Source organism: Paenibacillus sp. LT-B23, assembly GCF_059417685.1.
Window position 1 is genome coordinate 57,672 of the sequence record NZ_JBSQBM010000019.1, and the last position, 57,671, is coordinate 115,342.

The 57,671-nt window shown below is 43.8% G+C and carries 56 protein-coding genes and 6 pseudogenes (2 of these 62 cut by a window edge); 18 read left to right on the plus strand and 44 right to left on the minus strand.

The window, feature by feature from the left end; translation table 11 throughout:
• A pseudogene (locus ACWXW9_RS21360) lies at positions 1-52 on the minus strand (AIM24 family protein); its annotated part reaches 440 nt to the left of the window's first position; the annotation flags it as partial.
• Between ACWXW9_RS21360 and ACWXW9_RS21365 the strand changes: the two are divergent.
• Entirely contained in the window at positions 11-376 is a 366-nt protein-coding gene (locus tag ACWXW9_RS21365; protein WP_494931057.1) for an ABC transporter substrate-binding protein, read from the plus strand. The pseudogene ACWXW9_RS21360 and the gene ACWXW9_RS21365 overlap by 42 nt on opposite strands.
• Here ACWXW9_RS21365 and ACWXW9_RS21370 read toward each other — a convergent pair.
• The 8 genes from ACWXW9_RS21370 to ACWXW9_RS21405 form a co-directional block, all read right to left on the minus strand.
• Positions 292-1,455, minus strand: coding sequence for an MFS transporter (locus ACWXW9_RS21370; RefSeq protein WP_494931058.1), 1,164 nt, complete (start codon positions 1,453-1,455; stop codon positions 292-294). The two genes, ACWXW9_RS21365 and ACWXW9_RS21370, sit on opposite strands and share 85 nt — an antisense overlap.
• A 139-nt stretch (positions 1,456-1,594) precedes the next feature.
• Positions 1,595-2,476, minus strand: coding sequence for a PHP domain-containing protein (locus ACWXW9_RS21375; RefSeq protein WP_494931059.1), 882 nt, complete (start codon positions 2,474-2,476; stop codon positions 1,595-1,597).
• Positions 2,477-2,519: 43 nt separating this feature from the next.
• Positions 2,520-3,359: a MurR/RpiR family transcriptional regulator gene (locus ACWXW9_RS21380; protein WP_494931060.1), complete on the minus strand. Its 840-nt coding sequence runs from the start codon at positions 3,357-3,359 to the stop codon at positions 2,520-2,522.
• A 19-nt stretch (positions 3,360-3,378) separates the two neighbouring features.
• Complete coding sequence (locus ACWXW9_RS21385; protein WP_494931061.1) at positions 3,379-4,404, minus strand: ABC transporter ATP-binding protein; 1,026 nt, start codon at positions 4,402-4,404, stop codon at positions 3,379-3,381.
• Positions 4,401-5,201, minus strand: a complete 801-nt coding sequence (locus ACWXW9_RS21390) for an ABC transporter permease (protein WP_494931062.1) — start codon at positions 5,199-5,201, stop codon at positions 4,401-4,403. Before ACWXW9_RS21390 ends, ACWXW9_RS21385 begins: the two co-directional genes overlap by 4 nt.
• Positions 5,198-6,031, minus strand: coding sequence for an ABC transporter permease (locus tag ACWXW9_RS21395; protein ID WP_494931063.1), 834 nt, complete (start codon positions 6,029-6,031; stop codon positions 5,198-5,200). The genes ACWXW9_RS21390 and ACWXW9_RS21395 overlap by 4 nt, the downstream gene beginning before the upstream one ends.
• 136 nt (positions 6,032-6,167) lie before the next feature.
• Positions 6,168-7,295 carry an ABC transporter substrate-binding protein gene (locus ACWXW9_RS21400; protein WP_494931064.1) on the minus strand — a complete coding sequence of 376 codons (1,128 nt, stop codon included), beginning with the start codon at positions 7,293-7,295 and terminating at the stop codon, positions 6,168-6,170.
• Positions 7,296-7,351: 56 nt separating this feature from the next.
• On the minus strand, positions 7,352-8,008 hold the full coding sequence (locus tag ACWXW9_RS21405) for an HAD family hydrolase (protein ID WP_494931065.1): 657 nt from the start codon (positions 8,006-8,008) through the stop codon (positions 7,352-7,354).
• Positions 8,009-8,591: 583 nt separating this feature from the next.
• Here ACWXW9_RS21405 and ACWXW9_RS21410 point away from each other — a divergent pair.
• The gene (locus ACWXW9_RS21410) at positions 8,592-8,759 is read left to right on the plus strand and encodes a hypothetical protein (RefSeq protein ID WP_494931066.1); all 168 of its coding nucleotides are present in this window, start codon (positions 8,592-8,594) and stop codon (positions 8,757-8,759) included.
• Here ACWXW9_RS21410 and ACWXW9_RS21415 read toward each other — a convergent pair.
• Together ACWXW9_RS21415 and ACWXW9_RS21420 are read right to left on the minus strand one after the other, a co-directional pair.
• A complete protein-coding gene (locus ACWXW9_RS21415; protein ID WP_494931124.1) occupies positions 8,756-9,067 on the minus strand; it encodes a hypothetical protein in 312 nt (103 codons plus the stop codon). The genes ACWXW9_RS21410 and ACWXW9_RS21415 overlap by 4 nt on opposite strands.
• 295 nt (positions 9,068-9,362) lie before the next feature.
• Positions 9,363-10,547 (minus strand): MFS transporter, encoded by a 1,185-nt coding sequence (locus tag ACWXW9_RS21420; protein WP_494931067.1) that lies wholly within the window; start codon positions 10,545-10,547, stop codon positions 9,363-9,365.
• A 154-nt stretch (positions 10,548-10,701) separates the two neighbouring features.
• On the opposite strand from ACWXW9_RS21420, the gene ACWXW9_RS21425 reads away from it, so the two are divergent.
• The 4 genes and pseudogenes from ACWXW9_RS21425 (at position 10,702) to ACWXW9_RS21440 (ending at position 12,824) form a co-directional block, all read left to right on the plus strand.
• Complete coding sequence (locus ACWXW9_RS21425; RefSeq protein ID WP_494931068.1) at positions 10,702-11,460, plus strand: TrmB family transcriptional regulator; 759 nt, start codon at positions 10,702-10,704, stop codon at positions 11,458-11,460.
• 240 nt (positions 11,461-11,700) lie between these two features.
• A pseudogene (locus ACWXW9_RS21430) lies at positions 11,701-12,101 on the plus strand (IS110 family transposase); the annotation flags it as partial.
• 94 nt (positions 12,102-12,195) lie between these two features.
• The gene (locus tag ACWXW9_RS21435) at positions 12,196-12,438 is read left to right on the plus strand and encodes an SDR family oxidoreductase (protein ID WP_494931118.1); all 243 of its coding nucleotides are present in this window, start codon (positions 12,196-12,198) and stop codon (positions 12,436-12,438) included.
• 32 nt (positions 12,439-12,470) lie between these two features.
• The gene (locus ACWXW9_RS21440) at positions 12,471-12,824 is read left to right on the plus strand and encodes a DoxX family protein (RefSeq protein WP_494931119.1); all 354 of its coding nucleotides are present in this window, start codon (positions 12,471-12,473) and stop codon (positions 12,822-12,824) included.
• A 57-nt stretch (positions 12,825-12,881) separates the two neighbouring features.
• On the opposite strand, the gene ACWXW9_RS21445 is transcribed toward ACWXW9_RS21440, so the two are convergent.
• Positions 12,882-13,211, minus strand: coding sequence for a winged helix-turn-helix transcriptional regulator (locus ACWXW9_RS21445; protein ID WP_494931069.1), 330 nt, complete (start codon positions 13,209-13,211; stop codon positions 12,882-12,884).
• Positions 13,212-13,346: 135 nt separating this feature from the next.
• Here ACWXW9_RS21445 and ACWXW9_RS21450 point away from each other — a divergent pair.
• The 4 genes and pseudogenes from ACWXW9_RS21450 to ACWXW9_RS21465 all read left to right on the plus strand — a co-directional run bounded on the left by ACWXW9_RS21450 (position 13,347) and on the right by ACWXW9_RS21465 (position 15,146).
• A pseudogene (locus tag ACWXW9_RS21450) lies at positions 13,347-13,904 on the plus strand (NADPH-dependent FMN reductase).
• 89 nt (positions 13,905-13,993) lie between these two features.
• The gene (locus ACWXW9_RS21455; protein ID WP_494931070.1) at positions 13,994-14,221 is read left to right on the plus strand and encodes a DsbA family protein; all 228 of its coding nucleotides are present in this window, start codon (positions 13,994-13,996) and stop codon (positions 14,219-14,221) included.
• Between the two features lie 14 nt (positions 14,222-14,235).
• Positions 14,236-14,820, plus strand: a complete 585-nt coding sequence (locus ACWXW9_RS21460; protein WP_494931071.1) for a DsbA family protein — start codon at positions 14,236-14,238, stop codon at positions 14,818-14,820.
• A gap of 23 nt (positions 14,821-14,843) precedes the next feature.
• Positions 14,844-15,146, plus strand: a complete 303-nt coding sequence (locus ACWXW9_RS21465) for a monooxygenase (RefSeq protein WP_494931072.1) — start codon at positions 14,844-14,846, stop codon at positions 15,144-15,146.
• 213 nt (positions 15,147-15,359) lie between these two features.
• Here ACWXW9_RS21465 and ACWXW9_RS21470 read toward each other — a convergent pair whose 3' ends face one another.
• The 6 genes from ACWXW9_RS21470 to ACWXW9_RS21495 all read right to left on the minus strand — a co-directional run bounded on the left by ACWXW9_RS21470 (position 15,360) and on the right by ACWXW9_RS21495 (position 20,224).
• Positions 15,360-15,704, minus strand: coding sequence for a hypothetical protein (locus ACWXW9_RS21470; protein ID WP_494931073.1), 345 nt, complete (start codon positions 15,702-15,704; stop codon positions 15,360-15,362).
• Positions 15,705-15,813: 109 nt separating this feature from the next.
• A complete protein-coding gene (locus ACWXW9_RS21475; RefSeq protein WP_494931074.1) occupies positions 15,814-15,990 on the minus strand; it encodes a hypothetical protein in 177 nt (58 codons plus the stop codon).
• A gap of 310 nt (positions 15,991-16,300) precedes the next feature.
• Positions 16,301-16,978, minus strand: a complete 678-nt coding sequence (locus ACWXW9_RS21480) for an ABC transporter ATP-binding protein (RefSeq protein WP_494931075.1) — start codon at positions 16,976-16,978, stop codon at positions 16,301-16,303.
• Positions 16,975-18,099 (minus strand): ABC transporter permease, encoded by a 1,125-nt coding sequence (locus ACWXW9_RS21485; protein ID WP_494931076.1) that lies wholly within the window; start codon positions 18,097-18,099, stop codon positions 16,975-16,977. The genes ACWXW9_RS21480 and ACWXW9_RS21485 overlap by 4 nt, the downstream gene beginning before the upstream one ends.
• A gap of 68 nt (positions 18,100-18,167) precedes the next feature.
• Positions 18,168-19,544 carry a sensor histidine kinase gene (locus ACWXW9_RS21490; protein WP_494931077.1) on the minus strand — a complete coding sequence of 459 codons (1,377 nt, stop codon included), beginning with the start codon at positions 19,542-19,544 and terminating at the stop codon, positions 18,168-18,170.
• Positions 19,541-20,224, minus strand: a complete 684-nt coding sequence (locus tag ACWXW9_RS21495) for a response regulator transcription factor (RefSeq protein WP_494931120.1) — start codon at positions 20,222-20,224, stop codon at positions 19,541-19,543. Before ACWXW9_RS21495 ends, ACWXW9_RS21490 begins: the two co-directional genes overlap by 4 nt.
• A gap of 130 nt (positions 20,225-20,354) precedes the next feature.
• On the opposite strand from ACWXW9_RS21495, the gene ACWXW9_RS21500 reads away from it, so the two are divergent.
• Complete coding sequence (locus ACWXW9_RS21500; RefSeq protein WP_494931078.1) at positions 20,355-20,969, plus strand: GrpB family protein; 615 nt, start codon at positions 20,355-20,357, stop codon at positions 20,967-20,969.
• 109 nt (positions 20,970-21,078) lie between these two features.
• On the opposite strand, the gene ACWXW9_RS21505 is transcribed toward ACWXW9_RS21500, so the two are convergent.
• From ACWXW9_RS21505 to ACWXW9_RS21525, 5 genes and pseudogenes are all read right to left on the minus strand, one after another.
• Positions 21,079-21,927: an SPOR domain-containing protein gene (locus ACWXW9_RS21505; protein WP_494931079.1), complete on the minus strand. Its 849-nt coding sequence runs from the start codon at positions 21,925-21,927 to the stop codon at positions 21,079-21,081.
• Between the two features lie 6 nt (positions 21,928-21,933).
• Positions 21,934-22,431, minus strand: a complete 498-nt coding sequence (locus tag ACWXW9_RS21510) for a sigma-70 family RNA polymerase sigma factor (RefSeq protein WP_494931080.1) — start codon at positions 22,429-22,431, stop codon at positions 21,934-21,936.
• A gap of 854 nt (positions 22,432-23,285) precedes the next feature.
• A pseudogene (locus ACWXW9_RS21515) lies at positions 23,286-23,803 on the minus strand (3-hydroxybutyrate dehydrogenase); the annotation flags it as partial.
• A gap of 90 nt (positions 23,804-23,893) precedes the next feature.
• The gene (locus ACWXW9_RS21520; protein WP_494931081.1) at positions 23,894-24,076 is read right to left on the minus strand and encodes a hypothetical protein; all 183 of its coding nucleotides are present in this window, start codon (positions 24,074-24,076) and stop codon (positions 23,894-23,896) included.
• 20 nt (positions 24,077-24,096) lie between these two features.
• Positions 24,097-24,267 carry a hypothetical protein gene (locus ACWXW9_RS21525; RefSeq protein ID WP_494931082.1) on the minus strand — a complete coding sequence of 57 codons (171 nt, stop codon included), beginning with the start codon at positions 24,265-24,267 and terminating at the stop codon, positions 24,097-24,099.
• Between the two features lie 321 nt (positions 24,268-24,588).
• Between ACWXW9_RS21525 and ACWXW9_RS21530 the strand changes: the two genes are divergently transcribed.
• Positions 24,589-26,469, plus strand: a complete 1,881-nt coding sequence (locus tag ACWXW9_RS21530; RefSeq protein WP_494931083.1) for a terpene cyclase/mutase family protein — start codon at positions 24,589-24,591, stop codon at positions 26,467-26,469.
• A gap of 292 nt (positions 26,470-26,761) precedes the next feature.
• Positions 26,762-26,908: a hypothetical protein gene (locus tag ACWXW9_RS21535; RefSeq protein ID WP_494931084.1), complete on the plus strand. Its 147-nt coding sequence runs from the start codon at positions 26,762-26,764 to the stop codon at positions 26,906-26,908.
• Between the two features lie 724 nt (positions 26,909-27,632).
• Here ACWXW9_RS21535 and ACWXW9_RS21540 read toward each other — a convergent pair.
• From ACWXW9_RS21540 to ACWXW9_RS21570, 7 genes are all read right to left on the minus strand, one after another.
• On the minus strand, positions 27,633-28,469 hold the full coding sequence (locus ACWXW9_RS21540) for a carbohydrate ABC transporter permease (protein ID WP_494931085.1): 837 nt from the start codon (positions 28,467-28,469) through the stop codon (positions 27,633-27,635).
• Positions 28,470-28,493: 24 nt separating this feature from the next.
• Positions 28,494-29,369, minus strand: a complete 876-nt coding sequence (locus ACWXW9_RS21545) for a carbohydrate ABC transporter permease (RefSeq protein ID WP_494931086.1) — start codon at positions 29,367-29,369, stop codon at positions 28,494-28,496.
• 90 nt (positions 29,370-29,459) lie between these two features.
• Positions 29,460-30,740: an ABC transporter substrate-binding protein gene (locus ACWXW9_RS21550; protein WP_494931121.1), complete on the minus strand. Its 1,281-nt coding sequence runs from the start codon at positions 30,738-30,740 to the stop codon at positions 29,460-29,462.
• Between the two features lie 19 nt (positions 30,741-30,759).
• On the minus strand, positions 30,760-32,244 hold the full coding sequence (locus ACWXW9_RS21555) for a DUF5605 domain-containing protein (protein WP_494931122.1): 1,485 nt from the start codon (positions 32,242-32,244) through the stop codon (positions 30,760-30,762).
• Between the two features lie 216 nt (positions 32,245-32,460).
• Positions 32,461-33,639: a response regulator transcription factor gene (locus ACWXW9_RS21560; protein ID WP_494931087.1), complete on the minus strand. Its 1,179-nt coding sequence runs from the start codon at positions 33,637-33,639 to the stop codon at positions 32,461-32,463.
• Positions 33,617-35,449: a cache domain-containing sensor histidine kinase gene (locus ACWXW9_RS21565; RefSeq protein ID WP_494931088.1), complete on the minus strand. Its 1,833-nt coding sequence runs from the start codon at positions 35,447-35,449 to the stop codon at positions 33,617-33,619. The genes ACWXW9_RS21560 and ACWXW9_RS21565 overlap by 23 nt, the downstream gene beginning before the upstream one ends.
• A 142-nt stretch (positions 35,450-35,591) precedes the next feature.
• On the minus strand, positions 35,592-35,975 hold the full coding sequence (locus tag ACWXW9_RS21570) for a hypothetical protein (RefSeq protein WP_494931089.1): 384 nt from the start codon (positions 35,973-35,975) through the stop codon (positions 35,592-35,594).
• Between the two features lie 866 nt (positions 35,976-36,841).
• On the opposite strand from ACWXW9_RS21570, the pseudogene ACWXW9_RS21575 reads away from it, so the two are divergent.
• From ACWXW9_RS21575 to rbsB, 3 genes and pseudogenes are all read left to right on the plus strand, one after another.
• Positions 36,842-37,540, plus strand: a pseudogene (locus ACWXW9_RS21575) (L-fucose/L-arabinose isomerase family protein); the annotation flags it as partial.
• 193 nt (positions 37,541-37,733) lie between these two features.
• Positions 37,734-38,978 (plus strand): sugar ABC transporter ATP-binding protein, encoded by a 1,245-nt coding sequence (locus ACWXW9_RS21580; RefSeq protein ID WP_494931090.1) that lies wholly within the window; start codon positions 37,734-37,736, stop codon positions 38,976-38,978.
• A gap of 12 nt (positions 38,979-38,990) precedes the next feature.
• Positions 38,991-39,920: a ribose ABC transporter substrate-binding protein RbsB gene (gene rbsB / locus ACWXW9_RS21585; RefSeq protein ID WP_494931091.1), complete on the plus strand. Its 930-nt coding sequence runs from the start codon at positions 38,991-38,993 to the stop codon at positions 39,918-39,920.
• Between the two features lie 320 nt (positions 39,921-40,240).
• On the opposite strand, the gene ACWXW9_RS21590 is transcribed toward rbsB, so the two are convergent.
• From ACWXW9_RS21590 to ACWXW9_RS21620, 7 genes and pseudogenes are all read right to left on the minus strand, one after another.
• Entirely contained in the window at positions 40,241-40,345 is a 105-nt protein-coding gene (locus ACWXW9_RS21590) for a DUF6254 family protein (protein ID WP_007432370.1), read from the minus strand.
• 408 nt (positions 40,346-40,753) lie between these two features.
• Positions 40,754-41,002 carry a hypothetical protein gene (locus ACWXW9_RS21595; RefSeq protein WP_494931092.1) on the minus strand — a complete coding sequence of 83 codons (249 nt, stop codon included), beginning with the start codon at positions 41,000-41,002 and terminating at the stop codon, positions 40,754-40,756.
• Between the two features lie 452 nt (positions 41,003-41,454).
• Positions 41,455-44,067, minus strand: coding sequence for a phosphoenolpyruvate synthase (gene ppsA, locus ACWXW9_RS21600; RefSeq protein ID WP_494931093.1), 2,613 nt, complete (start codon positions 44,065-44,067; stop codon positions 41,455-41,457).
• Between the two features lie 748 nt (positions 44,068-44,815).
• Positions 44,816-45,154, minus strand: a pseudogene (gene trxA / locus ACWXW9_RS21605) (thioredoxin).
• Positions 45,155-45,281: 127 nt separating this feature from the next.
• Positions 45,282-46,223, minus strand: coding sequence for an NAD(P)/FAD-dependent oxidoreductase (locus ACWXW9_RS21610; protein WP_494931094.1), 942 nt, complete (start codon positions 46,221-46,223; stop codon positions 45,282-45,284).
• Between the two features lie 41 nt (positions 46,224-46,264).
• Positions 46,265-47,158 (minus strand): class I SAM-dependent methyltransferase, encoded by an 894-nt coding sequence (locus ACWXW9_RS21615; RefSeq protein WP_494931095.1) that lies wholly within the window; start codon positions 47,156-47,158, stop codon positions 46,265-46,267.
• 50 nt (positions 47,159-47,208) lie between these two features.
• On the minus strand, positions 47,209-47,628 hold the full coding sequence (locus tag ACWXW9_RS21620; protein WP_494931096.1) for an RrF2 family transcriptional regulator: 420 nt from the start codon (positions 47,626-47,628) through the stop codon (positions 47,209-47,211).
• Between the two features lie 458 nt (positions 47,629-48,086).
• Here ACWXW9_RS21620 and ACWXW9_RS21625 point away from each other — a divergent pair, with 458 nt between their 5' ends.
• Positions 48,087-49,430 carry an MATE family efflux transporter gene (locus ACWXW9_RS21625; protein WP_494931097.1) on the plus strand — a complete coding sequence of 448 codons (1,344 nt, stop codon included), beginning with the start codon at positions 48,087-48,089 and terminating at the stop codon, positions 49,428-49,430.
• Positions 49,431-49,796: 366 nt separating this feature from the next.
• On the opposite strand, the gene ACWXW9_RS21630 is transcribed toward ACWXW9_RS21625, so the two are convergent.
• From ACWXW9_RS21630 to ACWXW9_RS21660, 7 genes are all read right to left on the minus strand, one after another.
• A complete protein-coding gene (locus tag ACWXW9_RS21630; RefSeq protein ID WP_494931098.1) occupies positions 49,797-50,918 on the minus strand; it encodes an acyltransferase family protein in 1,122 nt (373 codons plus the stop codon).
• Between the two features lie 79 nt (positions 50,919-50,997).
• Complete coding sequence (locus tag ACWXW9_RS21635; protein ID WP_494931099.1) at positions 50,998-51,618, minus strand: malonate decarboxylase holo-ACP synthase; 621 nt, start codon at positions 51,616-51,618, stop codon at positions 50,998-51,000.
• Entirely contained in the window at positions 51,612-53,285 is a 1,674-nt protein-coding gene (mdcD, locus tag ACWXW9_RS21640) for a biotin-independent malonate decarboxylase subunit beta (protein ID WP_494931100.1), read from the minus strand. Before mdcD ends, ACWXW9_RS21635 begins: the two co-directional genes overlap by 7 nt.
• Positions 53,275-53,574 carry a malonate decarboxylase subunit delta gene (locus tag ACWXW9_RS21645; protein ID WP_494931101.1) on the minus strand — a complete coding sequence of 100 codons (300 nt, stop codon included), beginning with the start codon at positions 53,572-53,574 and terminating at the stop codon, positions 53,275-53,277. The genes mdcD and ACWXW9_RS21645 overlap by 11 nt, the downstream gene beginning before the upstream one ends.
• A gap of 28 nt (positions 53,575-53,602) precedes the next feature.
• A complete protein-coding gene (locus ACWXW9_RS21650; RefSeq protein WP_494931123.1) occupies positions 53,603-54,427 on the minus strand; it encodes a triphosphoribosyl-dephospho-CoA synthase in 825 nt (274 codons plus the stop codon).
• A gap of 4 nt (positions 54,428-54,431) precedes the next feature.
• Positions 54,432-56,078, minus strand: coding sequence for a malonate decarboxylase subunit alpha (gene mdcA, locus ACWXW9_RS21655; protein WP_494931102.1), 1,647 nt, complete (start codon positions 56,076-56,078; stop codon positions 54,432-54,434).
• Positions 56,075-56,938, minus strand: coding sequence for an ACP S-malonyltransferase (locus tag ACWXW9_RS21660; protein ID WP_494931103.1), 864 nt, complete (start codon positions 56,936-56,938; stop codon positions 56,075-56,077). The genes mdcA and ACWXW9_RS21660 overlap by 4 nt, the downstream gene beginning before the upstream one ends.
• Positions 56,939-57,114: 176 nt before the next feature.
• Between ACWXW9_RS21660 and ACWXW9_RS21665 the strand changes: the two genes are divergently transcribed.
• Positions 57,115-57,671 carry the 5' portion of a LysR family transcriptional regulator gene (locus tag ACWXW9_RS21665; protein WP_494931104.1) on the plus strand. Its footprint extends 316 nt past the window's final position, so 557 of the gene's 873 nt are visible here — the first part of the coding sequence; the start codon lies at positions 57,115-57,117; its stop codon lies off the right edge, out of view.

Here is a 57,671-nt window from a genome sequence, read left to right on the forward strand (position 1 = left end):
AGGCTCCGCTGTGCGTGAAGATTGTATTGGAGAGGAAAAACAGGCTGCCGCCATCGTATCCGAGATGAAAGACCGACAGGACAAAGTCGTATCCGCCATTGCCAACAAAGAGAAACCCTCCGTGCTGGTTGTCTCGCCGCTTGGACCAAGCACCTGCCCTTATTTGCTCGGCTCCTCCAATATGTCATATGACCAGGTGCGTCATACCGGAGCCGAACACGCCGCAGACGGCCTTGGATTAACTCGTACGACCAAAGCGACCATTGAACAAGTGATCAAGGCCGATCCCGATTATATTCTGCTTGTCGTAGATGTTTTTCTTTCAAAACCAACATACGCAAATAGGATGCCCAGTGCAATTACTGACGCAAAATAATAAGCAAAACTGTAGTCAGTTATATTTACGAGAAGGCCGGAAAGAAAAGGCATCAAACCGCCCCCAAGACAACCCATGGCCATTATGATTGTCATTACTGTCTCTTTCGAATCTGAATATTTCTTTGCTGCTGAATCAATAATCATAGGCCAGATTGGTCCGGATGCGAATCCGGCTAAAGCAAAAAGCGTAATTTTCCAAAAAGGACTCGTTATAACCATCGCACCGGCAAGAGATAATCCCAAAAGAATCGAACTTGACGTAAGGATCGTTTTGGTGTTCAGTTTTATAATGCCGCTAAGGAAACGTGATGGTACCATTGCTCCCCAGTAAAGCGACAGCGCGAGAGCACTGCTATTTGAAGCATGTGCTACAAGTTTGAAATAACTATCGGCATAGAATCCCGCGATCCCTTCAATTCCTCCATATAGGAACAACGAAAGCCCCAAAAGAATGATAGGAAGCGTTTTAAAATAGTGAAAAGAAGTATGATGCGGTTGGTTATGCAAACCTTCCTTCCAGGTTTTAACATGCTCAGTGAAAATTCCGACGATTCCTCCCATCCCAAAAAGCATGCTTACTAATAGGAATAGAGCCGTATATGTAAATCCGGTTTTAAACATTGCTTCCGATAGAAAAGGCCCAATTAATGCGCCAATACCCGCGATTGCCTGTGACATACATATATGATATCTCGAATTTAAAGGGAATTCATCTGATAGAATAGCCGAGGTAGTGGTCTCCAGCATGGTAAACCCCATGCCTGTGATTATTAAAGCAATACTAAACAAGATGAAACTGGAGGTTGAAGACATCAAAATAGTTCCACAAGTAAGAAAAGCATATGCCATATAAAGTAGTTTCTTTTTCCCCATTCTTCCGGATAATGTCCCAATAAAAAGAGAGGGGATACACATTCCAAGATATTGTATGGCCACAATCAAACCGGCAATAACGATACTGAGAGAAAAGTACTCCTTTATCTGCAGAAGAGAAATCTGAATTGTCGAAAGATAGATGCCTAACGTAAAGGTATTATAGTAGCATAAAAAAATCAAAAGCCGCTTAGAATGTTTCATTTAGGGTCTCCTTTTACATCTTCTGTGACTATTAACCAGAATTCAGTTTTGAATATTCGATAAAAATAATAAACGGCACCCGTATAAACGGATGCCGCTTATCGTATTCATGAAAGGGAATAGAAAATCTGGTTATTATTTACGCATAATCATTAAGACGTATTATTTGGCTCCAACACTTCTTGCCATTCTCATCAATACCTTCTATACGTACATAGAGATCTGTCGGCTTTATAACATACTCACAGCAAGTTATAGCCTCAAGGTTTGCCTTTTGCACTCTATCTTCGCTAAACAGGGTATTACTCATAAATGAAACCTGTTTTACTGGAGAAGTTTCCACAATAATTCTTCCATTATTTATTGTAATTTGTTTTATTTGAGGCCCCTGTGAACAATAAAAGTTCCCACTTCTAATGTTTTTTAATATTTGCTCTTTATTCAGGCATTCAGAATTCACCATAATGTAACCGCAGGATACTTCATCATCATAATAATGAGTATCATCAACGGCAAAAATCATGGGAGTCAATCCACTAATCGCAACCATATCTATATAATAATCTGCAACGCCTCTTGCATTTCTTATTTCACACTCTGAATTCCAAATTTCTATACCTGTATAACCTTCTAATTCAACAGAATCCTGGTATTGCATTAATGACGTAACGGGATGCGCAATTATAGCAAGACCCTGTTGATTGATAATTTGATTTATGGCATTTTGTGGAGTGTCGCAATCTTTTAAGTCGATATTATTGTCCATGCCTACGCCAAGTATATGATATGTTTTATTGGGATACTTCTCATCAAAATCAATTTCGATACCGCTCAGTATCAGAAAATCTTTTTCATCATGGTCAGGATTATAAATATTGTGATCTGTTACTGAAATGAAATCATAACCTAATTCTTTATAGACATGAATACTTTCGTCGTAGCCCAATAACCCATCGGAAATGGTGGTATGCATATGAATGTTGCCTTTATACCATTGATTGCTTTCGTTAAATAATTTCATAAATTTCACCTCATTAGTTTTTTACTAGACTTTATTGCTCAACTCAATAGAACATTTTAACGTAATGTTTGACGGTATCTTCCAAAGACTTACCCTCTCTTTTTGCAATTTTGGCTATTACAACCGAGCATAATAAGTCCAACACATGTGCTTGTGCAATTTTTGTAATAAAAGTTCCGCCTATCATGGGTGTCTCTCTTATTCCCGTACATAAAACCATATCGCAGTACTCAGCCATTGGTGAATTCTTTCTACCAATTAAACCAATTGTTGTGGCCCCTTGCTCTTTAGCAATTTTAATAGCATCAATAGACATTTTTTTACTTCCAGAGTAAGAGACTCCAATTGCAACATCATTGGGATCTAGATGCTTGGCATCTAACATTTGAAAAAAAGGATCGCTTTGACTATAGCAAGTTAATCCCATCATACTGAAACGTTCATAGGCATCCATTGCAGATAATCCAGATCCTCCAATGCCAAAAAAAGCTATTTTTTTGGCATTTATAATGCTTTCTGCCGCATGATCAATTTGATCTATATCTATGGCTGCTGTTGCATCTTCAATACCTCTTTTATTTATAGTCATCACTGAATGCATTATTTCTTCTATTTCTCCCTGTTTTTTATCAACTTGATTATTATCAACATTTGGTAGATTCTGTGCTATTGAAAGTTTTAAATCTTGATACCCTTTTGTCTTTAGCTTTCGGCAAAATCGAATGATCGTTGCATCTCCAACGTTTGCTTTCTTGCCTAATTCAGTTAATGACAAGTGTAGTATATTAGCAGGCTCATCAAGAATAACTTTCGCAATCCGTTTTTCAGCATGCGTTAAATCTGGAATCAATTTTTGAATATTAGTAAATATTTCACCTGACAATTAAATCCCTCCATAAAGCTTAATTAAGAAAACAAATACTATTTTTTGGAATAAACATTTTTACTTCTTCTGCCTCATTGTATTGAGAGAAAAATGGTGCATTAATTGTGTCAACATACAACATATACCTATCTGTGCTTACCTTATAACGCAAAACATTTCCAAGTAATGTTTTATCCGAAATGCTGCCTTCTAACCATATACCTTCCTCTTCTGAATGACTCGTTGTAGAAGCTTTTGGGTATAAGCATATTGCTTCTGGTCTGATCGCTATTTTTTTATATTTGTTAACATTTAGACCCAAGTTTTTTACTTTTTCAGTAGGCAAAATATTAAAATTACCAATAAAGCCAGCAACAAATTCCGTTTTCGGTCGTTCATATATTTCTTGCGGTGTTCCAATTTGTACGATTTCTCCTTCTTGCATAACAAATACTCTATCAGATATTGTTAATGCTTCTTCTTGATCGTGTGTCACAAAAATAGTAGTCATTCCCACATCTTTTTGTATTTTACGTAATTCAGATCTTAGATTTTTTCGAATTTTTGCGTCTAGTGCGCTGAACGGTTCATCCATTAACATTAGCTTAGGTTGTATAACAAGAGACCTTGCCAACGCCACTCTTTGCTGTTGCCCGCCTGAAAGTTCATTTGGATAAGCTTCACTTCGATCTTTTAACTCAACGAGTTCCAGAACTTCATTCACCTTTGTATTAATCGTCTTTTTGTCCAATTTTCTCATTATCAGGCCAAAAGCAATATTATTGAATACATTCATATTGGGAAAAAGGGCATATGATTGAAACATAAAGCCTACTTCTCGATTTTTGGGTATTACGTTTGTAATCTCCTTTTTGTCCAATACAATTTTTCCTTCTTGATGATCAGTTAGTCCGGCAATACATTGCAGCAGTGTACTTTTTCCGCAACCACTGGGTCCAAGCAGGGTAACTAATTCTCCTTTATTAATCGATAATGATAGATTTTTTAAAACCTCAGCTTGGTTATATTTTTTTGTTAAATTATCAACAACTACATAGCTCATATTTTTTTTCTCCCGTATAAATGATTACTAATAAATAGTATCAATCCTAGCAATATCATCTCCGCAAAAAAATACGTAATGGTTACAGCACTGGCAATATGTCCGCTTTCTTTTAATCGGTTATATAGATATACTTGAATTGTTTCAAATTGAGTTCCAAGTGAAAAATTCACTATAACAAATTCCCCTAATAATACTGAAAGAGACAGCAATATTGATGAAACAACACCGGGTAATATATTGGGAAATACGACCTTCAAAAACGCTCTTATTTTTGATGCTCCAAGCATTTCAGCTGCGGATGTCAATTGCTTTACATTTAGAATTTGCATACTATTATCAATGCTTTGATACATAAATGGTAATATAAGGATACAATAAGCGCCGATTAATATCCCTATCTTTCCAGTAACGGACGGAGCTATGCTCGCATAAGCACGTATTAATCCTGCTACAAGAATTACACCCGGAACAGCAAAGGGAATGATGGATATAAATCGCATAATTTTTCTAGCATTAGGGAAATAATACAATATTGTGAAAATAGTTGTTAATACAACAATCAAGCTCATTAAAACACTTACTGTACAAACAAATGCAGACCTTCCAAGTGCAGCTGAAAAACGAGGGTCCTGAAACAACTCACTAAACCAGTTAAATGTTAGATTTTGCGGCAGTATTGAACTTTCCCATTTTGTTGCAAATGAATAAATAAATGTAACTAGTAAAGGAGCTAGAAGATATATCATCGTTATGATTATGATTAGTTTAGGTAGTTTTAAACTTTTGTTCATCATATATCCCTCCTAACTCTTTTCAGTAAAAGCTGGTTAAGCCATACTGTAATAATCATTAACAATGATAAAACAATAGACAAAGTGCTTCCCATTTCGGGTTGTAGTGTAATATCTCCAGATATTAAGGAAGAAATCCTGATAGTCAAAAGATTGTAATTGCCGCCAACAAGAGCATAAGCAGTCGCCTGCGACCCCATTGCATTCGCAAAAAGAATACTAAAGGTTCCAATTATACCCGGAAGAATTACCGGTAAACCAATATATCTCCAGAAAGAAAAGCTACTTGCTCCTAAAATAGATGATGCCTTAACCCAATCTTCTCTAATTCCATTAAATAGTGGAAATAGAAATAACACACCTATTGGTATTTGGAAAAATACATAAAGCAAAACTATACCTGACCATGAATACAAATCAAAATTATTAAAACCTACTTGGTTAAGCATTGTAGTTATGACACCACTATATCCAAACATAACAATATATGAGAAGGCCAATGGAACACCGGAAAAATTTGCTGTCATATTGGTTATAATTATTAATACATTCCTAGTTTTATCAGCAAACCGTGTGATCCCATATGATATAAACAAAGCGGCAATGATTCCTATAACACTTGAAAGTAATGAAATTAATAAGCTGTTTTTCATTGCTACCAAATAAAATGAATTTGTAAAAACATAGTTCTCAAAAGTTAACCTTCCAGTACCTCCAGCATGAAAGCTATCAATAAACATATAGCTAAAAGGTATTAAAAGAAAACCTATGATTATAAACATTATTGGCACTAATCCTATTATCGTATATAACAAATGAAGATTTCTTTTCATTCTTTATCCTCCATTTGAGCTTGGCTTGTGCATTCACACGCGCCGCAGGAATTGCTCAAGTCCAATTCGTCTTCATTGCTGGATAATCATCCAAACAATTGATTATCCAGCGTCTAATACTATTCCAATTAATCTGTTAATTTAAATGTAAAAGTACTCTTTCTTGCCAAACTAAAGGTAGCGTTCCTGCTATTTTTTGCAATATATCAGGGTCTTTAACCTGCAATAACTTTTGATCAGCATCTACCTGGAGCATTTTATTTGATATATTTTTAGGCATTTCAACTGACCTGATTGGTCTGACATAACCATTTGCGAATGCAGTTTGTCCTTCATCACTTAAAATATATTCTACTGCCAGTTTAGCGGCGTAAGGATGTTTTGCGTATTTGTTAATTGTCAGAAGATCGCCAGAAATAACACTGCCATCACTTGGTATGCTAACATCAAATTGATCATGGTTTATTTTTTCACGATAGGACATCGAATTATAATCCCATAATAAAGCAACTTCTGTTTCCCCTTTTTCTATATTCTGATAGTTTAAATCTACTTTAGATAACCTTCCTTGTTTGGCTAATGTTTCAAAAAACTTAATTCCTGGTTCCAAATTATTTTCATCTCCTCCAAATGCATACGCAGCAGCCAAAACTGCCATCTGTGCCTGAGCACCTTTTGTAACATCGCCTATGGATACTTTATAATCTCCATTCAATAATTCTGCCCAACTCTTTGGAGGATTTTTAACTTTATTTTTATTAGTCAAAAATGACATTACTCCTGAGTTAAAAACTATCCTATAACCATCATCATCTTTGGCCCAATCAGGAATCTCATTCCAATAGCTTGATTTATACGGCTGCATAATACCTTTTTCATGGGCAATTGAACCAAATCCAAATCCAATTGCACCCATATCAGCAGATGCATTTTCACCTTCAGCTGCCATTTTCCCTACTGTTGATGCACTATCCATGTCTGTATCATACTGTTTGATGCCATATTTCGCTTCAAATCCGGCCCAAACCTCTCCCCAATTTGCATAATTATCAGGCATTCCTAATGTTACTAATGTTCCTTCCGCTTTTGCTTTTGAAATAAGCTCATCCATTGTAAGCGTCTCTGTAGTTGATGTACCAGGCGAGTTTCCAGGACTTTCCGTCGTTGAAGATGTATCACTTGTTTTTGTCTGGCTCACATTACAGCCGGTTAATGAAGCAATTATCATACATAATGTAAGCACTAATACAAATTTGTTTCGCACAAGTTAAACCTCCCATTTTTTTATTCTCTTCAGGCATTACTGTTGTCCAATAAAACCTAGATTAGACTGTTTAATAATTTGTAATTTATAGAAGTGATACTTTCTACTATGACACTGGTGTTACTTAAATCCTGCTTATAAGATGATGTAATGTTATTGAAGCCGATGCATTTCATTCCTGCAGCCCCTGCCGCATTTGCACCGTGTGTAGAATCTTCTATAACTACACAATTTTTAACATTAACATTTAATATGTCTGCTGTTTTAATAAAGATATCTGGTTCTGGCTTTCCTTTAGTAACATCTTCGCCGCTAACATAAACATCAAAATAATTGTCCAATTCTAAACGATGAACTATATAATTTATAAAACTGCGCGGAGATGACGATGCAATAGCTGCTTTAATATTATTGTTTTTTATTTCCATTAATAAATCTAAAATCCCAGGAATAGCTTGCAAATTGCTGTTACAAAAAATCTCATTTCTAATTTCACCATGAATTTCTACTATTTTTTTTAATTCATCTTTGATATTAAAATCCTTAACAATACTCTTAAAAAAATCAGAACTTTTCACACCGATAAATCCAAGTAAAAATTCATCTGAAACATTTATTTCATAATGATTTAATAGTAATTTATCTGCTTTCATGTGTATTGGTTCACTATCTACGATTACTCCATCCATATCAAAAATTACAGCTTCTAACAAAATTTTTCCTCCTAATCAAAATTACATAATATGAAACATTACAAAAGGTTAATAGGTATGAACAATTTTAAAACCCTTAAAAGAATTTTTTGTCCCCCCCCACACAATAAATTTTGGAGTTAATCTCCATTTTTTTTTTATTACGAAGTATTTATCCAAATCTTCAGTTCGTATTGTAACTTAATAAGTTGCTGATTGTTGTCAAGTCTTTGTAAAAGTTATGTTAAATTTATTATTAAACAGATGCTTATTTTATAGCTGCAATTAGATTATTCTATCAGCGGCCTGATAGTTCAGCAAAAGTCAAAGTTATATCCATTTTTATTAATTTTAGGTAGATATTATTTATATCTTCGGTTATGATATTTCTTGTTAATCACCAGTCTCAAAATACAATAATTTTCGTTTGCAATTGAAGGTAGATCGTAGCCCCTCTAAAGTTCAGAAGATCAAAAACACACCTTTGGCTCAGAAACCTTGGGATGGGTTTTTACTTTCTCTTGTAGTTATTCCCGATGTCTCGCAAGCTTGAAAACCAACAAACTAAAATTTGAACAAATGTTATTTAAGTATGTGGAACATAATGTTAACATTGGAGAGTATAATCAAATCTTGGGTGGGCAAGGTATCCCTTCGAGACGGTTTGGATTTGAGATTGAAGCGCTTCATACCTGTTGAGCAATCGTCCGATGAGCCGTTTGATTTCCGGGCCGATGTCCGTCAGACCTACGGAACGATCAGCGGTGGCTAAGAGCAGCGCCGCTCGCTCACAGCTTGGGATCCACCGACGTGCTTCATGCCCGCTTTTCGCCAGCCGTCCATGAGCTCGATGGTCAAGCCTTTCAAGTCCTCAGGCAGCGGGAATTGCTTTAACGTCGCCAGAGCTCGCGTGCCGTTCCACCCCTTAAATACGACCCTGGTTGAAACATAAAATGATCTATTGAGCAAAAAAGCTTTCCATAGCCGCCCGTTGGGGTGATTATAGAAAGCTTTTTTTGCTTTGCAGTGTTTAAAGCGCTCGCTTAAAATTATCCAGGAAACTGTGTTTGATAATGCCATCTGTCAGGATTGTGTTCAAATTATCCATGATGAGTCGAATGCGCCTCGCCTTTGGGTAAAGCACCTCAAGAAGCTCACGAGCTTGCCCAGCCCAATCGGATTTGGTCCGTCTCCAAGCCTGCAACTCTCCCCCTCCAGCCGAACTCAAACAAACCGGAAGCTAATTTAGGTTACTCTGCTCGGAGCAGCTAAATCATTGTTGGCCCGGTACAGTCCGGCTTGATCACTTGATGCTGGGATGACGAACAGGAGCTTCAATAGCATGTTTTATCTGCTGCCATTTGTCTTAATATCATCAGATACTAGCACTTCCATCATTTTTTTGAGATTCCTTGCTTTTAATCATGGATAAAGACACAACAAAAAGGGAAAATAATGCTAATACTCCACCAACTATCGGATTCATCTCGATACTAGCACGCTCGATAACAGCTCCGCCAATCATAGAACCCAATGCAATTCCAAAATGCGCGGCTGAGTTATTTATGCTCTGTTGAATATCAGAAGCCTCTGGTGCAGAGACGATTAGGTAGCTTTGTATAGCTGGTGAGATTGCCCAACTTAGCATACTCCACAGCATCATAACGATGATAAATACAGGGAAAAACGTTGTCGAAAATGGAATAGAAAAAATCGATATTGCAAAAACAATGATTACGCCGATTATTGTTTTTGGCGGGCCGAAGCGATCTGATAAGATTCCTCCAATGCCACCGCCGATAATGGCTGCTACTCCAAAAATCAATAAAATGATGCTAATCCAGTTTCCTTCTAATCCCAAAGTCGTTTCTAAGTACGGTGTGAGATAAGCATATAGCGTTAAATGTCCCGATAAGAATAAAAGGGATGTTAACTGTATCAATATAATTTTTCTGCTTTTCAAGGACCGTAACTGTTTTTTTAGTTGTTCTTTTAATGGAATACCTGCTTTAGGCTCAACTTTTCCCATGAAGAAATACATGCAAAATAAGGATATAGCTGTAAGGATTACTATCAGTAAGAATGGGGCACGCCAACCAAAGGCATTACCAAGCACTAATCCTAATGGAACACCAAGAACTAATGAGGCGGTTGTACCCATATAAACGACTGCTATTGCCCTAGCACGATATGCTTCCGATGTGATATTTGATGCAATGGTGACGCATAATGAAATGAGTAAAGATGCGCTCATCCCCGAAAACACTCGGGCAAGCATAAGCATCGTATAGCCTGTACTTAACGTAGCTAAAACATTCGCAAGAAGGAATACAATCAAAGTTATCAGTATGAGCTTTTTTCTTTCCATTTTAGCAGTTATTGATAAAAAAATAGGTCCAGAAACGGCATACACAAAGGAAAAAACTGAAATTAACAAGCCGACTTGTCCAAGTGAGACATTGAGATCATGGGCGACTAAGTGAAGAATGCCCCCTAAAATTAGTTCTACTAAACCAACGACAAAAGAAACGATCGTAAGTAAGTACACTTTCCTATTCATAAAGCACCTCGTTTTTTATAATATAGTTACCACTACAGTAGTAACTTTTTTATAAGGCTACCATTAAAAGTTTAGTAAAACAAGTGGAAATCACCCTATAGATTGGTTTAAGCTAGTTGAAGGAACTAAAACTATCTACAAAAGAGGAGATTCAATGCTTCAACAATTTGGTTTTACACAGTATGAAAGTCAAGTGTATACATCGCTTATTACCATTAACCAAGCTCTTGATGCAACAGCCATTGTAAAACGGTCTAACGTGCCGCGTTCAAAAGTCTATGAGGTTTTAAATAAGCTTGTAAAAAAAGGGATTGTGTTAGAGGCGACTGTTGAGAAGAAACGCCAGTACACTGCATTGCCAATGAAGGTGTTGATTGAGCAATTAAAAAAAGACTTTGAGTCAAATATAGAAGAACTAAAAAAAATAGAAGTAATGAAAATAGAAGTGGATGATCGAGTTTGGACATTAAAAGAGAATCAATCCATCATCTCTGTAATAAAGGAATTGTCAAAGGAAGCGAAAAAATCAATCTTCATTTCCGCATGGGCAGATGATTTACAAGATTATTTGCCTTTGCTTGAAAAAAAGTATCAGGCTGGTTTGGAAGTGGTTATTCACGTAATTGGAGAAATCAAGACTATTATTCCAATGGTTTATACAATGATGCCTAATCAAAACCACAATATGTTGGAACGAAGCAGAATATTCATCGTTGATGAGCGTGAACTGTTGTTTGCGGGAATGGAAGAAGGAAGCTGGCAAGCCATTCGGACACAATCGCCGCCACTTGTAAAGTTTTTTACGGATTTTTTCTATCATGATGTCGCTCTAACTAAAATCACGCAGCGCTATCATAACATTGTGATGGAAGATGAAGATATAAAAAACATGCTTCTGAAACTTCGTTATTAAACGTTTATCGGCGTTATTGTGATATTGAAGATTTTTTGAAGGCGGGTGCAATAGTCCCGCCACCACCGCCTCTAGCTACAAGGACTCTGTGAATGTTTCTGGTTTGTACTTCTGCTATTAGATCTGGCAATTGAATCTATCTTGCCCGTTAGAATTCCTGTAAAACGAATAATTTGCTCTTTGCATAAAAACGAGCGCGCCATGACCTCGTGCGCAAACCCCATCGTACGAGTTAAGTTGTACAAGCTGAACAAAATCATCGTCGGTATGGAACCAACCGGACTACTGGCTAAGCCTAGCTCGTTGGCTTTCAGCCAAAGGAATTGAGGCTGTTCTCGTAAATCCTCATCTTGTCAAAAAGAACAAGGAAAACCGAGATAATACCCCATCCAACTGCACTTGTCATCGCGGATATGGTCAAAAACGGATACTATTCCCCTGAACGCTTTATTGCGGAAGTCTACGAGGAACTTCGGATTCTCATGGCTAATCGCGACACGGTGGCCAAACGGCTTAACAGCGCCGTTAATCAAATTCACCGCTGGGAAGATATTGTGTTTCCAGAACTTCGTCATGTCTTTAAAATCCTTACCTGCACCAGTGCCATTGCCACGTTAAGTCTATTTTCTCTCCCGGAGGAAACGCCAGCAAACTGATCTATATTTCCAGTAGTCTCGGCAACGATTTGTTGCACATGGCACGGCCAAAGGCGCAATCAATTCGCTGGTACGTTATATCGCACAGGAAATTGGTCCTTATCGTATTATGGCAAACGTGCTGTCTCCAGGTATGGTTGCCACTGATGCTACCCTATATACACCAGCTTCGGAAAAAGAAAAATCAGCTCTGTCTACACCGCTTGGTCGTATTGCCGAACCTGAAGATATAGCTAAAGCAGTACTGCTGTATGCCAGTGAAGGCAGCGATTTTATTACAGGCGCATACGTGCCTGTATCCGGTGGTATGGAGATGAATTAATAACTGTCCTTTATTTTAGATGAGAGAAGTGAATACCTATTTTTATAGCAGTCGTTATTATTCAAGTCATGCTGGGTGCGTTTTTTTTGATGACTGGTTCCAAAATCATTACCGGTAAAATGGCTGCTGAATTTCAGCGGTTTGGATTCCCTGCTTTTTTCAATGTTCTTACAGGGGCGTTTGAAATCATAGGTGCACTTGGAATGCTGATCGGCATCTGGTTACCTCTTGTTGCCCTGTTGGCCGGTCTGCTACTTGGCGTAACGATGCTGGTTGCGGCGCTTACGCTGATTGCCATTGCCAAAGATCCGTTTGTAAAAGCCATTCCATCCCTCGTACTATTCGTACTCAGTATTGTTGTTTATTATCATTTCATATCTATGTAATTCGCTATGAGAAAATATAAAGCGGCGGGAAATCAATATGTCCCGGCGCTTTGGCTTTTAGACTTTCATCATAGCATTAATGTTTTTAGCACCCCAGGCCACGATGGACTCAATCAAGGGCACCAGTTCTTTTCCTGCATCAGTAAGCGAATATTCGACGCGTGGTGGTATTTCCATATATTGCTTGCGGTGAATAATACCATATTCTACAAGTTCTTTCAAACAATTCGTCAATGTTGCGGCTGTAATCCCTTTTAACAGGCGTTTCAGCTCATTATAGCGGATACACTCATGCTCTGCCAGAATAGGCAGATTCCATTTGCCACTAATCACATTAAAGGCGAATGTAGCGGGGCACATTTTTTTCATTTCCAACGAATAACTCATTTATATCCCTCCATTACTATCTTTTTTAATACTTAGTAAAAAAAATAATCGTACTTGTTATAAATAGTATACGTATTAAAATCATACTATAAGCAAATAAGTAATTCACTATATAAAAGAAAGAGTTTGGTTGACATGGTGAAAATCGGTATCATAACAGGTAGTACTCGTCCAGGCAGAGTCAGTTTGCAAGTTGCACAATGGATAGCATCTATTGCCCAGCAAAGAACAGATGCATCTTTTGAAGTTGTAGATATTTTGGATTATAACTTGCCGCTGTATAACGAGCCTGTACCTGCTGCTTTTTCTAATCAATATCAAACCCCAGAAGCGATTGCATAGTCAGAGAAAATCAACGAATTGGATGGATTTGTGTTCATTACTCCTGAATATAACTGCGGTGCTACTTCCGCTCAAAAAAATGCCATCGATTATCTGTACCAGGAATGGGTTAACAAAGCTGCAGGTATCGTTAGCTATGGTTCAACTTGCGGTACCGTGGCAGCTCAGCAGTTGCGGCTGATCCTCTCCGTACCGCAAGTTGCCGTTGTTAGTACACAGCCGACTTTCAACCTGTTTACTGACTTCCAGGAAATGAGTACATTCACACCGGAAGATCATCATGAAGCAACCATTCAAAATCTGCTGGATCAAGTGATTTCTTGGTCTACAGCTTTAAAACAACTTCGTTAATTCAAATATATTAATGGCATGCAAGTGAAACAGACTGCATAACAGATCATTCCGTTGATGCAGCCTGTACAACCATAGGAGCTGAAATCATGAGTGACAAAAATATGATGTGCGATCTGCAAACCGGTATCTGCGGCGAAGTGGAAGAAGATGATGTGCAACTGGTAGATTTTAATACACCAGCAAAAAAAATCACGTTGTATTACGCAACTGATCCGATCTGTTCCCACTGCTGGGCACTGGAGCCGATCCTGAATCGCTTTGTTCAGCAATACGGTCAGTATTTCAATATTCAGACGATTATGGGCGGGAAGTAGGCGAACATTCGAGGATGCCTATTGATGGATCAGTATGGACAACTAACCCGATTCAGTCCTCGTATCCCCCGTCCCGTGTATTCAAAGTCGTGCAGCGCAAACATCCGGACCATGCGGAACTGCTGCTTCGAAAATTGCGTGAAGCTGTGTTTGTGTTTAATCACAATATTGCGGAAGATCAGGTATTGAAGGATATTGTGAACCAGATCGGTTTGGATGGTGCCATCCTTGTGACTGAAGCAGGTGAAGACGCAGCACAGGGCTGGCTGGAAGAAGATTTTGCTCTTGCTGCCAGTTTGGGTGTACGCGGCTTCCCTACCATCATTATGGTCAATGAAGAAAAACAAGGCGTCAAAATCGTCGGAGCACGCTCATTGCAAACGTATATGGAAGCATTACAGAAAATTGTCGGTGAGCCACTGACAGCGGCGGAATTACCGGAATTGACCGAGCTTCATAACGGGAAGCAGCATCTGTTTGCCAGAGAAATTGAGGTGATGTACGATTTGGTCCCGCAGGACGTAGAAACATTTCTAGCGAATAACTTGCTCCAAGATACCTATGAAGTTAAACGCATTTTTAACGAATTGTATATTTAATCTTATCCAGGAAGGTGAACGTTATGAGTATTATTCTGCAGGTCGATTTTAAATTTGAAGGACCGTTCGGAAGTGCAATGGCTTCCAATTTTCAGGAACTGGCTGCAGGTATTAATCAGGAAGAAGGCCTAAAAATGAAAGTCTGGACCGAAAATGAGGCGAATGGTGAAGCCGGAGGCATTTATTTTTTTGAAGATGAACGCACTGCCCAGCAATACTGGGATATGCATTCCAAACGGCTGGCGAGCTTTGGCATACACCATGCGAATGCTAAAATATTTCATATAAATAAACAACTTTCCGAATTGAATCATTTTCCGGTCTAATGTTGTTTGTTTATGACCTGGGTAAGATCACAGATAATTATTTTAAAAAAACGTCTGGGATAGAAATAAAGTGTAATAAACTGAAAAAATGGATCTCGTGAATCCTACATCGACCTGGGAAGCATAGATCTATCAATCGTCGTCTTCTCTATACATAACACAATAAATAATGCGAAAAAATTACAATTTAAAACCGTTCCTAAAAGCATGCTTTTAGGAACGCCACATTTTATCAATAATTGAAACAAATTCAATCGGATAGGAGGCACTAGTGGATAGCCGACCTTCCACACCACCGTACATACCGTTCGGTATACGGCGGTTCAACCGTTTGAGCAATTGGCGAAGACGCTCGTACTGAGCAGGGTCATAATATCCTGCCTGTGCGAGCTTTTCGTTTGTAACAGAGCGTTGTAATACCGCGCTTCCGGCAATGCGCCAGTAACCCAGCCGGGTGTTTCCCCATGGATAGGCCTGCCATTCCGGCACGCCCAGCTTCCGCAGGTTCTGAACCTTTGTTCTCGGCCTCTTCCATTGCTTCCAGATGTACATGCGCACCCGTCTTCGCAGCCATTCATTTTCTCAAAGGGGATTTTGCCATCCATTCATTAAGCCAATAAGTAAACGGGCCAAGTATAAAGTTGTAGGGAGAATCCGAAATAGCTCCTTAGCGAAGTTCCATACCCCACGTCATATCGTTTTTCATCGACAGATTTGTAGGACGCAGATCCTTTGTAGGGAGTTCTGTTTTCAATAAACTCCCTCTTGTGTCATCGATATCAGCTATGACCACCGTGGCCTCGGCTTTAGTAAATTTGCGTACTGTCGCACCGCCAATGCCCATCGAGCCACCATTATGTGATCCGATCCTGTAATTTCACATTGTAATGGCGACTTTCGTTTCCGTCGATATTCATTTCGTTCCTTTTTGCAGACACGACCCACGAAGAACCGGGTTATAGGTGCGCTCATAATCCTTTTCTGCCACGCGCTAATCATCTTCTTACGTCACTCCGAACGAACTTGGTTTCCAGTTCGCCTATGCGAATCAACTAAAAAAACAGGTCAACTATGGTTGTAGCAGACCATAAGTTGACCTGTTTGAGGAGTACTGAACCAACTATCTTGATATTATCAAATAAGCTGAGGCTTTTTTACTTTTGGACCAACTTTCCCCCTTCAAGGAAAAGCACGCGATCGCAAAGCGGCAGCACTCGGTCATCATGTGTAACAATAACCGCGCTCTTTTGTTGAAGTTTTACTTGCTTTGCGATCATACTTACTATATCAAGCCCACGTGATGCATCTAAGCTTGCCGTTGGTTCATCCGCGAAAAGGACGGCGGGGTCATTCATTAAGGCTCTTGCAATAGCGACCCGCTGCCGCTCACCGCCTGAAAGTTTCTCAGGATATGCATTTAGTCGATGAGACAATCCTACTTTATCGAGCAACTCTTTGGCCCGCTCAGCCGCCCGTGCCTTCTTCATTCCGGATAGCTTGGCTACCAGCAACAACTGTTCTTCTACCTTCAAATAGGGAACCAAGTTGGCGCTCTGAAATATAAATCCTATTTTACGAAGCCGCAGTTCAGAAAGATCCTGCTTCGTTTTTCCAATAATGGACTCACCGTCAAGCAGAACATCCCCGCTCGTTGGTTCAAGCAGTGCGCCGGCTGTGGACAAAAATGTGCTTTTGCCTGATCCTGACGGGCCCATAACCGCGACAAGCTCGCTTTCAGCCACCTCAAGACTTAACTGATCCAGAATGATTCTTTCTGTGCCGCCATCTTCAAAAGTTCGTGTAATCTCCTGCAATTCAAGTCTGTTTCTCATGCTACCGTCCTCCCGATCGCATCCAAGGCATCGATTTTAGTGACTTTCCATACCGAAAATAGAGAACCGGCTAAAGTCATTGCTACAAAAATCAAACAAGTCAACAGCACTGTGGAATACTCTAATTGAAAAGGCATGGAGCTTGGCAAAATGGACTTGAAAAGCTGGATCAACACGACACTTATAAACAAACTGCCGACGGATAAAACAAGCACCTGCAATGCCACACTCCCGGCTAAATAAGCTGTACGTGTGCCAATAGCCTTCAATATCCCGAATTGACTGGTTTTCTGAATCGTGATGACATAAAAAAATACGGCCAATACAAAAGCAGAGATAACAAACAAGAACGAAATCATCATCATTAGCGAGCCCTGCTCTTCTTTGTACCCGGGGATTGCCGAAACTGCCTCGGATTTCGTAATGACTTCTGAATTAGGCAACGCGGACTGAAGATCCTTAACTTTTTCCGGCTCACCTTTGATTGCAATGGCATTGAATACTTTGCTGCTTGCCGGATCGGCTCCTTGGCGGGCCTGCGCCTGCGCCTGCAGATCACCCCAATCCTGCTTGTTTAAGAAAACAGCCGGCGTATGGCTGAAAGACTCATTTTTGACAAATCCGTTTACAATCCATTTCGTTCCCGAAGCTTGATCTTCAATGGTTGTCCCAATCTTCACACCATTGTCAGCCATGGTTTGATCAACGAGAACACGTCCTTTTGCCTCATCCGAAAGGGGTGATCCTTCGGTTACTTTTGGCGCTAACCAACCTCCCGGGTTAATGGCGAGCAAAGTAATGTCAATCTTTTGCGTGTCTCCCGCCGGAATGACTGTCGTCATTTTCACGCCGAGCGGCTCAGCATTCTCTGCGCCTACGATTAAACCGGCTTCTGCAAGCAGACTCTGATCAATTTGAGACCGGGTAAATCGGTGATCTGAATCCTGCTCCATGATAAAATGAGTTGCAGCCATATTCTTAACAGAAGCCGCGTTATCATACGCCAATCCCTGTGCCAGGCCGGTAACGAACAAAACAAGAAATGCTACAAGCACCATAATTGTAGCAATTAACAAATAGCGAGCCCTAGCAAATCTCATTTCACGAATAGCTAAAAACATTTCTGCTTCCCTCCTTTGTCTATGACCAAAGTATAGGAAGCGAAAATGAACAACAAATGAACGGCATGTTACAAATGAGGCAATGCCACAGTAAAAAGTGTTCCATCAGTCGAACTGACCACTTCTATGCGGCCTCCGTGGATTTGGACAATTTTTTTCACAATCGCCAGCCCAAGTCCTGATCGTCCGGAAGAAGGCTTTCGTGCAGCATCCACACGGTAGAACCGATCAAAAATAAATGGTAAATGTTCCGGGGGAATTCCGTTTCCTGTATCCCGAATATAAATCAAATATTCAGAGCCTGTTTGCTTTGCTCGTATATCAATAGTTCTTCCAGGGGGGATATGATTCACTGCGTTGCTAAGCAAGTTCATCCATATTTGCATCAGAAATACCTCGTCCCCGTAAATCTTAATTGAATCGGGCACGGACATTTTTAGCAACAGTTCCTTCTCGTCCAGTTGCCATTGCAGTATTTGGACCGCTTGGCGAATTTGACTCCGCAGCGAGAAAGCCGTTTTGGATAAAGTTACTTTTCCTTGTTCCAGGGATGAGAGCAATAGAAGCTGTTTGCTGAGCAAAGAGAGATGGCGGCTTTCTTCTTCGATAATGGATGAATAGTGTTCACGATCTTTTTGGGGCAAATCACGCTCAGCCAATACTTTTGCAAACCCTTGAATTGAAGTGAGCGGAGATTGAATTTCATGCGATACATTCGACACAAATTGTTGGCGTGACTGGTCGACTCGCTCCAATTCACGGCTCATGATCATGAAATGTCCGGCCAATTGCCCGATTTCATCTCGTCTTTTGGTCGGCAATGTAAGATTATAGTTGCCTTGGGCAATTTGTTTTGTTGCATCAGACAGACGTGTAAGCGGCTTAACCAAATATCTGGTACTGATTAAAAACAGTAAGATGCTTATTGTGACAGTGAGAAGGCCAATCAATGCGAAGAACATGCGCAGTTCGCCAAACTGTAGAATCACGTCAGGGCGCATAAATAAGGCATAATTTTTATTGCTGAACTGAACAAGAATTCCGACTGTATTGCTCAACCGATTATCGAAGAAGCCAGTGATAAACCATTTGTTTGGGAACTGGGCGACACCGTGATACACCTTCCCTGCCAATACTAAATCTATAGCTTGATCGTCCAGATCCCGCACCCGGAATTCACGTCCATAGAATCGATCATCGCCTTGGCCATCCGTCACATAAATTTCATAACCAAGCGACGCTGCATTTTGCAAATAGAAATCGATGCTGTCAGGTGTTTTCTCAACATATTGCTTCATTTGTTTTACAATGTTTACCAGCTTCTCGTCATTGTAGGGCTTCAATTCTACATGATAGTAGGTATTCGATAACAGAAATCCCAGTATGCTGCTGGCAAGGATAACGGCCACCGTAGTTAAGAAGACTCTTAAGTACAACGAACTCACCGCGCTTTCACTTCAATCTTGTAACCGATACCTCGCACCGTCTGAATCGTGAAATCCTCCGTATAATCAGCAAAACGTTGGCGCAATCGTTTAATATGGACACTAACGGTATTGTCGTCGCCTTCGTAGTCCGCTCCCCAGACAAGGCGAATCAGTTCATCGCGGGAGAAAAGCCGCCCCGGATACTGCGCAAGCTGTGAAAGCAGCTCGAATTCTTTCATAGGCATAATGAATACGGATTGACCATCCGTTACTTCTACATTTTTCCGGTCGATCACGATTCGATTCAACCGAATGATGTCGCTGGAAGTTCGATGATAGCGGCGAAAGAGCGCCTTAACCCGAAAAACCAGTTCTTCCGGGTCGAACGGTTTCGTTACATAATCGTCCGTTCCTCGCAAATAGCCCTGTTTTTTGTCCGATAGCTGATCCAATGCAGTGAGCATGATGATAGGAATATCGTAGTTCGTCCTAATATAATCGCACAGATCGAAGCCATCCAATCCAGGCATCATAATATCAATAACCGCCAGATCTATAGGTTCTTGTTCCAGCAATTTGACCGCTTCCAGGCCATCCTGGGCTTCATGCACCTGATAGCCTTCCTTTGTCATAGTATATCGAACGAGCTTTCTGATATTTGCATTATCGTCAGCGAGAAGCAGATGCTTTATCATTATGGAATCATTACACTCCTTTTCCTTTCGAATTCAACGTTGTATTATATCATACCCCATTTTCCCTCATCCTTAAAATTGTTGTAAAAACCGTTTTGTTCGTTCATTTTGCGGGGCAGAGCAGGAGGACGCCATGTCCTCTCAAGGCATTATGAACAAGCGCCTGATATTTTGGTTGTTTTCATTCTCTTCGTGCGATACAATACACCAAATAAAGGGAGTGAAATTGGAGATGGGAATTGATGAGATTATTAATCTGGTTCCTTATGATGAACAGTGGCCTATTTTATTTCAAAATGAAAAAGTAAATCTCTTTAAAGCTTTTGGAGACAATGCTATCGACATTCAGCATTTCGGCAGTACCTCGGTAAAAGGGATGTTTGCAAAACCGATTATTGATGTCTTGATCGGAGTGAAAACGCTTGAGTTAAACAACTCCATAACTAACAAACTAATAAAACTTGGTTATGAAGGGTTTGGAGAAACTGGTGTAAAGGGAAGATTATATTTTCGAAAACGCCAAGAACATGCCTATAATCTTGCCGTCGTCATTTGGAATGGCGAGCAATGGGTAAATAACCTTCTCATCAGAAATTACTTAAGAGATAACCCGCATGTAGCCAAGCAATATTGTGAAAAAAAACTCAATGCTATCAATAAAGGATATACCACACTGCTCTCTTATTCGGACGAAAAAGCCGATTACGTATCCAATTTACTCGAACAAGCTAAGAAAAGTTTTGGATAAGAAAATATTTACGAAAACAGCGTTATCCGTTTAGAAGCAAGAGCCGGTGGTCTCAGGACCGCCGGCTTTTCTATGGTATGCTGCAGTTGACACAAACGCTTGCAGGGCGTTATTTAGGGTTTTCATTACTCATCCAGCTGTCCACAAAAAGTTGTTGAACATGATCTTCCCGGCTGGCAATTTGCTGCAGCAGTTCCTCGGCTTCTGTCTGACTCTCAAAGCCACCTATCACCATGGCAAACTTTCCATTTTGTGTTTTGACAATGCTGCTACCATCTGAAAAATACTGTTCAGCAAGCAAAGCTAGCATTTCATCTTGCTCCATTTCCTGGCTTCGTACGAAGAAAAGCCTATGAGCTTGAACATTTTTGGGGGTAGAGAAAAGCTTTAGCTGGATGAAACCTGGTTGACGGTACTCTGATACTGAATAGTCAACATCATCTTTTAGCTCAACTACAAAGCGGATCGCAGAATCGTCCAAAATAATGTTCCGATATGCATCCTTTACATTTTTGAGTGCTTTGATGTCCTTCTCCAGCTTGGCAAAATCTAATTCACGAACCCCATTAAAGGTGAATATAAGACGATTTGGACCTACTTGATGATCGACCGTGTATGCTGGGGCATACGCGAGGTGTTCGCCTTTAAGCTGAAAATAAATATTTAATGTGTCAGCTTCTTTTAATGTTGCAAGCGAGACACCATCGTTTGGCTTTCCACCGTTTCCCACTTGAAGGATTTTAACGACAGGGCCTATCACTGGTACATCGGACAAGGCCTGAGCTATACTAGGCACATTAATTGTAATCATCATTGCCGCACAAACAGCAAGAAGAGAACAGCCTCGCCAAAACATCTTTTTACGTTTCTGGTGCTTTGCATGATGACGTGCGTGTTGAATCACTTCCGAGAGACGGGCGGGGATTTCGATATTCTCATAATGTTCTTTACCGTTCATCAGTAATCAACCTTCTTCCGTGGTCAGTTGTCTTTTAAGCTTATCCAGAATTCGATAGAACCTTGACTTGACTGTGTTCTCCGAAATAGATAGCACCTCTGCCATATCTTTGAATCGCTGACCCTCAAAAAATTTCAAAATGATAAACGTCTTGTCTTTTGGGGATAAATAATCGAGTGCTTCGTACAAATCCCATTGTTCTTCCAAAGTTATGCCACTTTCTTTAACCATAAATGGTGTCTCGCAATCCTCAATGTAAGTGTATTTCTTTTTACGTTGAATGTGGTCAATAGCAGAGTTGATAACGATTCTGGTTATCCAAGTCTCAAAGTAATCCGGATCTTTCAATTTTTTATAAGAAAGAAAAGCTTTATACGAAGCCTCAGATACGATTTCAATGGCATCTTGTTCGTTCTTCACATAAGAGAAAGCAAATCGGTAAAGCTTTTCTTTGCAAGCCATCAACCGATCACTAAACTGTTGTTCGGTGAATGCTGCATTCATTTTGCTCAGTTTGAACACCCCTCTGCGGTTTATGACTGTTACGTATGTTAGACTGCGAAACAATTAAAATAGTTTCAATCTTGAATTCAATGGATAAGAACAGACAATGGCCCTCTGTCAATGGATTGGACACAAAAAACCGAAAATTACCTAGTAGAGCAAGCGTACGTTCGAATTGATTGGGCGTAAAATACCCGATGGAGGAGTGGATCCTTTTGATGCGGACAACAGTTTTTTCGGAGACATGAATGCCTTGTTGTTTCAGTATACTCCGTATTTTGGGACTTCCAAGCGCCACTCATAAACACTTGAACTCTATTATTGATTCGTCCAAGTCGCTAATTTTAATGAAAAAGCGCATGATCAGATGGCGTTCCCCCCTCTTTGCCCCAGTGCAAAAGCAAAGCGGGTGACCAAAGGCGTCTATAACGGCGTGGATTTTGGTCATTAATCCGCCTCTGACCACCCAATAGCTTGTGCTTAAAGCCCCCCTTCCCCCCTCATGTTGATGGACACAGACAATCGTCGCGTCAATCATGATACTCTCAAAGTTGGGGCCAATTGAGACATGGTCTAATATCCGGTCCCAAATGCCAGCCGACTGTAGACGATGAACCAGAAGCTGTAGTATTCCGGTAAATCTCTCCAAGGCCCACCCGTTCGCGCGAGCCATAACATGGCGTTCTGGCAATGGTCTTTTGGGGGACTCCCTCCTTATGGTTTTCGTTCCAGCGGCAGCATGTCCTTAATCTTTTTCCATTGGTCATCGCGAATTTCGTATCGTCTCAACATATATATGATATGCCCATTTTATAGGGTTATAGTTTCCATACATGTCCTAGTAAACCTTCTGGTCATTGTGCTGTGTTACCGCCATCCATTACTATGGCTTGTCCTGTAACGCCTTTTGCTTTATCACTCGAAAGGAATATTGCATAATCAGCAATTTCCTTTACCGACAACAAACGTTTCTGAGGCACTAGGGGATAAATAACTTCTTAAACACTTTTTCTACAGGAACTTTTCTTGCCTCGGCAATACCTTTTAGCTGTTTTTGTACTAATGAAGTATCTACATATCCAGGACACAAAGCATTAACGGTTATTCCAAACTCAGCTCCTTCCAGAGCTGATACTTTTGTTAAACCGATTACGCCGTGTTTAGCACTGCAATAAGCTGCTTTTCCTGCAAAACCAATGAGGCCATTAATGGAAGCCATATTGGTAATACGACCAAAATTTTGTTTTTTCATTAGAGGAAACACCAGCTTCGTCGCTATAAAAGGAGCTGTTAGCATTATCTTTAGCATAAACTCAAACTTATCTGTTGGGAAATTTTCGAGTTCCGATACGTGTTGTATTCCGGCGTTGTTATCACGAAAGCGGTCGGTAGCGGCTTATCCGATTACCCCGTTAGATACCCGTTGCTTCATCAGGGTGGCGATGCCTGTCCCCAGAGATATCTAGCCGATCATCAGATCGAGCCATACATTCAGGAGCGGCGGATGAACGCACACCCCGAAGAAATTAACGGACACCGATGTGACCGTAATGACAAATACCGTCCTGATGGCGTTGAAGCTTCCGAGATAGTGGGCGGTAAAGATCAGTAAGACGAAATTCGCAAACCAGAACCCGATACTCATCGGTCTGCCAAACGCATGATTCAGAAGGACCGCAATCCCTGAGCCGCCACCGGAAGGATGTCATGGGGAAACAAAAAGACAGCCATGGCAAAACCCTGGATCACGGCTCCGGCGGTAGTCAGGGAGATTTTCTTGCAAAGGCGACGGTAAAACATAGGTCTGTTATGGCCGAGCAGCATCAGAATTTTCACACCATACCATCCTTTAGATAATGTAGTGGCAAGCTAGTCCTGCTTCCATATTGTATGCTTGTCTTCGGGGGGGGGGGAGGGATGCCAGCATTTGCGAAGTCTCCAGCAGGAATTGTATGTTGAACAACGGTTATTCATGCGTCACACATCCCATTCCAAGCCCTATATCCTCCTTATGCATCGAACTTTCCCTTTTAATTTAAACAGTTCTTTAGGTATACACCTCCACCAATAACGAATCCCCTACATACGATAAGAGCATCACGGACAACAATGCTGTTATTCCTTATACAACAAACCAAGGTAGGGAGTGAAACGCTTATGGAATTGCTGGAGAAAGTACAAGCCGAGATCAACCGTTATATGACCCGGATTCAGTCGGAACAGCAGGAAGATGGGTCATGGAGATATGATTTTGAAACAGGGCCGATGACGGATGCCAGTATGATGATTCTCATCAGTTCCCTGTATCCCGAAGAACAAGAACTCCTTTCGCAGCTGGCCCAGCGCTTGGTGCATAAACAGGCGGATGAAGGCGAATGGAAACAGTACGATGACGATGATGGCCACCTATCCTCCACAATAGAGGCGTATACCGCGCTTTTGTTATCCGGTTATCTGGAGCGGGATGCACCGCCGATGAAACGGGCCCAGGATTATATTCTCCGCAGCGGCGGAGTCGAGAAGGCACATGTCTCCACTAAGTTTATGCTGGCCTTGAACGACCTGTATCCGTGGCCTGCGTATTATCCGATGCCTCTATTTTTGATCCATCTCCCGAAATGGATTCCATTTAGCTTTTACCGCTGGAGCTCATACGTCAGGACTCATTTCGCCCCGAGTCTCATTCTGGGGCACCTCAAATTCACTCTACCGCATCCTTCTGGTGCAGACATCTCCCATCTCTACACGACGCCGAAGTACAATAAGCTGTATCATCAGAGCCACGGCCGCAGACGGTCCGCGAAAAAACGAAACCGGAACCCTTCCGGTTTGCAAGGAAAAAGGTCAAACCATTCCATCCAAAAGGTCGAGAGTTTTATACTGGCGCATATTGAAGGGGACGGGACGCTGTACAGCTATGCAAGTGCCACTTTTTTTATGATCTATGCGCTGTTGGCGATCGGCTATCAGCCGGACTCGCCTGTGATCTCCCATGCGATGAAGGGGCTGCTCTCTTTTGTAACGAAGACGGATGACGGGGGGATGCATATTCAGAACTCTCCTTCCACCGTATGGGATACGGCGCTTGCTTCCTACACGCTGCAGGAGGCCGGGCTTTCAGCAGGGGATGATACCGTGCAGCGGGCAGCAGCGTATTTGTTGTCGCTTCAGCATACAGAGAAGAAGGAGCAGGCAGAAGGCTCTCTGCTGCACATGACAGGCGGCTGGGGATTCTCCGAAAGCAACAAGGCAAACCCAGATGTGGATGATACGCAGGCGGTGCTGCGGGCGCTGACGCGGTACACGTCTTATCACGCAGACAGTCTTGAGTCATGGAGAAAAGGAGTACAGTACTTATTCCGCAGGCAAAATGATGACGGTGGCTGGGCCGCTTTTGAGCGGAACAGCACTTCCTTCATGACTCGTCTGTTTGCAGTAGAGAACTTCGAAGATACGGCGTTTGATCCTTCAGCGGCGGATGTGACGGGGAGGACGTTAGAGTTTCTGGGGAGCCATGTGAAGCTGACAACGAATCATCCAAGGGTACAGACGGGAGTGCGCTGGCTGCTGAAGCGGCAGCAGCGGGATGGATCCTGGTATGGCCGCTGGGGAGTATCGTATCTGTATGGGACATGGGCTGCCGTAACAGGACTAAGAGCGGTAGGTTTATCAGCGGAGCATCCCGCGATTCAAAAAGCAGCAGACTGGCTGCTCCGCATGAGACAGCCGGATGGTGGCTGGGGGGAGTCCTGCAAGAGTGATGTATCGAAAACCTACATTGCAGCTCCTTACTCCACGGTCGTTCACACCGCATGGGCGCTGGATCTGCTGATTGCGGTTCATGATACACCTGTGAAGGAAATCAAAGAAGCCACCTCCCTGCTGATCGACTGGAATCGAGAGGAAGGTAGCAAGCGGGTAACATATCCGACCGGAGCGGGTCTTCCGGGGCATTTCTATATCCAGTATCACAGTTATCCGCGGATCTGGCCCCTGCTCACGCTCAGTCACTATGAACAGAAGTATAAAGACTGCTAAAATGCCCCATTTTCCTGGATTACAGGTATACACCCTGTACTTTCTATTCGATCCGCATATGCTATACTAACCGTCTTCAAGCCGATAAAAAGTAGTTTTTAACCTATAACTCCGGCTACAGACGAGAATGGAGCATATGTGAAAGGAGACAACAAGCATGTCCCAACTTGATCCCTGTTTAATGGGAACATTCCGCCGTAGAATGATGGACCCACGATGTTTCCACAAGGTGTGCGGCATTTTACGTGCCCAGAAATATGAGGATTTAAAATGCCACCATGGCTGCTACAGTATGATTGATCGACTCTCCGAATGTATGGGTGTACCGGTGTCACCAGCTGAAAGAGAAAATGCGGCACAATGGCTGATGGGCTGCGGCGTAGATCCCCAGAACCCTTGCCACCGCAGACGGATGTGGAATATGGTGTGGGGTAGATAGAAGAAATAGGTTAAGGCGAAAGGCTGCTCATTCGAGCAGCCTTTCCTTTTGTTACATTTAAGAAAGTACACACGCCTAGCATGCAGCATCCTTATATCGAAAGAAAAACTTCGAATCCATCTTTCACAGGAATATACCCATTGGCATGAACCTTTAGATCGTTTTTTCGCATCTTATGGCCTCCATGCCAGATGTGATTGAATGATTTCCTCCTCTCATTCCCCATTTCACACTATTTTGACACAAAGTTCCCTACTTTAGCTATTTATTAGAGCAGGAATTTGTTTTCTTAGGCAACTTTGTGTCATTTTTATTTACTAATAAGCGTCAGTTATACAAATATATTGTTTTATGGTTCTGTTATTTATCCATATTGTTTACGGCGTTTTTCATCTCTTCATCTGATAAATGTGTATAATTGGTTTCTCAACCTAGGCACATCATTGTTCTTCAAGTGATAGCGCGTTGCAAATGCTTGCTCTCACTTCACCCGGGAGAGATCTATGAATATACCCTGCTTCACCCCGGTTGGACCTTTTGGCCTTACGCCCTAATCGTCATCGGCCTGCTGTTTATCGCGACGGTCGGATGGAAGCATCTGAAATTCCCTGCGGATCAGTTTTTTGAGAAGGAGACGGATAAGAAATTGGACTTGAAAAGCATAGAGTTCTCTTCCTTTCATAGAAGGAGAGAACTCTATCGGTTATATGACAACATATGAACATTAGCCCTTAACCGAGCCTGCTAGGCCGGAAACAAAGTATTTCTGGAATAACAGGTAAACACACAGTGTCGGAATAATGGAGATCAGCACACCGGCGTTCAGCAGGGTATAATCGGTCGAATGCTCGCCTTTAAAGGCAAGCAGTCCGGTTGTAATGGTCTTCATCGTATCCTTGGTGATAAAAATCTGCGCCAGCAAAAACTCATTCCAGGTTGCCATAAAGTCAAAGATGACGAGCGTGGCGATGGCCGGCATGGATAAGGGTAATATAATCCGAAAAAATTTCCCCATGTCTCCGCATCCGTCAATCAAGGCAGACTCGTCGATTTCCTTCGGAATGGTGCGGAAGAAGCCGCGCAAAATTAGAATGCCGAACGGAATGCCGAATCCGACATACACGAGAAAGATTCCGGGATACGTGCTGACAAGATGCGTTTTGTTGAGAAGTATATTCAAGGGCACAAGTGTGGCCTGCATCGGGATCATCATGCCGATCAGGAAAAAGGCAAACATCAAATTACTCCATTTAAAATTCAGCCTGGTCAAGGCAAATGCCGCGAACGCTTCGATCAGAATGCCCAGTGGTACCTTGACGAGACAGATGAACAGCGTATTTTTCATATACATGCTCATTTTACCCTGGTCCCACGCTTTCAGAAAGTTATCCCACTGAAATTTTTCAGGCAGCGCGTAAAACGGGTTGGTCATCAGATCCGCTCTCGATTTCAGCGCAGTGAAGGCGATAAACAGGACCGGGATTAAAAAGATGGCCGCCAATATAATCAGGAATACGTACCGTAGTACCGTTACTGCCGGATGGACTCTCAATTCCTCCATGCTGCACCACTCTCTTTCTGCACGTTATACATAGGATTTCTTAGTCGTGTAATACACGTAAGGAATGATGATGGTCATGGAAATCAATACAAGAATGAAAGCGATTGCCGAACCCATTCCGATATTTGCAAACTTGAAGGTCTGGCTGTACATCCATGACGAGAGCACCTGGGTGCTTTCGGCAGGGCCGCCGCCGGTCATCCCGTAAATAATGTCATAAACTTTCATGGAAGCAATCAGCGTCGTAGCCACTACAATGACAAACGTTTCGCGCAGCAGCGGCAGCGTGATATAGAAAAAGGACTGATACGGTTTCGCTCCGTCGATTAAAGCCGCTTCATACGGGTCCTGCGGAATACTCTGCAGCCCTGCCAGGAAAAGAACCATGGGCTGTCCGATGCCCTGCCACATGGCCGCTGCAAAAACCGCGTACAGCGCGATATCCGGCTCTGCCAACCAGGCGTGCTGCCAGCTTTCTAGCCCGAGCAAAGCCAGCATTTTATTGACAAATCCCTGCGTCGGATTGTAGAGCCAGGTCCATCCGGTGGCCACAACAATACCTGACAATACATACGGAAAGTAGAATACACCGCGGAAAAAGATCCGCCCCTTCAGCTTTTTGTTCAGCAGTAGCGCCAATCCCAGACCTGCCCCCATAATCAGTGTCAGAGAACCGATCATCCAGAACAGATTGTTTTTCAGCGCTCTCATGAACACGGTATCCTGCGTGAACAGTTCGGCATAATTGCCTAAGCCTACAAACTCCTTATGGGGAGCAACTCCATTCCAGCTGAAAAAACTGAGAAAAAAGGTGTATACCGCCGGCACAAAAATAACCGTTAAGTAAATAATTAAAGCAGGCAGCAGGAACAGCCACGGTTTAAGCATTCTTGATGTCATGCCATTCTCCCCTTTCCACATAAATCGCGTCAGCAGAAATTTCCTGCTGACGCCTTGCTCGGTTCAGTTCAGGCGGTAAGGCCCTGATCATCATTTCTGTTTGCTTTTGTACGCAGACACGGCGTTCTCCATGTTTTCGGCGGCCTGCTGCGGTGTCCACTCGTTCAGCGCCACTTTATCCTGTGCTTCGAACAGCTTCTGCACGACCTCCTGCGAAAGAGCCTGGTCAGTAATCAGGAAACCGCCATCCTTCGCACTGTCAAGCAGCGGCTGAATATGAGGTGTCTTTTCCGAGACAGTAAAGCCCAGTGTAGCTGGCGAACCATAATCATTGATATATTTATTGACCACCTCAACACTTGTCAAATACTCGCCAAGCTTGATGGTCGCTTCCTGCTTCGCAGGGTCGGATGCGCCGTTGATCTGCAGCATTTCCGCAAACACGGAAGCGCGTGCCGGCGTTTGTTCCGTCGGAAACTTGAATACGTCAAATTGTGCCGGATCAAAGCCATTTTCAGTAATGTTGCCGTCAAACCAGGTTCCCTCGTTAATGATGCCTCCCGACTGCTGGTAAAACAGCATTTCGGCTTCGCTTGGATCCAATGAGGAATAACCCATCGGGAAGTAACCCTTGTCCGTATATTCTTTAATCTTTTCAAAGGTTTTAACGACCGCCGGATCGTTCCACGACGTCTCCAGATGGTTCAGCTTGTCATGCAGTTCCGGGCCGGCAAAATGCTCAAGCAACTGCTCCGTCAGCCGCATCGTGTGCCATCCGCCTTTACTGCCAAAAGCCAGCGGGGTAACCCCGTTCTTTTTTAGTGTTTGCAGTTGGGACTCAAATTCGGCAAATGTTGAAGGCGCTTTCAAATTTAGCTTTTGATAAAGCTCTTTCGGGTACCACATGCCCAGTACATTCAAGTGCAGCGGAATACCGGAAATTTTCCCGTCAAAAGTGGACAAATCAATAGCGGTTTTATTGTATTTTTCGGACCATTTGTGGTCTTTAGCCACCTGAGTCAAATCCATGGTCATGCCATTTTCCGGGTAAAAGGATCCCAACGATCCGCCCCATGTAAACCACATATCCGGCAGCGTCTTCGAGCTTGCCGCCACCTTGAGATTTTCTTTGAACGGATCTACCTCATATTGAGTAAGCTCCACATTAATATCCGGGTTAGCGCTTTCAAAATCATCAACCGCCGACTGCAGCCATGACCATCCCGTATTCAGAGTCCACAAGGAAATACTGACCTTGGGGCTACCGGAGGATGAGCCCTCCTGGCTTTGTTGCCGCGCATCCGATGAACACCCAACCGCGCCCGTAACAACAAGCAGAACACTAGCCAGCAATGCAACCCATTTTTTCATCATGTATGTCCCCCTACGTTTATTGGTTGGTAGCTTGAATGCGCAGCGCTTGGTAAGGCTTGCCCGGCAATTCCACGCGGCATGTTCCTTCATATGCCCCAGGCAGTGGAGTAATCGTCATGTTCCATGTATCAATCAGTTCAATGGTAAAAGTGATGCCCTCCGGCAGCGGCAACATGCGGAATCCCGGGCGGCTTGAGCCGAAATACACGAGGTAATATTCGCCGTCCACCCCGCCCGCCGCGGTATCCCATTGAAAGTCGGCGCTCAGGCGGCCGAGCTGCGGCCCGCCTTCGATAATACAGCGGAGAAATTGGATTCTGGATGGGCTTTCTCCGTGCAGTGTTCCTCCGTGCGACCACCAGATGATATTGTCTTCATGAAGAAAAGTTTCCCCATGCGTGACATAACCTCCGTTCAGCACGCCTTCCCAGAAGCATTCCACCATCCGCTCCGCCGTGATATTCCCCCATCCGTGGTTCAGATTTCCTTCATAGCGGCATTCGTCCACGACAATGGGCTTCCGGTAGGTCTCCTGCCATTCGCTGACAAAATGGAGATCATGGTGCTGGATGCTCGCATGTGTAACCCACGGCTTGCCATGGTTATACCAATGCAGGTTGCTGCGGTAATGGATGCCCGGATGGTGCCAGTTGTGAATGGAGCGGAGATGACCGTAAGCATCGCGCTCCTGAATGATTCTGAAGAACCGATCCCAATCCCGCATCGTTTTAGCCTTCATCAGATCGAACTCATTGGCCAGCGACCACCAGATATTGCGAAACGCCGAGAGACGGGCGACGGCATAACGCAGATAAAAATCGTCAGTCTCGGGACTCATCTCCGCAAATCCCCACCGGTCATAAGGATGAAAAAGGATGAGATCGGCCTCGATGCCAAGCTTTTGCAAATCCTCAATCCTGCGTTCAAGCTGCCGCCAGTATGCGGGATTGAATGCCGTGAAATCCCAGCCCTCTTCCAGAGACCCTACAAACGGGTACAATGCAGGTTCGTTCAAATTGTAATCATAGTGTTTCGGAAAAACGCACATTCGAATTTTATTAAAAACATCCGCTTCACCCAGACTGCGAAGGGTAATCTCCTGCAACTCTAAGTCCTGGTGATTCCATACATAACTTGTAGTTCCGAAGGAAAAGAAGGGTTTGCCGTCGGCATAGGCGAAATGGACTTCACGATCCACTCCTACGGGTCCGTGATTTCCTGCTGAAGGATCAACACATGTGAACATGCCCTGAACCAAATTTAATTCAGGCACATTGCTGACCGTCTCATAAGACCATATCCCCAAAATATCCGGCATAAAGCGTACACGGTAACAGCCTTCCCCGTCATAGAAACCTTCCACCTCAACGATCCGGTGTCCCTGACGGAAGCGTGCTCCAAATGCCACCTCCGTAAAGGGATTGCCGTCCTCCGGGCCGGGAAGGAACAAGTCAAATCTCCCCCAGCGTTCAATTTCCGGCGCTTTCGCTAATTCCTGCATCACTTGATTCGCCCCTTTCTCTACTGGTCATTCAACCTCCTACACCAATAATTTTAATCATTAACTCTTGGCGGAAGTAGCGGGCGAATCGGCTTTTTCATATGCGATTTTGACGTATCGGTTGATCTTGCGGCTGCTTCCAGTCCCGGCAATAGATGATTTTTGCGAAATCATACGTTTTTTTAACTTGCACCTGGTATCCTTGCTGGCTCCGGATCATTGATTGCGGTATTCAAGAGGGGTGAGTCCCGTACGGTCCTTGAACAGCTTGCTGAAGTAATAGGGGTTACTGTACCCGAGATCGGCCGCGATCTCATACACCTTGCGGCTGGTCTCGCGCAGCATTTTTTGGGCGATTTCCATTTTGTTGCGTATGATGTAATCGCTGAAATTTTCACCGATTTCCTTAAGAAAAATCCGGCTTAAGTATCCCGGACTAACGTGAATGGATTCCCCGACCTTGGCCAGCGTAACATCCTCCAGCAAATGCCGGTCCACATATTCTTTAGCCCGGCGCACAATAAAGCTGTCGCTCTGTTCGTTGCGGGGAAAACGCAAAAGTGCGGACATATAGGCGCCCGGCAGGCTGGAAATATCGCTGCAGGCAGAAGAAGCGTAGGCAAAGATCAGCCGGACGTTCAACAGCTCAAGCACCTTTTGCCGCAAGCCGTTCAAATAACTTGGCATATCGCCATCCCCGGTTAGAGAACGGACGGGAGCTATCCAAATCATTTCACGGAAATTCCGGTGGAAGACCAAGCCTCCCCTGTTCTTTGCCGCCAGCTTGCTGATAAGGTGCAGAATGGAAAGAAAACGCAGTTGTTCCGAATCTTCATTCTCCTGAACCGCGTCGTATCTTTTACGGATAATTGCAAGTACATAACCTTCCTTATAAGATTCGTCCGCGAGCTCGGGCAGGAGCTTCATAGGCTCCGCCGGAAACGTAAAAGGATCCAGCAGCGATAAACAGAGCTCGTTTCTTTCTTCTTCCGTACGCTGCGGTAGCTCATTTGAAGTCAATTTAAAACGGGAGATGACCTTTTGCATCGTGTCCGCAATTTCATCTTCATCCATGGTAGGCTTATGCAGATAATCAGCTGCACCCAGCCGAAGCGCCTCCCTCACATAGGAAAAAGTATCATAGCTGCTCAGGAAAATAATTTGGATCTCAGGGTTCCTGTGCCTGATTTTTTGCGCCAACTCGATCCCGTCCATACCGGGCATCCGGATATCGGTCATGACAAAGTGAATGTTCTCTTCTTCCAAAATACGCAGTGCTTCTTCCCCGTCGGCCGCCTCGGCCTTCCAGCATATCCCCAAACCTTCCCAATCAAGCATATAACGCAGTCCCATTCTGACAATGGATTCATCATCAACGACCAACAGATTCCACATCTCTGTCCCCCCCTGTCTCTGATGCTTCTAATTTCAGTGGTATTTTAACAATAGCTTTCGTGAGATCATCCGTCCGAATTAACGACAATCCGTACGGCTCGCCAAATCTGAGAAGGATCCGTTCGTGCACATTACGTAAACCTATATGGTCAGCGCTCTCTTCTCCATCTCTGTCCTCCTTTTCCCCGTTCTCTTCCCGCAGCAGAATCTCTTTGCCGGTAAATCCTGTGCCGTCATCCGCAATTTCAATGAAAAGCGTCCCGCTCTCCACATCCTGTCTGGCCGTTATGAAAATGCGCAGAGTTCTGTCCAGCCCTTTGGCCCCGTGGAAGATCGCGTTTTCCAGCAGTGGCTGCAAAAGCATGGGCGGAATGGGCACGTGCAAGCACTCGTTCGGAATAACCCAATGCACTCTAAAAACACCGGTGTATCTTAAATCCATCAAAGCGGCATAATCTTTCAGCAGCCGAATCTCCTCATCCAGCAATACCAGTTCGCTGTCCAGCTTCATATTCGCCTGAAGCAGCTTGGCCAGCGATTGCAGTAATTTGGCAATATGGGGCGAATGCTGCAGTATGGCCAGCATGCGAATGGAATTCAGCGTGTTATACAGAAAATGGGGCTGTATGCGTGCCCGCAATGCGTAGAGTTCGGCGTTGCGCTTCTGGCGTTCCTTCTCCTCAATGGAATGCACCAGCATGTCGAGACGGCTGACCATCCTGTGATAGCTGCTTTCCAGCCGTCTCATTTCGTTGTCTTCCCCTACGGGTGCAGGTGCTTTGAAATTCCCCTGCTCGACCTCACGCATGGAGCGAATTAAGCGGTTGATCGGCCTCGACAGCCTTCTCGCAAGCAGCAAGGAAATGGCGGCTGAACAAATCACCGCGCCCACCGTCACCAGGAAAGTAAAATAGCTGATGGAACGGCTGCCCGCCAGCAGCTCCTCACGATTGACTCCTAGGTATACCTTCCATTTCAAGTAACCGCTTTCAAGAAAGACGCCGCTGTATCCCTCCTGCCCCTGATCCGCCAACACGTCAGCCTCCCATCTGCCCCGCTGCTCGTTGGCACCGATGGACAGCTGTCTGGCCGCAAGGGCAGGATCGGATGCGTAAATGACATTCCGGTTCTGATCGAGGACGGTGACCTTAACGGTCGGAAGCTCCAGCGTCTCCACAAATTTGGGGATAAAATCAGGACTGATGAAGATAGCCATGACAGCAAGCGGTTGATATTCCTCGTCCATCAGCAGACGGGAGCCGACCAGGGCAGGGAAGGCTCCGTCTTTAAACTGGTTGATCTCTCTGACCCCGGTAATGACAAAACCGCCCCGCTCTGCTAGCGCTTGCTGGTACCAATCCTCATCCAAAACCTTTTCTTTGGGATTAATTACCGTATTCCCGCTTATTCGGTAGCCGTTGACGGTTCCGTTCATACCGTAGATCATCAGTCCCTTGATTGAGGAGTTAATGGAAGGATAGGCCCCCATGAGCCGGGCCATCGTTCTCTGTGCATGGATTTCCGCGGTCCCCCACTGCTCCTTGGCCAAATAAGGCTTATTTAAAAAGCTGAAAATATCCGGCAAATAATACGGGATCATTGTAAACCGATCAAAATCCCTGACCTGGCGTTCAATCGATGTATTCAGCTGGGCCAGAATCACATTCAGATCCTGCTCATTCCGGGCCTGCAGCATCATGGAGGATTTACGGTAGGCCATCGTCCCAATCAGCAGTGCCGGAATGCTGCTCAAAAGAATGAACACGACAAAAAGCTTTGTCTGAAACCGGATGTTGAACAATTTCTGCATGCTCTCACCTCTGGTTGTCTCGGTCTTGAACGCACCGTTTCATTCAAATTATTTATTGTCTGCCGCCTGCATCGCCAAAGAGGGGGCAGAACAGGAATTGCGTTCCACAAAGCGTGTGTCGACGGAAAATTTAGCTTTGAGCTTACGGATCATTTTCAATAAATTTAATCAGCTGATCAACCACCAGCACGGCTATTCTTTCTTTTTCCACATGAATGGTCGTCAGCTCTGTTGTCACAATGACCGACTTTGATATGTTGTCGAAACCTATAACCGAATTGTCGCGGCACGCAGATTCCCAGTTCCGCCAATGCCTCCATAAATCCCCGCCTGCGTTCCTCAAAATTATGAATACGAACATCCGAAGCCATATAACCGATGGAGGTACGCCTGATAAGCACATCGCATGATTAATTTCGACAAATTGTACCGGCAGCGTGTCAAAGCAAGTATCCAGCACCAGAAGATTGGGTAGGTTGTCGTGAATGTACCTGATTTGCTCGCGTGTCAAATTGGTACCGAGCACACGATGGCACCGTCGCTGCGCCTTTCTTCGGCAACGGTCTGGATTTCTTTATAGAAGGATTCCATATTCACTGTTGAAAAAATAAGCAGATCCCCCCTGTCTGGACCTTTCTTCAATAAATTGTATCAGTTCCTTAAAAAAGGGCCTCTGGGAATATTTGTCGAGCACGATATCGGAGTTGGTGCATACTAGAAAAAGCAGTGATTTATCGTTTCTGGGCGGTGCACTGGCCGATGCACTGCTCTTTGGAATAGATCCCGCTTCCTGGGCAATTTGCAGAATGCGCTCGTGTGTGTCTATGGTATGGTTCAACAAGTACATGAATATGGTCTTGTTCTGCTTCTATTCTAGAGATGGCAAAGCTGTGGGCGAACGCCACCTGCAATAGAATTTCCGTTAACCTGGATTCAACTTCATTAAGAGAAGAATTGATGTCGATCTTTCGAACACCATACGATATGGTGTTCGAAAGCGCAAATATTTCCTCTGCCACGTCTGGTTTCTGCCATTATTCATCATTGGAATAATTTTTTAGTTCATATTGATGAATACCATATGTCGATTCTTTGACATGTCAAATGAGATTCCTGAACCGAAGTTTTGTTACATCAATTCTTCCAATCCTCTATCAATAGATACATGAAGTTTACATCGCACTTATCATTATTGCAATGTTTATAAAAAATAATATATTAATTTAGTTATTATTGCGTTTTATTAACTAAACAGGTTGTTGATAGCGCTTTCTTGCAATGATACGATGGCGTCGTAAATACAAAACAAGTAGTTTGTTTAGTTAAATTAACTAAACAAACTGTTCTATGTTAAGTCATCTCACTTTATCCATCCAAGAGTAGACATGATTTATAAAAAAATTGAAATTGGGTTATGCTCCGACACGCCGTTTTACGTTTAGCGCCGAAGATGCATTCAAGTACAAAGTCGCCATCCGCCAGCAGATTGAGAGCTTTGGCATGGACATCGACATCATCGATCTGGAAGGCCTGAATCAGGAGGGGCTGCTCTACGATGATCACATCAATGCAGACTTGATTGTTAAGCGTTTTAAAGATGAAGAGGTTGATGCCGTCTTTTTCCCGCACTGCAACTTTGGAACGGAGGATACGGTGGCCCGTGTAGGAAAGGCGCTCGACAAGCCCGTACTGCTGTGGGGGCCGCGTGATGAAGCTCCGCTCGCGGACGGCATGCGCCTGCGCGACACACAGTGCGGCCTGTTCGCCACCGGCAAGGTGCTGCGCCGTTTCAATGTTCCTTTTACTTATGTGACGAACAGCCGGGTTGAGGATCCGGTGTTTGAAAGAGGCTTTACCAATTTTGTCGCAGCGGCCAATGTTGTGCGCCAATTTAAAAGCCTGCGCATTCTGCAGATTGGTCCCCGCCCCGCATCTTTCTGGACGATGGTCTGTAACGAAGGCGAGCTGCTTGAAAGATTCGGTATTGAGATCCACCCGATCACGCTTGTCGACATTCAGCTCAGATCGAAGAAAATTGCTTCAGGCAGCAGCTCAGAGCTGCTCGAAACGATCGATTATATTAAAAAAGAGAGCTTGACTCCTACAGCCCCTCCATGGAATCTTCCCTAAGGAATCGAAACTGTGAGGGCTGGCAGCGTGCTGTACGCTCCGTGATACAGTCAGGCATCCAGCCGCCCCAATTCCATTCGCAGCTTATCTGATCCGAATTCGGAGCATCGACACGTTTTTCCGTAAATGACCATACAGATAAGGGGGAACAGGCTTGAATATTAGAATGAACGGGATTCACAAAGCCTTTGGAGCAAACTGTGTACTGTCGGGTGTGGACTTCGAACTCCTTGAGGGAGAAGTTCATGCCCTGATGGGCGAAAACGGGGCGGGCAAATCCACACTGATGAACATTCTTACCGGTCTTCATAGCAAGGATAAAGGCATCATTTTCATTGACGGCAAAGAAGTGAATTTTGCGAGCCCTTCCGAAGCGGAGCAGTACGGCATTGCGTTTATTCATCAGGAACTGAATATTTTGCCCGACTTGAGCGTGCTGGAAAATCTGTTCCTCGGGAAAGAGATCACTACACGCTGGGGATTTTTGAATAGCCGTAGTATGAAAACGCTCGCAAACGAACAGATGCGAAAGCTGTCTCTTTCCCTTCCGCTCGACCAGCCTGCCAGAGCTTGCTCCGTCGGACAGCAGCAAATGATTGAAATCGCCAAAGCGCTGATGACTGACGCCAAGGTGATCATTATGGACGAACCGACGGCCGCCCTTACCGAAAGGGAGATCCGAAAGCTGTTCGAGGTGATTCCCGCACTAAAAAAAGAAGGGGTCTCCATCGTATACATTTCCCACCGCATGGAGGAGATATTTGAGATCTGTGACCGGATCACCATTATTCGTGACGGCATGACCGTTGATACCCAGAAAGTTTCACTTACCGATTTTGACGATGTAGTTAAGAAAATGGTTGGCCGCGAGCTTGCTGACCGCTTTCCGCAGCGGAACATCTCTTCTGGCGAGATTATACTTCAGGTCAAGGACGCTTCCAAAAGAGGAGTCTTCCACCAGGTCAGCTTCTCTGTGCGCGCCGGTGAAATCTTGGGCATCTCCGGCCTGATGGGCTCCGGACGCACGGAAATAATGCGTGCCATTTACGGTCTTGACCCGCTGGATGAAGGAGAAGTACGCCTGAACGGTGTGAAGGTCTCGATTAGACATCCGTATGAAGCGGTTAAGCTGGGCATCGGTTTTATTACGGAAGACCGCAAGGATGAAGGACTATTGCTCGATTTTTCTGTCCGCGAAAACATGGTGCTGCCCAGCCTGTTCAGCTTTAGAAAAAGAGGTCTGATCAATGAGCGGAAAGAAAAGGATATCGGGGCGCTGATTATCGGCGCGTTGAACAACGGCTTGAACCTGCTTGGCGTTTCTTCATTCTATCAGCTCGTCGTTAAAGGGATCGTGATCGTTATTGCCGTTCTGATGGACCGCAAAAAAGCTGCTTAAGGAGAGAAGACCATGAGAAAATACTGTATTTTTCTGCTGCTCGCACTCAGCTCCTTCCTGGTGGCCGGATGCTCGCTGGAGTCTCCTTCCTGGGCGAAAGCCAAGGCTGCTGGTGATCTCAGTGATGCCAAGATCGGCTTATACATGTCCACGCTGAACAACCCGTTCTTCGTTTACCTCAAAGACATGGTGGTTCAGGAAGCCGACAGGCAAGGCTTTGAGGTCATCGTGGTGGATGCGCAAAATGATCCGGCAAAGCAGAACAATGATGTGGAAGATCTGATCCAGCAAGGGGTTCATGCACTGCTCATTAATCCCACAGATTCATCGGCCATCTCGGCGGCTGTGCAAACGGCCAACGGTGTTGGCATTCCCGTCATTACAATCGACCGGGCGGCGAATAAAGGCGAGGTCGCCTCCCTCATTGCTTCCGATAATGTCGGCGGAGGCAAAATGGCCGCAGAATATATTGTGGATCTGCTTGGCGAAGGCGCGGTCGTTGCGGAACTCGAAGGCATTCCGGGCACGTCCGCCGCTCGGGAACGAGGCCAGGGATTCCACTCCGTTGCGGATGGAAAATTGAAGGTGGTTGCCAAGCAAGCGGCGGATTTTGACCGAACGAAGGGTCTGAACGTCATGGAAAATATGCTGCAGGGCAATCCGGATATTCAAGCCGTTTTTGCCCAAAACGACGAGATGGCGCTGGGCGCTGTAGAAGCCATCGCGGCTACGGGTAGGGATATTCTGGTGATCGGCTTTGACGGAAGCGCGGATGCGCTGCAAGCGGTCAAAGACGGCAAACTGTCTGCTACCGTAGCGCAACAATTTGACCTGATCGGCCAAAAGGCGGTCCAAACCGCCACTGAGGTACTCCAGGGCAAGACGGTTGAAAGCAGCATTCCGGTGCCAATCAAGTTGGTTACGAAGGATAACAGCCAGTAGCAGGACTGTCATTGGCCGAGGAAAACTTAAAAGAGAGCCCTGTTCAGATTTTTCACTATGAATTCAAGCAGGGTTCCCTTTTTTATTTAAAATCAGACTGCTCATTCGCATCTTCATTCCATCGAGGATACCAGGCATTTGATGGATCATTTAAAATTAAAAAGTAGATAGTCGGAGGGTGGAAACGAAATGAGGTTCAAGTTAATTTTTTTCCTTGAATGTTTACCAACTCACTGAGTTATGAAAGATTATTACAACAAAGAAGACTGCCGTAAATTTCGCCGACAGTCCTTCTCCTTCAAGTAGTATACTCCTCAATTCTATTCGCTCGACAATTCCTTAAGCGATTTGATTTTACCATGGGGATGCTGTTCTTGCTTTTGTGACTTCCAGGCAGCTTCTTTCCTTCTCTTCTGGTGAGCCATAATAGATATCCTCCTTTGGAAATTGTGATGTATACCACTTCCTTAAGTTGTCATTTCTCGGCTCTGTTCATTCATAAAACTTAATTCGTTGGATTTTTGTTATAACTCAGGGTGATGTTACTTTGAAAGAGATCTCAATGCTCCAGCCATTTGAAGAAGCTTACCGTTCGTGAGTCGAGGGATTATACCTACGTGGAGCCAATCATTTTCCGTCACTGGGCCAAACAACTTCGCGCGCTCCCCCTTATTGAGCACCACTATGCTGCTCACTTCAAAACGGTAAAGGGTAGGGTTCCTCATGAATAGGGTTGCTAACTTATCTAATGGAGATGAAAGCATGGAGTTCTTCTCTTATTATACGTATGTGCCCCCGATGTTCCTTACATATTCATTTCAAAGGAGATTTTGTTATGTGAGAAGAATCAGTTCAGTCATACGAGGATGCGCAGCACCTGTTTCAGGTTTACCCGATCTGCGGCAAGGACTGCCGACTGGCATTGCCCAAATAATCGTCAAACTAACGTCACATCTCCGGGATTTGTTAAAAAGAAGTTCTTTGCCGATAAGAGAGTACAGTTGCGGCTTCACTTCTTTCAGCACTACATCATGCGTCACCCCCTGCTTTCCCTCATGCTCAATAGAGTCAAGGCGTTGCAAACATAATACAAGAGCTTAACCAGTATTCCTGAGTACCTACGATTTTTTATATTCTCCTCTTTCACTTCATAAAGACCCGTCGGGAATGGGATGAAGTTCTTGTCATTTGGTTTTGACAACAACCTTAACCCATTAAATAAAAAAGCCGCGATTTACGCGGCAATTAATGAGATAATGTTCTTGTCACCCGACACATCCTCAAGTAAAACTAGTGAAGCAGCCTCCTCCCTAGTTACATTTCAATTGGGGAGTGCTTTGTGTCATAATTGCTTTCGACGTGATAGTCTGCGTCATTGAACTAATGCCTCCATTACTGCAATAGATTTACTGCCAATTACCTAACTAAGATGGGTAGATAAAAGGACGAACAGGGTAACCGCCCTTTTATCCATGACAGGTTTCATTTAATGCCGTCCATTATGACAGAGGCTATTACTTGACGTATTCATCCATTACAATATTTCGATATACCCTTCTGTTCCATGCACGCGAATTCGTTGCCCATCTTTTATCAGTTTGGTAGCATTCTCCACTCCGACAACTGCTGGTAAGCCATATTCACGTGCGATAACGGCTCCATGGGTCATCAGTCCACCAACTTCGGTGACTAGGCCTTTTATGGATACAAACAATGGTGTCCAGCTAGGGTCAGTAAATGAAGTGACTAATATATCTCCATCTTCCAGATCAGCATCTTCCATGTTTAAGATGACACGTGCTCGTCCTTCTATAACTCCGGAAGAAACAGGTAGACCTACAATAGCTTCGGCTGGGAGATTTTCTCGTTTGTACTCACCTGTAATGATTTCACCATCTGACGTGATAACACGTGGTGGAGTTAGTTTTTCATAAAACTTGTATTCGTCTTTTCGTTTGCTGATGATCTGGTAATCCAGTTTATTTGTGCGTACGACTTCGTGAAGTTCTTCAAAAGTGAGATAGTATATATCTTCTTTTTCATAAATAACGCCCGCTTGTACAAGTTGTTCGGCTTCTTTCAGTAAAGCCTGCTTATAAACGAAGTAGCGATTAATCATGCCGTATTTGGGATATTCACGATAACCGATGAAATTCCGGATTAAGCTGATCACTCGTTTTGTCTCTTCAGCTTTTTGTTCACCATCCGGTAATTGCTTCAATCGATCTAATAACTCTTGTTCTTTTTCTAAAGCTTCCTGTCGCCCTTGCTCAAATTTCCGATTGCCAGCATTAGGCTCAAAGTTTTTGATATTACTGAGAATCATGGGGACAAGTGTAATTGGTTTTTCACTCCAACGAGTTCTCGAAATATCGATTTCACCGGCACATCGCATTCCGTATTTGTTGAGATAAGCATAGATAGCGTCTTGAGTTTCCTGTCCACCATCAAGCTTAACCAGTTCATCCAAAAAATGATCATCTTTTACATGTTGTAAATAATCAATGACTTCCGGATAAGGACGAATCACATCTGCGACATCCAATAGCGCCAGACCCATTTCCGAAGTAATGTTGTTTGGTACAGATTGGGAAAGCGTATCTGCTGCGTTTTTTTCACCTAACCACTCGTACATTTTTTCATTGATCCATGACGAAGCATTCATAGCAGTCATAAAAACCTTTGAACTTTGTGGGTCAAATAAGATCTTCTTTAATTCCTGGAGATCTTCCAGAATAAAATCAAATAAATCTGCTCCTGATTTCGTTTGGATGTTTTGTTTTAATTCTTCTATCGATGTTTGACTGTTCTTAATCAAATCAGAAACGATTGCCGGATCGTTTTCAATTTGTGCTTGAAAACCTGCAGACGACAATCCTTTACTGCTATTACCGGGACTCCGTTCTTTTCTATCATCTGGTAACGATTTTATAAAATCTCGCTCTATTAGGGTCATAAATGCGTCTTCTATGAGCGGATCGGATTTTCCCAGGGTATTTAAGAAAGTTTCTCTTCTGACAGGTGAAGCCAGCATATGTGTAACATCAACAAACAACCTTCCACCGGCTTTACGCATGGGTGCAGAAGTTATTAACAGGTAAAAAGACAATCCCAATGGTTTTATCGGATCAGTCATCATTTGTTGATGACCGACAGATACATAAACGTGATTTTCCTGATCATTCGCTTCAGGGATCGGGTATAAAGTCGTGATTGGCCGGCTCTGGACAATATAAAATGTATCATCAGCCAAACACCATTCGATATCTTGCGGGTAACCAAAATAAGCTTCGATCTGTCTTCCGATGCGTGCCAGTTGCAAAATTTGTTGTTCAGTAAGGGCTTGAGTCTTTTGCTGATCAGGATCGATCTGCTTTGTCTCTGTTCCACCTTGTTTCCGTCCATAGATAGCTATTTTTTTGGTTGCTATCCTCTTATCGACGATTTCCCCTTCCTGTACTTTATAACCATCTGCAGAGACCAAGCCAGAGACCAGTGCTTCTCCAAGTCCAAAACTGGCATCGATGGAAAGCAGCTTCCGGTTGGATGTAATCGGATCAGCGGTAAATAAAATTCCTGAAGCCTGTGGGAAAACCATCCTTTGAACGATAACGGATAAATAAATTTGACTGTGGTCAAATCCATTTTGCATACGGTAGATAACCGCACGGTCCGTAAATAGGGAAGCCCAACATTTGCTGATATGCTGCAAGATTGCTTCTTTGCCGATGACATTTAAATAGGTGTCTTGTTGACCAGCAAAAGAGGCATGTGGCAAATCTTCAGCAGTCGCACTAGAACGCACTGCATAAGCATGTTCCTCTCCAAACCGGGAGAGATAGTGAGCAACTGCTTGCCCAACATCGGAAGGAACTTCTATTTCCATAATGATTTGTCGAATCTTCCTGCTGATTTCACCAATTTGATCTCGATCTGTTACTTTTAGCATGGTTAGTCGATCCAACAAAGCATGATACGTTTCGTTTTGTTCGATGGCTTTTTGATATCCTACTGTTGTAACACAAAATCCTTCTGGTACTTGTATTCCTTCAATTTTTGATAATTCCCCTAAATTTAACCCTTTTCCGCCAACGAGCAAAAGCTGCGTTTTTTCCATTTCCTGAAAACCGAGAACCAAAGAACTCATTCAGCATCTCTCCTAACCATTAAATTGAGAAAAACATTTGACAAGAGGTTAGCGGCATGGTAAAATTAGAATGTAATATTTTATAATTATTTCTATATAAATTGTCGAAATCTATTTGATTTTAACATCGTGTCTGTTTATATGCAATAGAAAAGAACCTGAGAAAACTATCCAGGTTCTTTTTTGGTTTCCCGCTATCATTAGGCACATCAAAAACCATGGTTCGAGCCGAACTCAGTCACTGCATACTTCCCTAGCGGTCCTATGCAGCCTAAGGAAATCAATCCTGAAGTTGCGTCGGGTTCTTATTGAGCTAACCTGTCCGTTAGTTCTGCGAACGAAGCGCGGCTACCTCACTGAATTTTTCTCCTACAGTTCTTATTTATTGGAACTTTTCAAACTCATCCTGAGCACCTACGATTTCTTATATCTCCATTTTCACTTCATAAAAATCCGTCGGGAATGAGATAATATTCTTGTCACAATCGGGAATGAGATAATGTTCTTATCACCCGACAACATGCCTTGTCCAGTGACAACAAGTTTACCCCTTTTCTTATATGACTTCTGTTGGAACAAGCCTAAAGCATTTTTGAATATCATATTTCTGATACCATTCTCTTGTTTCAGTAAAATATCATTACAAGTAGTTATAAAAATAGTTTTTTTTATGAATATGACTCATCTGTCTCACCTCGCTACAAAACTGCCTCTTTGTCGAACAAAGGGGCAGTTTCACTGTTTTCATTTATTCTTTTTGAGTCATCTCACCTTTATACTTAGCAACCCACTTCTGCAAACCTTCTTTCGACAATACACCAACTTCTTTGTCCACTGGTTTTCCATCTTTAAATAAAATGGTTGCAGGGATGCTCATAATCTGAAACATCGATGAGGTTTCTATATTCTCATCCACATTGACTTTAAGTATTTTAATGTCCCCCTTGCTATCTGAAGCGAAATCTTAAAGTATAGGGGCAAACATAATACATGGTCCGCACCAGGAAGCCCAAAAATTAACAAGCGTTACTCCGTCTTTATTCAATTCCTTTTTGAATGAACTATCAGTTACATGATGAATGGTCATTATATTATTCTCTCCTTTACATTTATCAATTACAGCTATTAGATGTATATTAAATCTGTTATTGATCAAGAACATTTATTCTTTTATACACTGACTTGCCTCACCAAGTGCACTAAAAGTCTATCTTTTACATATATTTTGTATGAAATGATTCTTCATTCCTACTCCAGGCCTCTACATTCAATTCATTGTTTAAAGCCGCTGCTGCCATGGCTCCCATAGCTGCTGCTGCAATAGCTTGATGTCGTTGAGATGCAACATCTCCAGCGGAATAGATTCCACGAATGTTCGTTTTTCCAAAATCATCTGTTATGACCGATCCTCTTTCAGAAGTGTGACATCCGATAGCTTGTGGCAAGTCCGATCCGGTTACCAGATCCGGTCTGAAGAAGATGCCCTTGCAATGCAGCATTGTTCCATCTTCCAGAACGACCTGTCGCACCATTCCTTGGTTTGAGTCAATCGTGCGAATAGGTGAATCGTATATCACGATTTGATGCTTCCTCAGTTCTTCTCGGTCGACATCACTTAACTCGTCAGGTCCGTTCGTACAAATAACAAGAGACCTTGACCAACCTGATATTAAAGGTACGAAATGCATAAGGTCAGTTCCCTTGCTAATGATAACAAGAGATTTATCTTTCAGTTCCCATCCATCACAATACGGACACACAAATGCACTTTTCCCATAAACCTCAGCCAGGCCGGGTATATCAAGTGGGCGATCTTTCATCCCTACGGCAAACAATACTTTTCTACTAAGCAAGCATCTTCCCTGTGCAGTCTCCAGTTGAAAATGACCGTCCTCTCCTGAAAGGGATACAACTGCATCCTCCATAAAGGAAACGGAAGGATAGTCGCTTATTTGCTCCCTTGCAATACGTCGAAACTCCCTAGGACTTATTTTGTCTCGAGTTAAAAAGCCGTGTGCTTCCCGAGTTACAGCATTGCGCGGATGTCCTTCATCAATCATCACAATATGTTTTCTGGCACGCCCCAATGTGAGCGCAGCACTCAAGCCAGCCGGCCCACCGCCGATAATTACAGTATCCAGAAATTTTTGGTCCATTGTTCAAAGTCCCCCATTAACAGGTTTTTAAGTTTATTTTTTTACAGATTGTCTCTGCTGAACATATTCTGGCTTTTCAGTCGAACCAGCACTTTGCCGAATCTCCCCCCTTGCCGGATGGTCACTTGGTCGGAAGGAACATTTTCATCCAGGTACCTTGAGACCGTTCTGCTGACTCGATCTCCAGACAGACCAGCGTGCTTCAACATTTCAATTACTTCCTCAAATACGGCTGTTTTGGATCGAACCGTTGTATTCATTTCCCGTGTAACCAGCGACTGGTAAGCGTATCCCTTGAGAAACAATAGTTGAAGCAGATAAAGCATTTCCATACGCTCGCTTTTTTGGGGTTGATCACTCACAAGCGGCCAAATTTCATCGAACACACTATGCTCTTTGCGACCAACCGAAGTGCTCATATAGCAGTATTCCCGCGCACAACTCATTATTCTTCCTACACTGTCCCAATCGTGCAAAACTGGACACATTGACACAAATACAAAGTCAAACGCCTTTTCCCACCCTTTAGCCTGAATATCAATGGTCTCAAACGGCTCAGATACAATGTTGACAGTCCCATTCGTAAGCCGTGCAGCACGCTCTCTCATTAACGCGGCGAGAGGAATAGAGGGTTCTACTGCGGTTACTTCAGCTCCCATCTCGGCAAAAGGAATTGCAAACCCTCCAGACGCAGCACCGATATCCAAAACAGACATTCCCTTAAAGGAAACTCCCTGATCGTACAACCAACTCATAATTCGCTTGGCTCTTCCTCTTCCTTCATCACTGAATACCTCTTCATCAAATGATGCGGCTCTATGATCAAAAGCGCGAAACGGATCAATTCCAGACCTCCTCATAATATCAGTGGAGGTCAACTCATCCTCTTTCCAAGCGTTTTCCCAGACCGTATCATTAAAAAATTCATGATTCATTCTACCCCTCCTTTAAAATAATTTAGATACTTTAAAGATTCTCAATGTCTTTAATTTTCACAAAAAAATGATTGTGTAATTGACAAACTTTTAGCTAATTCAGAAATTTTCTTCTTCTTTAAGTAGTGTTCCATTTCTCCCTCAGCCGCAAACATTTCCTGTTGAATAACACAATCTGGACCATGATTTAAATCGCAATCAAACAACGAAGCTGTACCTTCAATTGCATGAATAATATCAAGCAAAGAAATATCTCCTCGATTACGTTTTAACCGATACCCCCCCTGGGCACCCGATGCGGACTCAATTAATCCAGCCTTCGATAGTTTAGTCAATATTTTGGATAAATATGTGGGCGATACTCCTTGTCTCTCAGCCAATTGTTGTACACCAATCAGCTTTTCTGATGATGTTGCAACAAGAAACAACATGGTATGAAGAGCATAATTGGTTGCTTTTGAAAACTTCATCGAGAAAGATCACCTCGCTTATTATAGATTATTGGACTCTACAATAACTTTAATTCGAATTATTGTCAAGATAGTTAAATGATCTATGAAATCAAGGGCTGTTGATTAACTTCTAAACTCAATAGCTGTGTTGAATAGAAAATTCGCATAAACCATCTGCTCAAGCTCCATTACACATCAAAATTAGGTATACATTTCCTGGTTCATTAACAGGCCCTATTGAAAATACCTACTCGCATTGCGAGTTTAAGATTACGCTTGACGTCACCAAACAAGAAAGTTATTGTAGATATTCAAAGTCTTTAATTTATATCGTTTCTCTTTGCTCATTCATTATTTTTCCGATTATTTTACAGACATAAAAAGTCTTTTATATCTTTAATGTTGACTATACATGACTCCTGATTTAAGTATGTTTGCTCGAAAGTAAAAAACTATTGAGAAAGTAAGTGATTGCAATGACAAAAATTAATTACCTCAGCTCTATGCCGATTAACAAACTACTACTTCAATATGCTGTACCTTCTGTTATTGGCTTTGTTATCTCATCGTTATATATCATCATCAATCGAATTTTTATTGGTCATATACCAGGAATAGGGTCCATCGCTCTGGCTGCCATTGGAATGACCGCTCCAATCACCACCTTCTTGTTTTCAATCTCTGCAATGATTGCAGTTGGAGGTAGTGCCCGAATTTCAATCCTCCTGGGGCAGAGGAAAAAACATGAAGCAGAATCGACTGCTGCAAATGCCATTATGTTTTCAATTCTTCTGGGTTTGTTGATTATCGGAATTTATTTTCTTTTTCATAATCAATTGTTTGCCTGGCTAGGCATACAGGGCCAGGGGTTACCCTATGCAAGAAAATACATTGATATCCTAATCCTAGGTTCCATCTTCAATCTGCAAAGCTTCATTTTTCCTAATCTCATTCGTGCCGATGGTAATCCCAAGTTTGCTGCGACAATAACTATAGTCGGCTGTATAATCAATATTTTGTTGGATACCTTATTTATTTATGTTCTACATTACGGTATCCAAGGCGCAGCTTTGGCTACTTTGTTGTCTCACGTAGTTATTGTTTCTATGGGAACATATTATTTTTCCAAAGGTAATTCGACACTTCAATTGTTGAAACAACATTTCACATTAAGAATGACAATCTTAAAACCTTTTTTGCTTATCGGGATGGTTCCCTTCTTTAATCAGATGTCAACCAGTCTTGCACAAATTGTAAGCAACTTTTCTTTTATGAAATATGGAGGCGAACCATTCATTGCTTCCCTATCTGTTATCAATTCCATCACCACCTTGCTGCTCACGTTCGTTAATGGACTCTCTCAAGCCAATCAGACTATAGCCGGATTTAACTACGCAAGAGACCATACAGATCGAGCCATGCGTTCATTAACGCTTTCCGTGGCATATTCCACAGTCATTCTATTGTCAGGGAGTATCATCATTCAATTATTTCCCGGACTTCTCATTAGGAGCTTTACCTCTGATATATCTATTATTGAGATAGCTTCTAAGGGTTTACAATTAAATTCGATTCTACTATTTCTTAATTCAATCTTTATTATTAGTGTAGGTTTCCTCATGGTTACAGGCAACGCTAAGACCGCTGTAATTGTCAGCATATCCAAACAATGTATTCTCTTAACTCTTATCATTTATTTCTTACCCATGATTATTGGCACAAATGGTCTTTGGCTTGCACAACCTATAACCGATCTCTTAGCCAGTCTTGCTCTCATTACCATTATTGTTAAACTATACGCCCATTCCTTTAGGAGATGACGTTATAGCTTGAATTTTTTAGAGGGTGAACTAAACTGTTGGAGCATAAGCATGGATCTTCTTCATTCGTTGGATCATTGATCAACAAACAGATTTCTATGGAATTATACTTCCTGAAAAATATGCATACACAATTGTTAAAAATATAAAATTCTTCGACCGTTCCTGAACCAGGGTCCGCGAAAGTGTATGTTCGTTCCGTATAAACACATTCAATATGAAATGGGAGGAACACAAAAAAGGTATCTCTTCAATCATCGAGATACCCTTTATGGTTGCCGTCTTATATATCAATAACTTAGATACACCCAAATTATAGTGTCATATACACGATGTTACGTGAATTATTTGCATTAACCACCTATCTTAGTGACTGTTGCTATGTGCTCCTTTTTGTCTCAGAAATACCCCCTCAGCCCATACCTTTAACTGCGCAAAAGCAAAGACGACGCCGAAGGAACATGCTACAGTCGATAGATAAACCAAGAGTAGCCCCACGAAGAAAGGAAGCTGACCTATCAAGTCACCAAACAAGCGCAGCACGATGACCAGAATGAACACATTCGCTGTAAAGGCTCGGTACGCGTAAGTAGATAACCATTTGTAATAGGGAAGTGAACGGGAATTCAAGCTGATCAGATGCCTTGCCAGCATGTAAATCAGGAATATCACTACCAAACTATACAAGGTCATGGATGGCTTCAGATAAATCAGATTTCCGAAGGACATATCCTCAAATCCAAAACCGAAAAATTCGTGATTTGTCCAAATGAGAATAAGCAGCATTACCGGAATGAGTATGAACTGAATCCGGCGAAGCACTCCGTCGAACTGTTTCTTATATACCCAAGCGATTCCACCTAATAAAGCATAAATAAAATAACTAACGAAAAAGCGGTCAAGGTAACGCAGACTAATCGCATATGCTCCTCGGAATACAAAGGTATCGTACATCCATAACCACGCTCCGAAGATCACAAAGCTCACAATAAGCAGCGGAATGACCCGCTTAGGCTTAGCCAGGTATTTGTAACAGATGAAAATAAGGACTGGCATCAGCAATTGAAATTGCAACATCATCACTGTGTACCAATACTGTGATGATGCATTACCGAGCACAAATGACTCGATGAGCGTCCAGAATGATGTAACGTGCTGATTAACCTGAATTTCCGGGAAGAAAATTAAGCCAGCCGCTGCCCACAGTAAATAAGGAATCACAAGCTCACCGAATTTTTCCTTGTAAAAATGGGATGCCTTCGTATGCTGATTATTTTTCACCATCCCATATACAATGGCAAAAATAAAGACTGGCGCAGTATACTTTACTATATTGAAAATAACACCTAATAAGGCTAGGTCATCATTAGTGTGTGCATACTTCAGAAACATTCCCAGAACGCTTTGCAAGATCGCTCCGCTGACGGCAAACACCTTTAAAATGTCGCTCTCATTAATATTAATATTCCGCTTTTCAGTGTTTTCCATAATACGCACTTCCCCTTGGACAGCTTGCCTAAAGCCAAATGGTCGTGCATTCCTCCCTTTTGCCGTTGATTATAGCTCCTTATTGCCGAGGATTACGAACGAGCTTGGGACCCGAAGAAGTTCGCAGCACCACAGTACTGGCCCGTCTCTCAAGAATTTCGCGCAGGACGTAGGCACCGTCTCTTGTCTCCAATTGAATGTCAATTCGAACACCCAGATGCTCCAACTTGTGCACAAGTCTTTCAGCTGCTGCATAATCAATAACCTCTGAACCATCTATAACAAGGTCAAGATCACTTGTTTCCTTCACAGTTGGGTATTGCGTTACTATTTCGAAACCCGCACTTCCCACTGGTCCCCAGCGCCAATCCAGCATCATTTCTGCTAATAAATCCATCACCTGCAGGACAGGCTGTTGCCGTCTTGTTGCAGATAAAGAGTTCCACATCTGGCGCTCCGCTATCGCATAAGGAGACACGAGCTGGCACACGCCCTCCGGGTCAAGCAAGGCAGATTCCCGTTGATTTCGGTCTGTTCCACGTATTCCGACAGGAATATGACTATTTTCTAATAGTCCAGCCCTGCGAACGACTACAAAGGGGGCCCGCCTCAGCGAGGCGGTTACCCACTCCTTGTCTTCGTAGAAGGAGAGATATTTCAAATTGGACACTTCAATCAGATCATGTGGCCGAATTACCATTGCTCCGAAAGCGCTTGTCGCACGTTATTAGTTGCCATACGCCCACCTGCCAGAGCTTCCTTGGTCTGCAAGCGGAAGCTAAGGTCACGAGGCGCTCCTTTCGTACTCTCAATAGCCTCGGAAATGGTCCGTTCCACAATGTCTACATCACTGTTCTGTGGATCGTCCGCTTGGATCCCGCTCAGCAGCGAATATAGTGCTCCCAGAGTACTGTAGCTGCGCACATCGTAGGCCATGGCTGGAACTTTCTTGGTAGCTTCATCCAGCTCGGCAATCGTCCGCTTGGTGATTCGGGCAGCAGAAGCCTTGGACATGGCCTGAATATTAACCTTGCTGTCATCCAGTGCGATCAAACGATTCGATTGCAGCCCATGCGCGAGGAAGCCTCCCGAAATCGCGTTACCGACGATCACACCGATGACCGGATGACCCTCTAATCTAGCGGTTGCATAAGCATCTGCACTTGCAGCGAGGGCAAGGCTGATGCCGACCATTTCTTCCTTATAGCCGTAGGCTTGACTCGGTACATCAATGATGGCAATGATCGGACGTTTGGTTTCTTTTTTCTCATCCTGACGGATTGCGTCCTTGATGACTTGAGCCACCGTCCAGCCTTCAAGCATACCGACCTCGCCGTTTCTGACACGCGGGAATCGGTTGGAGGCATCCGGAACAATGGCGACATATCTGCACAATTGTCCGTTCTTTTCCACATCGGCCGCAAGTACGGAAGGAACATCGCTGACTGGGTGAGTAATGCCCGTCAAGCGGGAGAACCAGCGATAACCTCTACTGTCCGAAATGTCGGCCGCGCCCTCTTTTGCCAGCGGGACAGGCTGCTGCACAGGCTGTATCTGCTTGTAAAATTCGCGATAGCGCTCAGGTGTCCAAGGTTCTGTAGGATCAAGATTGCTTAACAGGGTCAGATAGAAATCGATTTGCTCTGTTTTAGCAGGCTTTGCCGGTGCCTTGAGCGCAGTATCAATCGCTTCGATAACTGCATCCGTCGTATCTTCCACCACTTCGTCAATCAATCCGGTTTGGAAGCGCTGGTTGACTCCGATTGTGTTCCAAATCAAGGCTTTGTCGCTTGAATCGAACTCCATAACCCCTGCTTCCTGCTCAATGACCTCCGGCCCGTTCAGACCGAGGCGCGCTTTCTTCGTAGCAATCAGAGTGGTAAACAGTTCTGCAGTAATGGACATTCCCCCAAATGCCCCTACGCGGCCCGGAATCAGCCCGATAACTGGAACGTATTTACGCAGGCCGACGATCTGGGTCGCAATCTCCGAAATCGACAACAACCCATAGTTCGCTTCTTGTAGACGAACGCCTCCTGTATCGAAAATCATGATGGGATATAGCTTGTTCCCGTCCTTATTCACTTCCAGTGCTAGTTCGAGCGCTCCGGAAATTTTGGCCCCGCTGACTTCTCCAATGCCCCCTCCTTGAAAAGCACCTTCCATCGAAATGATCAAGACCTTCTGTTTGTGTATTTCGCCAAGAGCCAGAATGATCCCGTCATCGCTCTGAGGAACAATGCCTTGCGGCTCTAAGTGGGGGGATTGGATTTTGTCCAACGGCCCAAGCATCTCCCGGAAAGTCCCTTCGTCCAGCAACGCTTTGGCTCTCTCGCGTCCATTCAGCTCCACAAAACTATTCTGCATAGTCTAGCACCTCCAACACTTGCGTAAATCTAAGCATTACTACCCCCGGAGTAGCTCCGAAGTCATGAACTGTAATATTGGCAGTAATCGGATAACGGTTAAAAAAACGGATCAGAACATTCTCCCATACTTGTCCAAATCCTTCACTGCCTGTTAAAATGCTGACGTTGGTGGTCTGGCCTTCCGCAGGCTCTACAATAATCTCCAAATCCCCCGAACCGACAACACCGATATGTGCCGGCTTACGGATGGGCTTCGTAGTCTGGTATTGAAACTGTAATTTTTCCATCCTTCAGAAACACCTCCAATTAAAAGTATCAATCAATAAGAAATAATGTCGCAGCTAGCAGGTCGGCACTGCCTCCGGGTGAAAGTTGTCTAACATTGCAATACTCGGACAAGCGGTAGAGCAGTTTTCTGCCCGACTGGGTTCTTAATCCGTCTACTGTAAGGAACGCTGCGGACATTCTCTGAATCGCCATCAGATCCGACAACTGACCGCGGTGCAGGATACAGGTATCATCCACACTTGCCATCAAGGCCAATAAAGCTTCTATGCGTGCTTCCACCTCTGTCTTCCCACAAGCCCTGGCGCGCAGCAAAGCAGGCAAAGCTTTGTCCCGGATGTGCGGAAAGCCTAGCTTCGCTTCTTCCTCTGCCCCCACTACCACGTATTTCTTCTTAACCGATTCTCCATTCGTCCGCTGCATCGGGCGGTACCGATCATGGAACGATGCGATTGTTCCTGCAATGCTCATAATCTGATGTGGGTCCCGTTCCCTTGGAAAGGCTGCCCGTGCACTGGTTAAAAGACCAAGGGCCCAAATGGCACCCTTATGTGTATTGACACCGTTCGTTGCACGGAGCATCACCTTTTCGCCCTCCCGCCCGATTAGAGCTATCTGCTCGCGCAAAGACTGGTCCACCGGGTGAAGGTATGAAACAATGGCTATTTCCCGAAACGTATCCTCCAATGCTCTCGCGGATGCAAGCATCAGATCGATGGACATATCTGTATGAGAGCCATTGTCTCTGGCATCGACAAGTCCAGGCTTGGGCGTAAGAAGAGCCTCTTCCGTCAATGCCTTTACAGCTTTGGCAGCCAGAGAAGCCGCGAAAGCCGAATGCTTCATCGTGAGCATGGCTTTAAGACCAGCTCCGGAATTTAGCCGGTGGATCATACAATCCGTCTGACCAATCTACGAGGTCGTTGATCGTTTGTGCTGCCAGCAGCGAGCGCTTGGCTTGTCTACGCATGATTCCAAGATCCTCCGGATAGGCCACAATCCCCCTGTCACGCAGCAGGCTCACATCAGTCTCATTACTTTCCATCCCTAAAGGTGTTACGCCCGCAATTGCCGCGAGTGCCTTCTTTCTCTCCTCTATGCTGTCCGTCTTGTAGAGGTATGCGATACCTTCCTCGGTGAGGACGTGGGTGACATCATCCCCGTAAATCATAACCGGCGTAATGGCAAGGCCGGATTCATCCTTCACCTTGATGGCATCTAGCGAATCCACAAATACTGGCTTTTTGTTGGCACCGTATGTTTCAACCATCTGCACGACCAATTTCCGGCCTTTAGAGAGTTCCGTCGGGCGCTCGATCATGTCAAGCCAGGCAGGAGTCGCATGTCGCCGTCCCCGAGGATCATGCCCCATATTCGGTGCTCCTCCAAAACCGGACAGTCTGCCGGAAGTAACGGTAGACGAATTACCCGCGCAGTCCATTTGTAACGTTGATCCGATAAACATATCTACAGCGAATTGGCCTGCAACCTGACACATCGCGCGGTTGGAGCGCATAGATCCGTCCTTGCCGACGAAGAACACATCTGAACGAGCCGCAATGTATTTCTCCATACCGACCTCGCCTCCAAAGCTGTGAATGCTTTCGACCCAGCCGGATTCAATCGCCGGAATCAAAGTCGGATGCGGATTCAGGGCCCAGTGCTTGGCAATCTTCCCTTTCAGGCCGAGCTGCTCGCCATAGGTCGGCAGCAAAAGCTCAATCGCTGCAGTATTAAAGCCAATGCCGTGATTAAGCGACTGCACCTGATGTTTTCCATAAATGCCCTTGATCGCCATCATGCCCATCAGAATTTGCAGTTCAGTAATATTCTGCGGATCACGGGTAAACAGTGCTTCCAGTGCGTAAGGTTTGTCGGCCTGTACAATGACGTCGACCCAGGAGGCTGGAATATCGGTTCTCGGCAGTTCGTCCACGATTTCGTTGACCTGCACGATCACGATCCCATCCTTGAAAGCGGCCGCTTCTACGATCGTCGGAGTTTCTTCCGTATTGTTTCCGGTATACAGATTGCCCTCGCGATCTGATTTGTCTGCCGCTACCAGTACCACATCTGGAATAAGGTCAATGAAGAGGCGTCCGAACAATTCCAAATACGTATGGATGTCACCGAGCTTAAGCGTCCCGTCATCAATCATTTGCGCTACACGCAGGCTTTGGGAGCCACTGTAGGAGAAATCCAGCTTCCCGGCGATGCCTTTCTCGAAAATATCCAAATGTTCAGGTCTTGAAATGCTGGACATAATCATATGCAGGTCATGCACCTTGCCAGAATCGACTTCCAGCAGCTTCTGGGAAAGGAAGGACGCTTGCTTCTGGTTATCTCCTTCCAGGACGACCTTCGCACCTGGCTCGATTAGCGCCTCCAGCAGGTCGACGATCCGGGAGGAGTCGATGTATTTTCCGTCCAGCCACTTTTCCACCTTTCCTAACCTTTCCTGCTTTTTATCACGTTTTTGTGACCAGGATCGCAGTACTTTATTCATTCTTCTTGCTCCTTCCATTTTCTAATTAGATACTGAGTCGCTTCCAAACCGATCTCGTCCACAGATATTTGCCGGGTATCCTTATGGGCTTGCTTGACAAGTGTGGAAAGAGTATGACCCGGCGGCATCTCGATGAAACAGTCAACTCCCGATTCGACGCAGACAGCCGCCATATCCATCCACCGGACGGGATATGCTACGTTTAGGGCAAGGTCCTCCGCAATTTTTTCCTTGGCTGTCGTCTTTCTCCCCGTATGATTCATCAAATATGGTATTTGAGCGTCCCGCATGGAAAAAGTGTGCATTTTCAGCAATAGCTTATTGGCTACCTCTGACATCAGCGGGGAGTGTGAAGGAATCGGAACCTTCAGAAGCACTGTCTTAGCGGCCCCAAACTCCTTCGCATGCATAAAAGCTTTATTTATCCCTTCCAATGAACCGGATATGACGATTTGCTGCTCTGCATTCATATTCGAGAGGTAGACAGGCATCGCCTCGCTATGAGAAAGATCCACGGCTTGTTGAACCTCTGCCTTCGTAAGCCCAATAATCACACCCATTCCATAGCCTTCGGGGAAAGCCTCTTCCATCAACCGGGCACGGAGCCGTACGATCCGAAGCGCATCCTCGAACGAGAGAACCCCCGCGATGACCGCCGCAGGAAATGCACCAATGGAATGCCCTGCCACGAATTGGGGCCGGATACCCTGCTCGATCAACTGGTAGGCTATTCCCGTCTCCTTAACGAAGAGTGCCGCCTGAATCCAGACGGTTGAGCCCATAGCCACCTCATCGTCGCGTAGTTCAGTTCCGATAACACTTGTTGCCTTTTTCACATACTCAGGTACATTTTGGAGCATTCCAGGAATCTGTGCCCCCTGGCCGGGAAATGTAAAAACGATGTTCAGAATCTCACCACCTTTAGCAGATTCATCTTCTTTACATTGTCAATTGTAATAAGTGAGCAAATACCTGTAAAATATATATATTCACATATGATCGATAACCTAATGGTTATAAAGGGGATTACCTCACTATGGATTTTTTGCAGCTTAAGTATTTTCAAGTGACCTCGAAGCATGAGCATGTCACACGTGCCGCGAACGAGTTGTTTATCTCACAGCCTGCCCTAAGTAAGATGATTAGAAACCTGGAGACGGAATTGGGTGTGCAGCTATTTGACCGCGAAGGAAAACATATCGTACTGAATGAATATGGAAAGAAGTTCCTGAAAAGAGTGAACCAGTCGCTATCAGCGCTAGAGCAAGGCATATCCGAAGTCAAAGAAATGAAGAACGAAAAGATTGAGGTCATCACGTTATACGTAGCCGTCGGCTCTATGCTATTGCCCAAGCTTGTCGGTAAGTTTCGCGATCTCTACCCTCAAATTAGATTCAACCTGACCCAGCACCCTGCGAAGATGAAGAAAGGACTAGCGTACGATTTTGCGATTACGTCCGAAGAGTTGACGGACAACGAGAATGCGATCCTGCTGGAGGAGGAAATTTTGCTTGGCGTACCCACATCTCACCCTCTGAGTTCTCAGGACACCGTATTCCTGAAAGATCTAGAGCATGAGAAGTTTATCAGCCT

Coding starts and splice junctions, on each gene's coding strand:
- ACWXW9_RS21370 (WP_494931058.1), bottom strand. CDS start 1,455: ATGAAACATTCTAAGCGGCTTTTGATTTTTTTATGCTACTATAATACC.
- ACWXW9_RS21375 (WP_494931059.1), bottom strand. CDS start 2,476: ATGAAATTATTTAACGAAAGCAATCAATGGTATAAAGGCAACATTCAT.
- ACWXW9_RS21385 (WP_494931061.1), bottom strand. CDS start 4,404: ATGAGCTATGTAGTTGTTGATAATTTAACAAAAAAATATAACCAAGCT.
- ACWXW9_RS21390 (WP_494931062.1), bottom strand. CDS start 5,201: ATGATGAACAAAAGTTTAAAACTACCTAAACTAATCATAATCATAACG.
- ACWXW9_RS21395 (WP_494931063.1), bottom strand. CDS start 6,031: ATGAAAAGAAATCTTCATTTGTTATATACGATAATAGGATTAGTGCCA.
- ACWXW9_RS21410 (WP_494931066.1), top strand. CDS start 8,592: ATGTTAACATTGGAGAGTATAATCAAATCTTGGGTGGGCAAGGTATCC.
- ACWXW9_RS21415 (WP_494931124.1), bottom strand. CDS start 9,067: ATGGCATTATCAAACACAGTTTCCTGGATAATTTTAAGCGAGCGCTTT.
- ACWXW9_RS21420 (WP_494931067.1), bottom strand. CDS start 10,547: ATGAATAGGAAAGTGTACTTACTTACGATCGTTTCTTTTGTCGTTGGT.
- ACWXW9_RS21425 (WP_494931068.1), top strand. CDS start 10,702: ATGCTTCAACAATTTGGTTTTACACAGTATGAAAGTCAAGTGTATACA.
- ACWXW9_RS21445 (WP_494931069.1), bottom strand. CDS start 13,211: ATGAGTTATTCGTTGGAAATGAAAAAAATGTGCCCCGCTACATTCGCC.
- ACWXW9_RS21455 (WP_494931070.1), top strand. CDS start 13,994: ATGAGTGACAAAAATATGATGTGCGATCTGCAAACCGGTATCTGCGGC.
- ACWXW9_RS21460 (WP_494931071.1), top strand. CDS start 14,236: ATGCCTATTGATGGATCAGTATGGACAACTAACCCGATTCAGTCCTCG.
- ACWXW9_RS21465 (WP_494931072.1), top strand. CDS start 14,844: ATGAGTATTATTCTGCAGGTCGATTTTAAATTTGAAGGACCGTTCGGA.
- ACWXW9_RS21475 (WP_494931074.1), bottom strand. CDS start 15,990: ATGGGCATTGGCGGTGCGACAGTACGCAAATTTACTAAAGCCGAGGCC.
- ACWXW9_RS21480 (WP_494931075.1), bottom strand. CDS start 16,978: ATGAGAAACAGACTTGAATTGCAGGAGATTACACGAACTTTTGAAGAT.
- ACWXW9_RS21485 (WP_494931076.1), bottom strand. CDS start 18,099: ATGTTTTTAGCTATTCGTGAAATGAGATTTGCTAGGGCTCGCTATTTG.
- ACWXW9_RS21500 (WP_494931078.1), top strand. CDS start 20,355: ATGTCCTCTCAAGGCATTATGAACAAGCGCCTGATATTTTGGTTGTTT.
- ACWXW9_RS21505 (WP_494931079.1), bottom strand. CDS start 21,927: ATGAACGGTAAAGAACATTATGAGAATATCGAAATCCCCGCCCGTCTC.
- ACWXW9_RS21510 (WP_494931080.1), bottom strand. CDS start 22,431: ATGAATGCAGCATTCACCGAACAACAGTTTAGTGATCGGTTGATGGCT.
- ACWXW9_RS21520 (WP_494931081.1), bottom strand. CDS start 24,076: ATGAGTATCGGGTTCTGGTTTGCGAATTTCGTCTTACTGATCTTTACC.
- ACWXW9_RS21530 (WP_494931083.1), top strand. CDS start 24,589: ATGGAATTGCTGGAGAAAGTACAAGCCGAGATCAACCGTTATATGACC.
- ACWXW9_RS21535 (WP_494931084.1), top strand. CDS start 26,762: ATGATTGATCGACTCTCCGAATGTATGGGTGTACCGGTGTCACCAGCT.
- ACWXW9_RS21540 (WP_494931085.1), bottom strand. CDS start 28,469: ATGGAGGAATTGAGAGTCCATCCGGCAGTAACGGTACTACGGTACGTA.
- ACWXW9_RS21545 (WP_494931086.1), bottom strand. CDS start 29,369: ATGACATCAAGAATGCTTAAACCGTGGCTGTTCCTGCTGCCTGCTTTA.
- ACWXW9_RS21550 (WP_494931121.1), bottom strand. CDS start 30,740: ATGAAAAAATGGGTTGCATTGCTGGCTAGTGTTCTGCTTGTTGTTACG.
- ACWXW9_RS21555 (WP_494931122.1), bottom strand. CDS start 32,244: ATGCAGGAATTAGCGAAAGCGCCGGAAATTGAACGCTGGGGGAGATTT.
- ACWXW9_RS21560 (WP_494931087.1), bottom strand. CDS start 33,639: ATGTGGAATCTGTTGGTCGTTGATGATGAATCCATTGTCAGAATGGGA.
- ACWXW9_RS21565 (WP_494931088.1), bottom strand. CDS start 35,449: ATGCAGAAATTGTTCAACATCCGGTTTCAGACAAAGCTTTTTGTCGTG.
- rbsB (WP_494931091.1), top strand. CDS start 38,991: ATGAGAAAATACTGTATTTTTCTGCTGCTCGCACTCAGCTCCTTCCTG.
- ACWXW9_RS21590 (WP_007432370.1), bottom strand. CDS start 40,345: ATGGCTCACCAGAAGAGAAGGAAAGAAGCTGCCTGGAAGTCACAAAAG.
- ppsA (WP_494931093.1), bottom strand. CDS start 44,067: ATGAGTTCTTTGGTTCTCGGTTTTCAGGAAATGGAAAAAACGCAGCTT.
- ACWXW9_RS21610 (WP_494931094.1), bottom strand. CDS start 46,223: ATGGACCAAAAATTTCTGGATACTGTAATTATCGGCGGTGGGCCGGCT.
- ACWXW9_RS21615 (WP_494931095.1), bottom strand. CDS start 47,158: ATGAATCATGAATTTTTTAATGATACGGTCTGGGAAAACGCTTGGAAA.
- ACWXW9_RS21620 (WP_494931096.1), bottom strand. CDS start 47,628: ATGAAGTTTTCAAAAGCAACCAATTATGCTCTTCATACCATGTTGTTT.
- ACWXW9_RS21625 (WP_494931097.1), top strand. CDS start 48,087: ATGACAAAAATTAATTACCTCAGCTCTATGCCGATTAACAAACTACTA.
- ACWXW9_RS21630 (WP_494931098.1), bottom strand. CDS start 50,918: ATGGAAAACACTGAAAAGCGGAATATTAATATTAATGAGAGCGACATT.
- ACWXW9_RS21635 (WP_494931099.1), bottom strand. CDS start 51,618: ATGGTAATTCGGCCACATGATCTGATTGAAGTGTCCAATTTGAAATAT.
- mdcD (WP_494931100.1), bottom strand. CDS start 53,285: ATGCAGAATAGTTTTGTGGAGCTGAATGGACGCGAGAGAGCCAAAGCG.
- ACWXW9_RS21645 (WP_494931101.1), bottom strand. CDS start 53,574: ATGGAAAAATTACAGTTTCAATACCAGACTACGAAGCCCATCCGTAAG.
- ACWXW9_RS21650 (WP_494931123.1), bottom strand. CDS start 54,427: ATGCTCACGATGAAGCATTCGGCTTTCGCGGCTTCTCTGGCTGCCAAA.
- mdcA (WP_494931102.1), bottom strand. CDS start 56,078: ATGAATAAAGTACTGCGATCCTGGTCACAAAAACGTGATAAAAAGCAG.
- ACWXW9_RS21660 (WP_494931103.1), bottom strand. CDS start 56,938: ATGCTCCAAAATGTACCTGAGTATGTGAAAAAGGCAACAAGTGTTATC.